Origin of the sequence: Pseudoxanthomonas sp. 3HH-4, assembly GCF_006716465.1 — a bacterium.
Taxonomy (GTDB): domain Bacteria; phylum Pseudomonadota; class Gammaproteobacteria; order Xanthomonadales; family Xanthomonadaceae; genus Pseudoxanthomonas_A.
The window spans coordinates 78,483-136,153 of record NZ_VFPB01000001.1 but is presented as its reverse complement, the minus strand read 5'-3'; the positions used below and the strand labels follow the sequence as shown (position 1 = coordinate 136,153).

The following is a 57,671-nucleotide window of genomic DNA, read 5'->3' as shown; positions in this document are numbered from 1 at the left end:
ATGCCGGGCGCTCATACGCCAAGCCCGTCGAGATCGGCGAAGTGATGGACGGCGGCACGGTGTCGGAGGTCATCGATTCGCGCCATCCCGACCTCAAGGTCGGTGACGTGGTGCTGGCGCACGGCGGCTGGCAGACACATGCCGTTGCCGATGGCGGGATGCTGAGGCGCAGGCTGGATGCGCGTGTCGCGCCGCTGACCACCGCGCTGGGCGTGCATGGCATGCCGGGATTCACCGCCTACGTCGGCCTGCACGAGATCGGCAAGCCGCAGCCCGGCGAAACCGTCGTGGTCGCCGCGGCCAGCGGCCCGGTCGGTGCGACCGTGGGACAGATCGCGAAGCTGCAGGGCGCGCGTACCGTCGGCATCGCCGGCGGCGAAGCCAAGCGCGCCTACCTGCGCGACGAGCTCGGCTTTGACGTGGCGCTGGACCACCGCACGCCGGACTTCGCCGACCAGCTGCGTGGCGCTTGTCCCGATGGCATCGACGTGTATTTCGAGAACGTCGGCGGCGCGGTCTTCGATGCGGTCGTGCCGCTGCTCAACGACTTCGCCCGCATCCCGGTCTGCGGACTGGTCGCGCACTACAACGACACGGCGTTGCCGGCTGGGCCCGACCGCATGCCTTGGCTGATGAGCCAGATCCTGACCCGCCACCTGACCGTGCGCGGCTTCATCCAGCACGACTTCATCGCGCTGTATCCGCAGTTCCTGCGCGAGATGGGCGGATGGCTCGCCGACGGCAAGATCCGCTACCGCGAGGACATCGTGGAAGGCCTGGAGAACGCCCCGCGCGCGCTGATCGGCCTGCTGCGCGGGGAGAACTTCGGCAAGGTGGTGGTGAAGCTCTGACACGGTGCGCTCAGCGCGCGATGCCGTTCTCCGCATCGTGTCGCTGCATCGTCTTCATGGCCGCCAGCAGGTAGTCGTACCACTCGGATTCGACGGCGTCGATGGGCCCGATCAGTCGTTCGAAATCGCGTGTCGCGGCACCTTGCGCCAATAGCTGCTTGTAAGGTGTCGCGTACGCGCCTTCCCGCGCGTGGAAGAGGAAGTGGGACAGGCTCCAGTAGTGCAGGTAGTACAGGTTGACGTGCTGGTTGATGTCGGGGCCCGTGCCTTCCAGCAACTGTCGCAACGGGATGATGCGGCCTTCGGCGACGTCGGCAGGGAGATTGCCCGTCAACCCCATGCCGGACAGCCACCAGATTGGATACGCATCCGGGTCGCTGCGGCCAGGCGTCAGGACGCCGTTCTCCATCCAACCAGCGCCCAGATAGCTGGCGATGCCCTCATTGGCCCAGGCGGGCAGTCGCCATCTGGCGACTTCTGTATTCAGTTGGTGCGTGGCTTCGTGCAGCATCCAGTGGTACGGGTTCGCCTTTCCGCCCCCGTAGTACGCGTAGCAGGCGGGGCGCAGGTAATAGGCTTCGGCCCACGGTCGGCTGCGGTTGTTGCGCGCAAACTCGTCCGCGTCGCGATAGAGCACCAGGGTCAGCGGCGTAGTCGACGGCACCACATGGTCTGCGAACAACGCCAGGTAGGCGGCATGCAGGCTTTCCGCGGCGGCGGCGATCTCCCGGGTCTGTGTGGGCGTGGCCGTGCTGTGCACGCGGTAGTGAGCGGTCTCCAGGAGGCTCGCATCTTCCGGGATCGACGCCTTGGGCACGGAAGTGCGCTTCAGGGGTGCAGCTTTCCATGTCATGACGCCGGCAACCGACGCCACCAGCGCCAGTGACGTCGCGACGAGCACGGTGCGGCGCTTCATGCGGAGGAGGGCACCGGCAGGCTGACGTTCATCAGCGTGGGATCGTCGGGGTCCAGCTTCACCGTGAAGCCGAGGCTTTCGCACATCGCCAGCATGGTGCGGTTCTCGCGCAGTACTTGGCCCTCGATGACCTTCAGGCCCAGCCATCGCGCGTATTCGATCATGATCTGCATCAGCTTCCAGCCGATGCCATGGCCCTTCAGGTCCGAGCGCACCAGGATGCCGTATTCGCCTTTCTCGTAGTTCGCGTCGGCGTGCAGGCGCACTGCGCCGAGCATCTCGTGCGTATCCGGATGCACAGCGACCAGTGCGATCGAGCGCGCGTAGTCCAACTGGGTCAGGCGCGCGATGAATTCGTGGCTGAAGTGGCGCACGGACTGGAAGAAGCGCAGGCGCAGATCTTCGTCGGTCACGTGGGTGAAGAACTCGCGGAACATCGCGTCGTCTTCCGGTCGTACCGGGCGCACCAGCGCCGGCCGGCCATCGGCGAGGTCGATGGTGCGTTCCCATTCTTTCGGATACGGGAAGATCGCGAAGCGCGGATGGCCGCGGCCCTTGTGCAGCGCGCGACCGCGCGCGAGCGCGATGCGCGCGTCCACGGCTACCACGCCATCGCGGTCCGCCAGCAGTGGGTTGATGTCGAGTTGCTGGATCTCGGGGATATCGGCGGCCAGCTGCGCCAGCTTCACCAGCACCAGCGCGACGGCACGCTCATCGGCGGCAGGAACATCGCGGTAAGCCTTCAGCACGCGCGAAACGCGGGTGCGCGCGATCAGCTCGTGCGCCAGGCGCAGATCCAGCGGAGGCAGGGCGACCGCCTGGTCGTTGATCACTTCCACCGCGGTGCCGCCGCGACCGAACGCGATGACCGGACCGAATACGGGATCATCGGCGATCCCGGCGATCAGCTCGCGTGCCTTCGGCCGCAGCACCGTCGGCTGTACCAGCACGCCTTCGATGCGTGCCTCTGGCCGGCGTTCGCGCGCGCGCTGCAGGATGTTGATCGTGGCTTCGCGCACGGCATTGGCGTTCGGCAGGTTCAGACGGACGCCATCGACGTCCGACTTGTGCGGGATATCGGGCGACAGGATCTTCACCGCCACCGTCACGCCTTCTGCCAGCAGCGGCGCCGCGATGCGGGCGGCATCCTCTGCGTCGATGGCCCGCCACAGCGGCGCCATCGGGATGCCGTACGCCGCGAGCAGCTGCGTGGTGGCCAGTGGATCCAGCCAGGTCTGGCCGGCATCCAACGCAGCATCGACCAGCATGCGCGCGGTGGCCACGTCGGGACTGAAGTCTTCCGGCAGGCTGGGCGGCGTCTCCATCAGCGCGGCCTGCACCTCGCGGTGGCGGACCAGGTGCATGAAGCCGGCGACGGCATCGGACTCGTTCGGATAGCGCGGCACCTGCGCGGCGTCGAGGACGGCTTCGGCCTGCGGGTCGTTGCCCAGCCAAACGGTGAAGACCGGCTTGCGGGCCCCCTGTGCCGGCCGCTGCGAGAGCACGCGGGTGACCGCGTTGGCCGCCTCCGACGACGAGGACAGCACGGTCGGCACGTTGACTGCCAGCAATGCATCATTTTCCGGATCGGCAAGCAGGGCCTCGATCGTCGCCGCGTAACGGTCGGCATCGATGTCGGTCAGCAGGTCGACGGGGTTGGTGCGCGACCAGCCCACCGGCAGGATGCGGTCCAATGCATCGCGGGTGGCATCGGACAATGTCGCCAGCGTGCCGCCCTGTTCGTAAAGATGATCGACCGACAGTGCCCCCACGCCGCCGCCGTTGGTCAGGATCCCCAGGCGACGCCCATGGAACGGACGCACCTGGCCCAGCGTGCGTGCGGCCGCGAACAGCTCGTGCAGCGAGCGCACGCGCAGCAGGCCGGCGCGGCGGAACGCCGCGCCATAGACCGCGTTCGGGCGTGCCAGGTTCTGCGTGTGCGTACTCCCCGCGGGCGTCACCTGTGCGCGGCCGCTGTGTCCGGACTTCACCACCACCACCGGTTTTGTACGCGCCGCCGCGCGCGCGGCAGACATGAACTTGCGCGCATCATGGATGGCTTCCACGTACAGCAGGATCGCGCGCGTGCGCGTGTCCGTGGCGAAGTAGTCCAGCAAGTCGGCGAAATCCACGTCCAGCGCATCGCCCAGCGACACGACGGCGGAGAAGCCGACCGGCTGGCTCATGCTCCATTCCACCAAGCCGCCGGAGATCGCGCCCGATTGCGAAATCAGCGCCAGGTCGCCGGCCTTCGGAAAACGGCTCGCGAGGCTGGCGTTGAGGCGCGCGTGCGGGGCGATCACGCCAAGGCAATTCGGACCCAGCACGCGCAGGCCTTTCTCGCGCGTGAGGGCTTCGAGTTGCGCGGCGGGCGAACCTGGGCCGCTGCCCATCGCGGCGGTCAGCACCACCACGGCGCCGGCCCCTTTTTCCGCCGCTTCTGCCGCTAGCTGCGGCACGGTCGCCGCCGGCGTGGCGATCACTACCAGGTCCGGCGTCCACGGCAGGTCGCGAAGATGCCGCACGGTCGCCACGCCGTCCATCGGCGTCGGGTGTTTGTTCACCAGCCCGATCTGGCCCTCGAAGCCAGCGGCGCGCAGGTTCTCGACCACCGCACGACCGACCGACCGCGGTCGCGACTGGCTGCCCACCACCGCCACGGCACGCGGCCGGAAGATCGAATCGAGACGGTAGGTGCTCATGGCAGGACAGCGTTCTCCGTATGCCGGCAAGGGTAGCGCGATGCGGGTCGAGTCCGCATGCGCGCGGTCACGCCAGTTTCAATGCATCCGGGTAAGGCGCAGTATCCGGGTAGTCGCCGTCGGCGAGGTGCGACTGGAGGTCGCGCCACCAGGAGGGACGGAACAGGTCGCCATGCGCGGCCTTCAAGGCCTTCGCCTGCAGTTCGGGCAGGCCCAGGAATTGCGGGAAGCGCTCGGGGAACACGTCGCCCGCGTCCACGTGGAACCAGGGGCCGTCCGCCATCTGTTCTTCGTACGTCGCCGGTTGCGGCCAGTCGCGGAACCGGCAATCGGTGAGCAGGCGGAGTTCATCGTAGTCGTAGAACACGACGCGGCCGTGGCGCGACACGCCGAAGTTCTTAAGCAGCATGTCGCCAGGGAAGATGTTGTTGCGCGCCATGTCCTTGATCGCCTGCCCGTAGTCGAGCGCAGCGATGCGTGCCGCATCCGCCTTCTGCTCGCGCAGGTACAGATTCAGCGGCCGCAAGCGACGCTGCACGTAGCACAGGTGGATGACCAGGTCGTCGCCGTCTTCGCTGATACTCTGGCCGCAGCTCTCACGTAGTTCCTGCAGCAGTTCAGGCGAGAAACGCGCACGCGGGAAGCGCAGGAAACGGAACGCCTGCGTATCGAGCAGCCTGCCGACGCGGTCCAGGTGGAACACCAGGTCGTACTTGTCCTCCACGTCCTGCCGGCTCATCGCCTTCGGGTAGGCGAAGCGGTCGCGGATCACCTTGAATACCAGTGGGTAGCTGGGCAAGGTGAACACGGCCATCACCATGCCGCGCGTGCCCTCGGCGTGCACCAGCCGTTCGTCCGGAAGCGCGGCGAAATGATGGAAGAACGTCCGGTAGCGCTCGGTCTTGCCCTGCTTGGCGCGGCCGAGCACGGTATAGATCTCGTCGATCGGCTTGCCCGGCAACAGCGAACGCAGGAACACCACCGCGTCGCCGACCGTCGTCAGATCGGCGTGAAAATAGCTGCGCGAGGTGCCGAACAAGTGTGCCACGTCGCCGCGATGGGTCAGCACCGCTTCGGCCTTCAGCTGTCCGCCGTCGTTGATCAGGGCGATGACACAGGGCGAGAACCGGTGTTCTCCGAACACGCGGCCCACCAGATAGGCACGCCGTTCGCGGTAGAACACGGTGTCCAGCAGCTCGATGCCGCGTACCGGGTTCGCGCCCCAGTGCGCCAGGTCGTCCTGCAGCCGCACCGCGATCGCCGCCGCGCAGCGCGTGCGGTGCGCGTAGGGAACGTCGAAACCGTAGTCCGCCAACACGCGTGCGAAGGTGTCGGTCGGCCGCTGCTCGGACACCGCGTAGCTGTGGCGCGCGACCGGGTGGGTGATGGCGTCGGTGGGTTCGACATCCAGCGCCACGAACTCAAGCGCCGGATCCACGCCGCGGATACGCAGGAAGCGCCGGCTGAGTGTGTTGTAGAACGTCTTGTAGAGCTCGCGGTCGATCTGTCCGGCGACCAATCTTTCGAACGCCGTACGCGCGGCGATCCACAGCGTCCGGTCATGGGTCTGTCCCAGCAGTACCGACTGCAGCCGCAGCGCGCACTCGGCGATGCACTGGTCGTACAGTTCGATGCGTTCTACCGCATCGGCACGGGCGCCCGCCCAGTCCATCGTCTCGAACCGCCCCTTCGCACGCTGCGTGATCTCGGCGAACCGCGCGTGGTAGTCCGCGAAGGCGTCGTGGATCAGGCGGGCGATGGCGTCGTCGTGGACCATGCGCGCGATGTTAGCCGCCGTCCGCTGGAGTCATCGCTCCACCGCGATGCCTGCCTGTTCCAGCAACCAGCCACGTACCTTGCGAAAGCCGGGATGCGCGAGGCTGCGTTCGGGATAGACCAGGTAGTGCGCGAAGTCGGCTTGCAGTCGCTTCTTCGTCAGCGTCACCAGCCGCCCGGCTTTCACCAGCGGCTCGGCCAGCGTCCAGCGCGCCAGCGCCACGCCGACGCCCTGCGCTGCGGCCTGGTGCAGCGTTTCGGTGTCGTCGAACTGCGCCACGTAGCGCGTGGGCGGTTGCCCGCCGAAGTGCTCGAACCAGTCCTTCCAGCGATTGGCGGGGTCGCCGAGCAATGGCAGCTTCGCCATCTGGTCCGGCGCCGGCTTGCCGTGCTTCTTCACCAGCGCGGGACTGGCCACCGGCGTTATCCATTCGTGGAACAGGAACTCGGCATGCACGTTCTGCCAACGGCCACCCCCCAGGCGCAGCGCCAGGTCCACGGGTTCGCGCTCGAAGTCGACCACGTGCGTGCTCGACTGCAGGTTGAGGCCCAGTTCCGGATGCGCTGCGAGGAAGGCGGGCAGGCGCGGTACCAGCCATGCGGTCGCCATCGACGGGATCAGGCTCAGCGTGACCGTGTGATCGTTGCGCAAGGTCGCGCGACGCAGGGCATGGTCGATGGTGTCGAGCGGGCCCGAGATCGCGTCGAACAGGCGCTGCCCATCCGGCGTCAGTTCCACGCCGCGCGGTCCACGTGCGAGCAGCTTGTGGCCCAGGCGCTGCTCCAGCAGTCGCATGCGATGGCTCAGCGCGCTGACGGTGAGGTGCATGGCCTCGGCCGCACGCGTCAGGTTGCGCAGGCGGGCAGCGGTGACGAACGCGTCCACCTGGTCCAGCGGGAGCCGGCTCATCTTGAATCCACCTCAAGGCTGGGTTGCGGAGGTTTCGCTTTTTCAGTGCCGATGATGCGCCTAGCTTGGTAGTCCTTCAAGCCGGAAGCCGGCGCCACGGAGCAGTCCCATGCAAAACGAAACCAGGAAACAATGGTGGCAGCAGCTGGGAGGCATGAGCCAGGGCATGCTGTTCCTGCAGGGTCATGTCGTCCATTCCATCGCGCCTCCGCAGGCACAGGAAGACCACCCCCACCACGTGCATGATGCGGCGGGCACGGTCCGGCACCGGCGTGCCCTGGAACGACTCAGTGCGCGTCGGTTGCGCACGATGACCTCGCTGTCGTTGTTCCGCTGACCAGCGTCAAGGAAAGATCTCCCTGTAGGAGCGACGTGAGTCGCGACCGGAATCCTTCCGTTCTCGCGAACTGTCCGGTGGCCAAGCCGTGCGGTCGCGACTCACGTCGCTCCTACAACGGGCTGCGGGATGCGTTCTGACTCACGCCCTCACGTACACCCAGGCATCGCGGCCGGACGCCAGGCGCACTTGCACGCGCCGGTAATCCGCGACCTCGTATCGGTCGGCGGCTGCGAGTTCTTCGGCGCTGATGCGGAAGACGGTGCCGGCCACTTCGTCGGTCGGATCGCCGCTGGGGCTGACGATGGGATGGAAGCGTTCACCGCTCGCAGCCAGCACGGCAGGGTCGGTGATCTCCACCATCGTCCGCGTATAGCCGGGCATCGCATCGGGTTCGCCCTCGAGCCGGCGGCCGAACGACGACCGCTGCACGCTCTCCAGTTGCAGCGTGCCGTACGAGAAAAGGAGGATGTTGCGGGCGTCGTCCATCGAGTCGGAACGGATCCTGTAGAAGGGGTTGCCCAGCCATTCGGATGTTGAAAGCCAGCCCCGACCTGGATGCACGCGATGTCATGCTGTCGCGGCTGAAGCCCCTCCTACAGTGGAGATCGCAGACTGGAAACACAACGCCCGGCAAAAGCCGGGCGTCGGATGCAGCGGTGAGGCGCTGGACGTCAAGCAGACAGCGTCGCGAGCGTGTCGTTGAAGGTCTTGCTGGGACGCATCGCGGCCGCGGTCTTGGCGATGTCGGGATGGTAGTAACCACCGATATCCAGCGCTTTGCCCTGCGCGCCGTTCAACTCGCCGAGAATCGTGGCTTCGTTGTCGGCCAAGGCCTTCGCCAGCGGCGCGAACTTCGCCTTCAGCTCAGCATTCTCGTCCTGCGCAGCCAGGGCCTGCGCCCAGTACAGGGCCAGGTAGAAGTGGCTGCCACGGTTGTCGAGTTCGCCGACCTTGCGCGCGGGAGAGCGGTTCTCGTCGAGGATGCGGCCGTTGGCCACGTCCAGCGCGTTGGCGAGCACCTTCGCTGGCGTGTTGAGGTAGCGCTGGCCCAGATGTTCCAGTGATGCCGCCAGCGCGAGGAACTCGCCCAACGAATCCCAGCGCAGGTAGTCCTCTTCCAGGAACTGCTGCACGTGCTTCGGCGCGGAACCGCCGGCGCCCGTCTCGAACAGGCCGCCGCCGGCCATCAGCGGCACGATCGACAGCATCTTCGCACTGGTGCCCAGTTCCATGATCGGGAACAGGTCGGTCAGGTAGTCGCGCAGCACGTTGCCGGTCACCGAGATGGTGTCCTCGCCCTTGCGGATGCGCTCCAGCGACACCTTCATCGCCTCGACCGGCGGCAGGATGCGGATGTCGAGATTGTCGGTGGTGTAGTCCTTCAGATAGCGCTCGACCTTGGCGATCACCTGCGCGTCGTGCGCACGGTCCTTGTCCAGCCAGAAGATCGCCGGCGTCCTGCTCAGGCGCGCGCGGCCCACGGCCAGCTTCACCCAGTCCTGGATCGGCGCGTCCTTGGCCTGGCACATGCGCCAGATGTCGCCGGCTTCCACCTTCTGCTCGAACACCATCTTGCCGGCGTCGTCGGTTACGCGCACGGTGCCGTCGGCGGGGATCTGGAAGGTCTTGTCGTGGCTGCCGTACTCCTCGGCCTTCTGCGCCATCAGGCCGACGTTGGGCACGCTGCCCATCGTGGCCGGGTCGAACGCGCCGTTGGCGCGGCAGTCGTCGATCACCGCCTGGTAGATGCCGGCGTAGCAGCGGTCGGGGATGACGGCCTTGGTGTCCTGCAGCTTGCCCTCGGCATTCCACATCTTGCCGGAGTCGCGGATCATCGCCGGCATCGAGGCGTCGACGATCACGTCGCTCGGCACGTGCAGGTTGGTGATGCCCTTGTCGGAGTTGACCATCGCCACGGCGGCGCTGTCGGCATAGACTGCCTGCAGGTCGGCCTTGATGGCCTCCTGCTGCTCCGCCGGCAGTGCGCCCAGGCGGCCATACAGATCGCCGATGCCGTTGTTGGCATCGAAGCCGATCTGCTCCAGCACGGCGGCATGCTTGGTCAGCGCGGCCTTGTAGAACTCGTTGACGACCACGCCGAACATGATGGGGTCGGAGACCTTCATCATCGTCGCCTTCAGGTGCAGCGAGAACAGCACGCCCTTCGCCTTGGCATCCGCGATCTCGGCGGCGACGAACGCGGCAAGCGCCTTGCGGCTCATCGAGGCGGCATCGACGATCTCGCCAGCCTTCACCTTCACCTTGTCCTTCAGCACGGTGACCGTGCCGTCGTTGGCAACCAGTTCGATCTTCAGCGCACCATCGGCCGTCAGCGTGGCCGATTGTTCGCTACCGAAGAAGTCACCGGCGGCCATGTGCGCCACGTGCGATCTCGAATCGTTGCTCCAAGCACCCATGCGATGCGGATGCTTGCGGGCGAAGTTCTTCACCGACAGCGGCGCGCGGCGGTCGGAATTGCCTTCGCGCAGCACCGGGTTCACCGCACTGCCCTTGATCTTGTCGTAGCGTGCCTTGGCGTCCTTTTCCTTGTCGTCCTTCGGCTCGTCCGGGTAGTCCGGCAGCGGGTAGCCCTGGGATTGCAGCTCCTTGATGGCGGCCTTCAGCTGCGGCACCGAGGCGCTGATGTTGGGCAGCTTGATGATGTTGGCTTCCGGCTGCGTCGCCAGCTGGCCGAGCTCGGCCAGGTCGTCGCTGATCTTCTGCGCATCGCTCAGGTATTCGGGGAACTGCGACAGGAGGCGGCCGGCCAGCGAGATGTCGCGGGTCTCCACGGCGATGCCGGCGGGCGCGGTGAACGCTTCGACGATCGGCAGCAGCGACTGGGTGGCGAGGAACGGGGCTTCATCGGTGAGGGTGTAGATGATGCGGGGCGTATCCGACATGGGGATCAGGACTCTCGACAAGGGGCGATGGGGAAATCAGCACGCCATTGTCGCGCGCCGCCGCACGCAGGGCAAAACGAGGGGGTATGGATGCGGGTGTCGCGTGCCGCACCTGTCCCGGGACAGGGGGGTCGCGGTCGGAGCGGTTGCGGCCGAAACAGTCCGCCCGTCCAAACGCCACGCAAAAAAAGCGGGCGTGGATTCCTCCACGCCCGAGCTTGCCCCACACACGTGGGAGAGAGACTTGCCTTGCGGATTACTTGACTTCGATTTCCTGGGTCATGCCGACCGGCTGGCCGTTCAAGGTCACGTCGACCTTGTACTTGCCGGCGGGCCAGGCGTTGGTGTTGGTGAACTCGATGTTGGTCGTATCCACGCCGCCCGCCACGACACTTGCCGTCTGCTGACCGGCCACCTGACCGTCCTGGAACGTCAACTTTGCGTCGATCGCAGCGTTGGCCGGCGTTGCGGCATCGGTCTTCACCGACACGATGATCTTGTCCTTCACGCCGAACATGCCCACAGCAGCAACCGACTTGTCCGCGGCGGCAGTGTTGCCCACAGTGACGCTGGTGGCGCTGACCGGCATCGGGGCAGGCATGGGCTCGGCCGGTGCTGGCGCGGGCTCGACGGCGGCCGGCGGCGCAACGACGGGTTCTTCCTTCTTCTTGCAGCCTGCCACGGCGATGGTGCCAACCAGCGCAATGGCCAGGGCGTAGGAAATACGATTCTGCTTCATGGGTTCAATCCTTGTGGATGAAGTGGGGTGGCGATCAGGCGTCGGCGGGCTTCGGCGGCAGCTTGATGACCTGCCCGGGGAAGATGCGGTCGGGATCGTCGATGGTGTCGCGGTTGGCTTCGAAGATCTGCTTCCACGCATTGGCGCTTCCGAGATGCTCTTTGGCGATCTTGGAGAGGGTGTCGCCCTTCTCGATGGTGTAGGTCTGCTCTCCGACGATTTCGGCAGTGCTGTCTACGCGAGCCGTTACACCGGAGAAATCAGCCTTCTCCACTTGGGGAGCCGTGCTGTCTACGCTGGCGGTGACGCCAGAGAAGTCGGCCTTCTTTTCTGTGCTCATTGCAACCACCCTTCCTGGCGGGCTGTGGGATGAGCAAGCGTTGCACGTACGTTGTTAAGAAACCATAGCGCGGGCGTGAAATCGCCTCAATTGTTAGGTGAGTAACTTTACTGTCGTATGTCGCGCTTCATGAGCGGTGCATTCATGTCCGACGTTGCCCGCCACGGGTTGATGTCCAGGCCGCCGCGCCGTGTGTAGCGCGCTTCGACGGACAGCGACGAAGGTCGGCAGTGCGCCATCACGTCGTGGAAAATCCGTTCGACGCATTGTTCGTGGAATTCGGCGTGGTCGCGGAAGCTCACCAGGTAGCGCAACAGCTCGACACGGTCGATGCGCGGGCCGCGGTAACGGATCACCACCGTGGCCCAGTCGGGCTGGCCGGTGACGGGGCAGTTCGACTTCAGCAGTTCGGATGACAGTGCTTCTTCGACCTGCTGTTCTGGATCGGCGGCGAGAAAATCGGCGCGCGGTGGACCGTAATGGTCTATCTCCACGTCCAGCCCGTCGATCGATTCACCCTCCGGCGCGTCCGCCATCGGCGGCAGGCCGAACACGACCTGCACGTCGGCACCCGCGCGCGCCGACAGATCGGTGGCGATGCGTTCCAGCACGGCGGCGTCGCTGTTGAAGCGGGTGCTGTTGAGCGAGTTGAGGTAGAGCTTGAGCGACTTGGATTCGATCAGGCATGGCGAGGTGCACGGCACGGTCAGCGTGGCGGTCGCCACGTGCGGCTTGCCGCGGGCATCCAGCCAGCTCAGTTCATAGCCATGCCAGCGGTCGTGGCCGACGAAAGGCAGGGCGTCGGCGGCGATGCCGATCTCGTCCCGCGCGCCTTGGCGTGCGATGGGGAACAGCAGGGTGGGGTCGTAATGCGCGGGATACGCGACCTCGCGACCCAGCGAGGAATCCTGGGGGGTGTTGTTCATACCGCCATTTTACGGACGGGGCCTAAAGCCGGGGTGTATAAGGGCGGCGTCTCCAGGAAGGACGCGACCATGCGATCACTGCTGTTGCCGTGCCTGTGCCTGCTGCTGTCCGCCTGTGCCAGCGGCCCTGTCATCGGCAGCGGTCCGCCCACGGATGCGCTGTCCGACGATGGCCTGGTCCGCCCACAAGGCGACGCGCCGGTGACGATGCGGGTGGGCCAGGTGCTTGAGATTGCCTTGATGGCCAATGCCAGCACGGGCTACCAGTGGGAATTCACGTCGGACGGAGCACCGGTGCTGTCGCGTACCACGGGCCCGGCGACGCCGCCGCCCATGGATACCCAACCGCCGATGCCGGGCGCACCATCGCTCGCGCGTTGGTGGTTCCGCGCGGACAAGGCGGGCGAGGCCACCGTGCGGATGGTGTACCGGCGCTATTGGGAAACGGTACCGCCGGCGGAAGCAGTCGAATACAAGGTGATCGTTCGCTGATCCACTTCGCCGGACATGACGGTCGCAGCGTTCGATCTCGGCTTGGCTTCGATGTCCTCGCAAGGCAAAGTGATCGCTCCCCCGAAGGCCAGGGAGGCCGTCATGACTCCGCATGCATCCGCTTTCTGGCTGGCGTTGATGGTCGCAACGCCTGTCGTGGCGCAGACCCCGCCCGCGGCACCCGCGCCCATCGTGCCGCCGGTCGCTGTCCCCGTGGCCGACCCGGCATTCACCACCTGCATCACCACCCTGCGCGGCGTTGCCGAGAAGCAGGGCGTCACGACCGCCAACTTCAACACGTACACGAAGGACCTGGCTGCCGACATGAGCGTGCTGGACCTGCTGGACGCACAACCGGAATTCACCACGCCGCTTTGGGACTACCTGGCTGCCCTGGTCGATGACCAGCGCGTGGCGGATGGGCAGGCGATGCTGACGACGCATGCGGAACTGCTGGGTCGTGTATCGCAGGCCTATGGCGTGGACCCTGCGACCGTCGTCGCCGTGTGGGGCGTGGAGAGCGACTACGGTCGCGTGTTCGGCAAACGTCCGCTGCTGGTGTCACTATCTACGCTGTCGTGCTTTGGCCGGCGGCAGGCGTTCTTCCGTGGCGAATTCCTGACCACGCTGAAGCTGCTGCAGGCGGGCGACGTGCGGGCGGAAGGGTTGAACGGCTCGTGGGCCGGCGCATTCGGCCATACGCAGTTCATGCCCAGCACGTACGAACGCATTGCGGTCGACTTCGACGGCGATGGTCGCCGCAACCTGATCGACAGCATTCCCGACGCACTGGCATCTACCGCGAACTACCTGGTGAAGTCCGGCTGGCGCACCGGCGAGCCGTGGGGTTATGAGGTGAAGCTGCCTGCCGGCTTCGACATCGCGCAGGCCGGACGCACGAACCGCAAGCCGCTGAGCCAGTGGTTGGCGCAGGGCATCGTGCGCATCGATGGCCAGCCGTTGCCGCCGGATGACCGCAATGCCGCGGTGCTGGTGCCGACGGGTGTCGCGGGTCCTGCGTTCGTGGTGTTCAAGAACTACGACGCGATCTATTCCTACAACGCGGCGGAAAGCTACGCGTTGGCCATCGCGCTGCTGGCCGACCGCCTGCGCGGCGGCACGGGTCTGGTCACGCCCTGGCCGACGGACGATCCCGGCCTGGGGCGTCCGGAACGCCGCGCGCTGCAAACCCTGCTGCTCGCGCGGGGCCACGCCATCGGTACCCCGGACGGCATGATCGGCACGCAGACGCGGCGCGCCATCGTCCTGGAACAGCAGCGGCTGGGCCTGCTGCCGGCGGACGGCCGGGCCGGCACGAAGATCCTCGCCGCACTGAGGGCCGAAGGTCCACCCGTCGCACCGCCGGAGCCGCCCCGGCCATGAATGCGCTCCCCGAAGGTGTGATCCGTGAGGCCTGGCAGGGCATCGATGTGCTGCGTGTGGAAACACCGTACTCCGTCGCCCGCCTCAGTCTGCATGGCGCGCAGGTGCTGTCGTTCGTGCCAACAGGCTTCGATGACCTGCTCTGGCTATCACCCAACACCGCATTACCGCCGAAAGCGATCCGCGGCGGCGTGCCTGTCTGCTGGCCATACTTCGGCAGACAGGGGCAGCCGGACGACGCCCCCCAGCACGGCCACGCACGCCTCTCGCGCTGGCCGCTGACCGACGTGCGGCGCGAGGCCGATGGCAGTGCCGTGCTGAAACTCGCGCTGCCGCTGCGCGACGGCGTGCCGCTGGAACTGCAGATGTCCCTGCACATCGGGCGCGAGCTGCGGCAGAGCATCGACACCCTGCATCGTGGCGACGCACCGTATCGACTGACGCAGGCCCTGCATACCTACTTCCACGTCGCCGATGCAATGCAGGTGCGCGTCACGGGGCTCGACGGCCTGCGCTACGACGACAAGTACGATCGCGGCACGCACGTGCAGTCCGGCGACTGGTCGCTGCACGACCCGCGCGATCCCGGCCGCAGCGACCGCATCTATGCCGGCACCGGACACCGTTTCGATCTGCTTGATCCCGCAGGCGGTCGCCGCATCCGGCTGGACACCTTCGGCAGCCGCTCGCTGGTGGTGTGGAATCCGGGCGAAGCCGGCGCGCGCGACATGGCCGATCTACCCGACGCGGGATGGCGGAACTTTGTTTGCCTGGAAGCCGCGAACGCCAGCGGGGACGCGATCGAACTGGAGCCTGGCCAGCGGCACCGACTGAGCCAGGTGATCTCGGCGAGTCCCTTGTAGGAGCGACGTGAGTCGCGACCGCGGACCGTCCGCCGCAACTTCTTTTGACGGCAGGCACGATTCCTGCGGCCCGTCGATCTTCGTTTGCGTAAGGCTCGCGGTCGCGACTCACGCCGCTCCTACAGGGCCCGCCATGGAGCGTGGCATGGCCTACACTTGCGCACCCTTCCGCCTGTCTCGGTCCCGTGAACGCCGAATCGCACGCACAACCCGGCCGTCGCGCCGCGCTGATCTTCATCTTCATCACCGTGCTGATCGACGTGCTGTCGTTCGGCGTGATCATTCCCGTCCTGCCCGGGCTGGTGCGCCAGTTCACGGGTGGTGACTTCGCGCAGGCGGCGTGGTGGGTAGGCGTGTTCGGCATGCTGTTCGCGGCCATCCAGTTCGTCTGCACGCCGATCCAGGGAACACTGTCGGACCGCTTCGGTCGTCGGCCGGTGATCCTGCTTTCGTGCCTGGGGCTGGGCATCGACTTCATCCTGATGGCGCTCGCCCAGTCGTTGCCGTGGTTGCTAGTGGCGCGCATCTTCTCGGGCGTGTTCTCGGCCAGTTTCACCACGGCCAATGCCTACATCGCCGACATCACGCCGCCGGAAGGCCGGGCGAAGGCCTTCGGCATGATCGGCGCGGCGTTCGGCGTCGGTTTCATCATCGGCCCGATCATCGGCGGCGAGCTGGGCGCCATCGACCTGCGCCTGCCGTTCTGGTTCGCGGCGGGCCTGGCGCTGCTGAACTTCCTGTACGGGTACTTCGTGCTGCCGGAATCGCTGCCGAAGGAGAAGCGGACCGCGACGTTCGACTGGGCGCATGCCAACCCGGTCGGATCGATGGTGTTGCTGAAGCGCTATCCGCAGGTGTTCGGGCTGGCCGCGGTGGTGCTGATCGCCAACCTCGCGCACTACGTCTATCCGAGCGTGTTCGTGCTGTTCGCCGAGTACCAGTATCGCTGGAGCGAGCGTCAGGTCAGCTGGGTACTGGCGGCGGTGGGGGTGTTCAGCGTGATCGTGCAGGCGGGCCTGGTCGGCCGTGTGGTGCCGAAGTTCGGCGAGCGCCGCACGCTGCTGTTCGGCCTGGCCTGCGGCGTGGTCGGTTTCTTCATCTATGGGGTCGCGGACGTCGGCTGGATGTTCCTGATCGGGTTGCCGATCAGTGCGCTGTGGGGGCTCGCAGGTCCGGCCACGCAGGCGTTGATTACGCAGCAGGTGGGTGCCGACGTGCAGGGTCGCATCCAGGGGGCGTTGATGAGTCTGGTGAGCCTGGCTGGCATCGTCGGGCCGATGATGTTCGCCGGTACGTTCGCGTTGTTCATCGGCAAGCAGGCGCCCGCGCACCTGCCCGGCGCGCCGTGGCTGCTGGCGGCGCTGCTGCTGGCCGTCGGCTGGCTGGTGGGCTGGCGCTTCGCGCGGCCCTCGCGAACGCCCGCAGCCGCCCCGTGACGAAAAAGGAAAGCCGCCCTGGGGCGGCATTCCTGTAGGTAACGATGCAGCCCGGAGGTCAGTCGTTTTCGACGTGGATGATCTCGCCGGTGTTGGCGGCCAGATGGATCTCCACATCGTTGCCGTCGGCGCGTTCGGCCTCGGCCTTCCACACGCCGTCATCGAAATCCACATCGTGGATCTTGGAGTAGCCGGCGGCGGTCAGCTTCGCCTTCACATCGTTCTCGCTGAGGTTGGATACCAGTTTCTCGGCGACCACGTCGCCACTGGCGGGGTTCACGCGTACATCCACGCGGTCACCGTTTGCGCTGGTGGCATCGGTCTCCCACTGGCCGTCCTCGAAATCGAGATCGTCGATGTTGGTGTAGCCCTTCTCGGTCAGCAGCGCGCGCACCTGCGGCTCCTTCAACGCATCCTTGCCGGCGGTGGGGGCCGGCGCCTGCGCGAAAGCGGCACCGGAAAGGGCGGCGAGTGCGGCCAGGGTCAACAGACGGTGGCGGTGACGGATGGTCTGCATGGGATTCTCCTGCAAGGGTGTAGCGGCGATGCTGCCCACACCCGCATCACCCCCGGGTGAATTCGACGACTTCAAACTGAACACTCCACGCCGCTTTCATTTGCATGAGTGGCGCGCGAACGCCGGCATTCGCTATGCGCGCCGCCACACCAGCAACGTGACCACGCCGGCGAGCAGTCCCCAGAAAGCCGATCCGATGCCGGCCAGCGACAATCCGGAGGCGGTCACCAGGAAGGTGACCAGCGCGGGTTCGCGATCGGACTCCTCGCGTAGCGCGGCGGCAAGACTGTTGCCGATGGTGCCCAGCAGCGCGATGCCGGCGATGGCCAGGATCAGTTCCTTCGGGAAGGCGGCGAACAGTGCCGCCACCGTGGCACCGAACAGGCCGACGACGACGTAGAACACCCCGGCCGCAATGGCCGCCACGTAACGCCGTGAGGCGTCCTCGTGCGCTTCGCGGCCCATGCAGATCGCGGCGGTAATCGCGGCAAGGTTCAACGCGAACGCGCCGAACGGTGCGAGCAGAAGGTTGGCGACACCGGTCCAGCCGACCACGGGCGAGATCGGGATCGCATACCCGGACGCGCGGATCACCGCCACGCCCGGTACGTTCTGGGAGGCCATGGTCACGATGAACAACGGGAGCGCGATGCCGGCCACCGCGGCCAACGAGAAGGTGGGCGCGATGAAGATCGGCTTCGCCAGTTCCAGCGCAAGCCCGTTCACGCGCAGCAATCCGAGCCCGGCGGCGAAGGCGATGCCGACCAGCAACGTCAGGATCACCGCATAGCGCGGCAGCAGGCGACGCGCGAGCAGGTAGACGACGAACATCGTCAGCACCATGCCCAGTTGCGTCTTCATCGCGCCGAACGCCTCCAGGCCGAAGCGCAGCAGTACGCCAGCCAGCATGCCCGACGCCAGCGATACCGGGATGCGGCTGATCATCCGTTCGAAGAAGCCGGAGAAGCCCGCCAGGCAGATCAACAACGCCGACAGCATGAAGGCGCCCACGGCATCAGACAGCGGCAGCCCCGCGGCGCTGCTGATCAGCATGGCGGCCCCCGGCGTGGACCATGCGGTCACCACCGGCATGCGGTAGCGCAGCGACAGGCCGATGCAGGTCAGGCCCATGCCCAGGCCGAGCGCCCACATCCAGGAACTGATCTGCGCCGGTGATGCGCCCAGCGATTGGGCCGCCTGGAAGACGATGACGGCGGAACTGGCGAAGCCGACCAGCACCGTGACGAAGCCGGCTGCAATGGCGGAGAGGGAAAGATCTTTCAGCAGGTGGCGGGGTGGGGCGTTCATGCGTTCTGCCGTTCCTGTAGGAGCGACGTAAGTCGCGACCGCGAGAATGGAATTACCTTGTTGCTGTTTGCCCGATGAAGCTACAGGGGCTTGCGGCGTGCGGTCGCGACTTACGTCGCTCCTACAAGAGCCTGACGCTTGTTTGCGGCCTCGCACCAGCGCTTGGCGACCGCCAGCGACGTGGTGCAGACCGCCTCGTCGGTGACGGTGGTGACGGCGCGTTCCAGAAGCTGGATGTCGGCCTCGTGCTGGCGTGCGACGTGCGGGTTCTCGAAGAAGATCACGCGCTGGCAGCGGTGTTCCAGCACGCGGTCGGCGATCTGCGCGTCGCCGCCCAGCGGGCCGCTCTGGAAACGCTCCACCCACGGCATGCCGGTCGGCCAGCCGCGGCTCCACGCCAGCTCGTTGAGCTGCTGGCCGGTGGTGCCCGTGGCCATGCGGTGGGCGAAACGCGACAGCACGTCGAAGTGGTCGGCCACGAATTCCACCATCTGCGGCTTCATCGCGTCATGCGCGATCAGGGCCAGGGTCTGCGTCTCCAGTGCATGGAAACGGTCCGCCCCGCGGTCCGGTGCGAAACCGGCGTGGATGCGTTCCATCTCGACCCAGTCGCGTGCCGAGGCCACGGTGGAGAGGAACGGTTTGCCGTGGATGACGCACTGCCGCTTCAGCGCCACCGCTTCGGGGAAGATCGAGGACGGATCCACGGGATCGATGAAGTAGATCGCGCCATCGAGATTCCGTTCCGCGCCTTCGAGCCCCACGACCTCCGCCACCAGCTTCATCAGCCCGCCATCGCGGCCATAGGGATAGCGTTTGAGTCCTTCGTAACCCCGCAGCATGCCGGCGGCGGCGATCGCATCGTGCGTGCGTCCCACGGCATGCAGGCCCAGCTGCAGCTCGCGGATGCCGGGTTCGCTGGCGCGCAGCCAGCGGAACAGCGCGGCGTCTTCGGTGTGGTGATGCAGGCGGTTGGCGGCAAGGCCGAGGCGCATGGGCGGATCGTGTGGGAGGTGAGCGGCGAGTCTAGCGTAGGGCGGGCTCAAGCCCGCCACGGTGGTCGCCACGCATGAGCGAGCGGTGCGCGGCTCCGCGACACGGTGGGCTTGAGCCCACCCTACGCCAGCAGCAGCGTCGCGATGCTGCCCGCCGCGTCGCGCCCCTCGGCCACTGCCGTGACCACCAGGTCCGCGCCACGCACCGCATCGCCGCCGGCGAACAGCTTCGGGTTGGTCGTCTGGAAGGCAAGGCGGTTGCCGCCGCCGACCACGATGCGCCCGTTCGGTGTGCCTTCCACGCCCTGTTCGGCCAGCCATGCCGGCACGCTGGGCGAGAAGCCGAACGCGATGATCACCACGTCGGCCTCCAGCACCGACTCGCTGCCTTCGATCGGCACCGCGCTCTGGCGTCCGCGTTCGTCCGGCTCGCCGAGTTTCGTCTCGACGACCTGCACGCCGGCCACCATGCCGTCGTCGCCGGCCAAGACGCCCAGCGGCTGACGGTTGAACAGGAAGCGCACACCTTCTTCGCGCGCATTCGCGACCTCGCGCGCGGAGCCGGGCATGTTCGCTTCATCGCGGCGATAAGCGCAGGTGACCTTGGCCGCGCCCAGGCGGATGGCACTGCGCACGCAGTCCATGCCGGTGTCGCCGCCGCCCAGTACCACCACGCGCTTGCCGTGCAGGTCGGGCAATGCCAGCTTGTCTTCCCAGCCCGCGATCGGGCGTCCCCATGGATCGCTGCCGCCGACGATGCGGCCGTTCTGCACCAGGAAGGGCAGGGCAGGCAGCACGCCTTCGAGATCCTGTCCTGGCAACCCGCCGTCGGTGTAGCGATAGGCACCGGTGCCGAGGAAGACGGCGTCGTACTCGTCCAGCAGTTGCTCCAGCGTCACGTCGCGGCCCACGTCGACGCCCAACCGGAATTCGACCCCCATGCCCTCCAGCACCTCGCGCCGCTGCGCGATGACGCTCTTGTCCAGCTTGAAGCTGGGAATGCCGAACTGCAGCAGGCCGCCGATCTGCTCATAGCGGTCGTAAACCACGGCCTGGATGCCGGCGCGCGCCAAGCGGTCGGCGCAGCCCAGGCCAGCCGGCCCCGCACCGATCACCGCCACGCGCTTGCCGGTCGGCTGCACGTCGCTCAGGTCCGGGCGCCAGCCGTTCGCCAGCGCGGTGTCGACGATGTACTTCTCCGCCGCGCCGATGGTGACGGCGCCGAATTCCTCCAGCGTGCAGCTGCCCTCGCAGAGGCGGTCCTGCGGGCAGACGCGGCCACAGACTTCAGGCAGCGGATTGGTGGAATGGCACAGCTCGGCGGCTTCCTCGATGCGGTTTTCCTGCAGCAGCTGCAGCCACTGCGGGATGGCGTTGTGCACCGGGCATTTCCAGCTGCAGTACGGGTTGCCGCAATCCAGGCAACGGCCGGCCTGGTACTGCGCTTCCTCCTTGCCGAACTTGCCGTACAGCTCGCCCCAGTCACCGGACGTGCGCAGTTCCAGCGGAATGCGCTGCGGCATCGTCCGCGGCAGGTCGAGGAACTGGAATACGTGCTTCTTGCTCATGGGGATTGCCTCGGCCCCCTCCCCCGTTCACGGGGGAGGGTTGGCGTGGGGGGGAGACCGGAACCGGGATCGAGTTGAGGCAGCACGCGTTTCGAGTGTCGGCTTCGAGCCGGGATCGGGCGACCGAAGGCACGGGCGTCGGCTTGCCCCCATCCAAACCTTCCCCCGCGCGCGGGGGAAGGGGCAGTTTCCCGATGACGAGTCGCACTCATGCCGCGCGCCTCAAGGTTTCGTTCAACGAGTCGATGCTCGCCGCCTTCGGCTTCACCAGCCAGAACTTGCCCACGTAATCGCGGAATTCGTCGAGGATCTGCTGCGCCCAGATGCTACCGGTCAGTTCGCGGTGACGGCTGATCAGCGTGTGCAGGTGCTGGCGGTGGCTCTCGAAGCCCTCCGGGCTGATGCGGTGGATATCGATGAGTTCGTGGTTGTAGCGGTCGACGAAATCGCGATCCAGATCGAGCACGTAGGCCAGGCCGCCGGTGAAGCCGGCGCCGAAGTTCAGGCCCACCTTGCCCAGCACCAGCACGATGCCGTCGGTCATGTACTCGCAGCAGTGGTCGCCCGCGCCTTCGATCACGGCCAGCGCGCCGGAGTTGCGTACGCCGAAGCGCTCGCCGGCACGTCCTGCCGCGAACAATTCGCCGCCGGTGGCGCCGTACAGGCAGGTGTTGCCGATGATCGGCGTGTTGCGTGCCTCGAAGCGCGCGCCGCGCGGCGGACGCACGACCAGCCGGCCGCCGGCCATGCCCTTGCCCACGTAGTCGTTGGCTTCGCCTTCCAGCTCCATCAGCAGGCCACCGGCGTTGAAGGCGCCGAAGCTCTGGCCGGCGCTGCCGCGGAAGCGCAGGTTCAACGGCGCGTCGGCCATGCCGTGGTTGCCGTGCACGCGCGCGACGGTGCCGGACAGGCGCGTACCGATGCTGCGGTCGGTGTTGTGGATGAGGAAGCGATGGTCGCCGCCGCTCTTCTTCCGGATCGGCTCGGCGAGCAGGCCGTCGAGCTGGGTGGCCAGACTGTCAGGCGACTCGTACAGGCGCTGCGCAGCGCAGGTGCCGCTGTCGACCTTTGCGCCCTTCAGCAGGCGCGACAGGTCGACGTTCACGCCTTCGCGCGGCGACACCTCGATCTGCTGCAGCAGGTCGGTGCGGCCGACGATCTCGTCCAGCGAGTGCGCGCCCAGGTACGACAGCCACTGCCGCACCTCTTCTGACAGCAGGCGGAAGAAGTTCTCCACGCGCTCCGGCAGGCCGGTGAAGTATTGACTGCGCAGGCGCTCATCCTGCGTGGCCACGCCGGTGGCGCAGTTGTTGAGGTGGCAGATGCGCAGGTACTTGCAGCCCAGCACGATCATCGGGCCCGTGCCGAAGCCGAAGCTGTCGGCGCCCAGCAGCGCAGCCTTCACCACATCCAGGCCGGTCTTCAGGCCGCCGTCGGTCTGCAACACGGTGCGGTCGCGCAGCTGGTTGACCACCAGGGCGTGATGCGCCTCGGCGACGCCGAGTTCCCACGGCACGCCGGCGTAGCGGATCGAACTGACCGGGCTGGCGCCGGTGCCGCCGTCGTGGCCGGAGATGGTGATCAGGTCCGCGCCCGCCTTCACCACGCCTGCGGCGATCGTGCCCACGCCTGCGTGCGACACCAGCTTCACCGACACCAGCGCGGTCGGGTTGACCTGCTTGAGATCGAAGATCAGCTGGGCGAGGTCTTCGATCGAATAGATGTCGTGGTGCGGCGGTGGCGAGATCAGGCCGATGCCGGGCTTGGCGTAGCGCAGGCGCGCGATCAGCTCGTTGACCTTGTGGCCGGGCAGCTGGCCGCCTTCGCCGGGCTTGGCGCCCTGGGCGACCTTGATCTGCAGCACTTCGGCGTTGACGAGGTATTCCGGTGTAACGCCGAAGCGGCCGGACGCGACCTGCTTGATCTTGCTGCGCTTCTCGGTGCCATAGCGCGCGGGATCTTCGCCGCCTTCGCCGGAGTTGCTGCGGCCGCCCAGGCGGTTCATCGCGATGGCGAGCGCCTCGTGCGCCTCCGGCGACAGCGCGCCGAGCGATATCGCCGCGGTGTCGAAGCGGCGAAGCAGGTCGGAAGCGTCAGCCACCTCGTCCAGCGGCGTCGGTGTGTCGGCCTTCTTCAATTGCAGCAGATCGCGCAACGCCGACGGCGGCCGCGAGTTCACCGCATCTGCATAGGCCTGCCAGTCGCGGGCGTCGCCGGTGCGCGTCGCGCGCTGCAGCGTCATCACCACGTCCGGGTTGTACATGTGGTACTCGCCACCGTGCACGTACTTCAGCAGGCCGCCGACTTCCGGCGACTCGCGGTCGTTCCAGGCACGCGCGTCCAGCTGGCGGGCTTCCAGGTCGAGCCGCTCGAAGCCGACGCCGCCGATCCGCGACGGCGTCTCGGCGAAGCACAGGTCGACGACCTCCGGATCCAGCCCGACGATCTCGAACAGCTGCGCGCCGCGGTAGCTGCTGATCGTGCAGATGCCCATCTTCGAGATGATCTTCGACAGGCCCTTGTAGATGCCCTTGCGGTAGCTACGGCCGATCTGCGTTTGCTCGCCGCCCTTCTTGATCTGCAGGATGCCGCGCCGGCCCAGGTCGAACAGCGTCTGGTAGGCCAGGTACGGATACACCGCGGTGGCACCCACACCGATCAGGCAGGCGATGTGGTGCGGGTCGCGCGCGGTGCCGGTCTCGACGATCAGGTTGACGTCGCAACGCAGGCCTTCGCGGCACAGATGGTGATGCACCGCGCCGGTGGCGAGCAGGGCATGCACCATCGGCCGGCCCTGCTGCGGGCGGCGGTCGCTCAGCACCACCATCACCATGCCCTCGCGCGCGGCCTGCGCCACCTCGGCGCTGATGCGCTCGATGGCGGCCTTCATGCCTTCAGCGGGGTCGTACGACAGGTCGATGTAGCGGTGCTTCTGGTCGTACGGCGCCATCTTCACGATCTGCCTCAGCTTGCGCTGGGACAGCACCGGCGAGTTGAGGATGATGTGGTGCACCGTTTCCGGCCCGGCGTGGAAGATGTTGGTCTCCCGGCCGAGCTGGGTGGTCAGCGACATCACGCAGTCTTCGCGCAGCGGATCGATCGGCGGGTTGGTGACCTGCGCGAACGCCTGGCGGAAGTAGTCGTACAACGGCCGTGTCTGCCGGCTCAACACGGCCATCGGCGTGTCGTCGCCCATCGAGCCGGTGGCTTCCTGCTCGGTCTCCGCCAGCGGGCGCAGCACGCCTTCGACTTCCTCCGACGTCAGCTGGAACAGCTTGTGGTAGCCGCGCAGCGTCTTCTCGTCGAACGGCGCATCGGTCAGCGACGGATCGATCAGCTCGGTCTGCAGGTAGGTGACGCCCTGGTGCAGCCACTGCTTGTAAGGCGCGCGGCCGCGGTTGATGCGGTCCACCGCCTCGCTGTCCAGCAGGTCGCCGCGCTTGAGATCGATCGCCATCATCTCGCCCGGGCCGAGCTTGCCCTTGCGGGTGACGCGCTCGGCCGGCACTTCCCACACGCCGGCTTCGCTGGCGACGATGAAGTGGCGGTCGCTGGTCAGCATCCAGCGCGCGGGGCGCAGGCCGTTGCGGTCGAGCGTGCAGGCGGCGTAGCGCGCGTCCATCGAGACGATGCCGGCCGGACCGTCCCACGGTTCGGTGTTGAGGCCATAAAACTCGTAGAACGCGGCCAGGTCGGCGTCCTTGAATTCCAGCGACTGCGTGGCCGGCGGCACCAGGATGCGCAGTGCCTGGATCAGCTCCATGCCACCGGCGACCAGCAGCTCCAGCATGTTGTCCAGGCTCTGCGAATCCGAGCCGTGCATCGAGATGACCGGGTCGAACTCGCCGATGTCGAAGCGCGGCGTCTTCCACACCTTGCTGCGCGCCTGCGCCCAGCGGCGGTTGCCCTCGATGGTGTTGATCTCGCCGTTGTGCGCCAGCAGGCGGAACGGATGCGCCAGCGGCCAGCGCGGCAGCGTGTTGGTCGAGAAGCGCTGGTGGAAGACCACCGCGCTGCTGGCCAGCTCGGCGCGCTGCAGGTCGGGGTAGAAGGTCGACAGCTTGTCGGGCAGCACCATGCCCTTGTAGCCGATCGCATGCGGCGACAGCGTCACCACATAGAAATCCGGCACGGACGTGCGTAGCTGCTGTTCGCTGCGGCGGCGGGCGAGGAACAATGCCAGCGTGAAGGCGTCGTCGCCCTGGTCGTCGCCCGCTTCGACATACAGCTGTTCGATGCGCGGCAGTGTGTCCTTGGCCAGCTGTCCGCATACCGCGTCGTTGGTCGGCGGCACGCGCCAGCCCTTCACCGCCACGCCGGTGCGGAACAGTTCCGCTTCCAGGGTGGCGCGGCACTGCGCGGCGAGCGCGTCGTCGTGCGGCAGGAAGACCAGGCCCGCGGCGAAGCGCGCGCCCAGGGTGATGCTGGCTTCCGCGGCGAGCGCACGCAGGAAGGCCTCCGGTTTGCGGATCAGCAGGCCGCAGCCGTCGCCGGTGAGTCCGTCGGCGGCGACGCCGCCGCGATGGGTCATGCGCGACAGCGCGGCAATGGCGGTGTCGACCAGCGCGCGCGACGGCTGGTCGTCCAGTTGCGCGATCATGCCGAAGCCGCAGGCGTCGCGTTCGTCGTTGGGGTCGTAAAGACCCTGGTCAAAGCCGCCTTGGCGATTGCGAGGGGCCATGTCTTGCCTCAAACCGGAGTGACGGCGACACCGTGCCCTGCCCGCGCAGCGGCACTTCGAAATGTCACCGGAAATCCGACTAGACCATAGATGTTGCGACGCCGCAACAACACCTTTTGCGCGCCACTGGATGGTTGCAAAGGCAACTTTTCGCGAGCTGAAAACGCGTCCTTCCGACAACAAAAAACCGCCCGCGTTTCGGCGGGCGGTTTTTGTTACCCAGGATGCGCAGCGGGGCCTCAGCCGCAGTTGACCGAGGTCGCGGCACCCTTGTCGTCGAGGATGATGTTCAGCCGGTCCGGGTTGAAGTCCATCGTCGCCGCGTCGCCCGGCTTCAGGGCGCGCACGGATGTCGACTTGCTGTCCGTCTTCGCCTGCTCGATGTCCTTCTCGCTGGGCATCTTGCCGATGATCCACTGCGCCTGGGTGTCGTCGCAGGTGCCGGCGAGTTCGGTCGGCGCCGGTTCCGCGGGCGGTGGCGTGGCGGCCTCGCTGGCGGCGGCCTGGGACTGCTCCGCGGCGGCGGTCTGCTCGTCCGTATCGGGTGCTGAACACGCGGCCAGTGAGAGGGTCAGCAACAGGGCGGGGATCGCCATTCGGATCATGCGGAACTCCGGAAGGATGGGTCTGGAGGAAAGATTACGTATCTGACATTCGAGAGTCGTTAACCGATCACGGGACGGCGGCGTTCCAGCCACCACAGCAGGCCGGCCGCGAGCAGGAAGCCGAGGAACCACGGCCACGCGGCACCACGGGGACCCTGCGTTGCCAGCCCCGTGGCAGCCTCGCCCGTCGACGGTTTTGCCGCCAGGCGCCCGGTCTGTTCGCGCACGGCCATGGCATGCAGCGATGGTGCGTCCCCTGCCGCACGCACGTGGAAGGGCGCACTTGCTTCGCCCATCGTCAGCTGGTGCCAGCCGGCCGTGCGGGGCCAGAATCCGCCGCAGCGGGCCGTGCCGGTGGCGGAATCGCGCAACACGCGGGTGATGGTTCCATCCGGCGCGGTCACCAGCGCGTCGTCGCCGAGGCCGCAGAGCGCCACGCGCTGCGAGGCACGCGCGTCGTCGGGTACGACCAGAGCCGCGTCTGTCGTCGTGCGCGCGAGCGTGCCCAGTGCCTGCGACCACAGCGCGCCATGTGCGTCGGCATGTCCGGACAGCGCCAGCGTGTAGGTATCGGTCGGCGTCCATGCCGCGATGCGCCCGCGGCCTTCCGCGCGCCACCAGGCGACCGCGGTGCCGTCCGCGTCGCGCAGCAGCGTGATCGCCTCCGGCGACGCCGTCCGCAGCGCCCGTCGCGTCAGCGTTGGCAGTCCCGCCGGCACGGCATCCGCGTCGACCGGTGCCTCCGTGGTGCCCGCGCCGCGTCGCGCACGCCAAGCGTCGTCATCGGGGGCCGGACGTGGCAGATGGAATTCGGAGTCGCCATTGCCGGCCAGCGACAGGCCGAGCAGGCGTTGCGCACCCGGCGCCAGCGCGCCATCGACACGCACCAGCAGGCCCAGGCCGTCGCGGATGGCCGCGGTGAGGGCCGCGCGCTGGCCGTCGCCGAGCGCCGCGGCGCTGCGTGCATCCAGCAGCACCACGTCGAACCGGCGCAACGTATCGGCCGTCATCGGCAGCGGCGTATCGCCGAGTTGCAGGCCGCCGCCCACACTGATCTGCAGATGCAGTGGAATGCCGGCATCGGTGGCCCAGCGGCGCAGGTACTTCCACTCCGCATTGGGCGCTCCCGCCAGCGCCCACACGCGCGGTGCAGGTGCAGACTGCGTCCACACAGGCATGATCGCGGTGTCGACGACGACACGCTTCGCATCGAGCACCTCGATGCGGAACTGCGACGGACCCGGCAGGCGCGCCAGCCCGTCTAGACGGAAGCCGCCCCGCGCATCCGGCGTCGTCGCACTGATGCGCTGGCCGGCCGGATCGCGCAGCACGATCGTCGCTTGTGGCAGATCGTGCACGCGACCGCTGACGATGAAGGTCGCGCCGGGGGCGACCGGCGCGATCGGTGCCAGTTGCACGATGCCGCGCGGTATCGGCGCGGCGGTGAACGTCAGTGCGCGGTCGCCGAGCGCATCGCGGTCGCGTGCTTCCAGGCCGGCACCCACGATGTGCAGTGCGCGCGCTTCCGGATGACGGCGGAGCGCGGTGCCCAGATCGGGTACGCGTTCGGCATCGACGTTGGCCGGCGCTTCCGGCAACGCGACGCGCAGCTGGCGCCGCAGCGTCGCGGCCAGGGCGACATCGTCCGCCCGCGCCGTCATCACCACCAGCGTGCCGGTGGTGGCGGTCTGTCGCGGTGGCAACAGGGTGAAGTAGAGCAGCAGCGCGACCGCCGGCTGCAACAGGCACAGCAGCACGAAGCGCGTCGGCGAACCTCGGCGGTCATGCGGTGCGCTGCGACGCCACAGGGCGAGGCGCAGCCACGCCATCACCACGGCGAGCGTCAGCAGTACGGCGAGCAGCAGCGGCAGGATGGCGACCAGATTCATCGCACCGGCTCCTGCCGCAGGGCATCCAGGTAGCGGCGGCCCGTGGCGTCCGTCGCCTCGCGTCTCGGCACCTGTGCGGGCGGCTGCGCCGAGGCCGCCCACAGCAGCGCACGCAACCGTTGCCGGCAGGACGCGCAGGCTGGATCGCCGCGCACTTCGTCGATGGCGGCGAACAGGTCGAGCGCATCCGGCACGCGCGCCTCGTTGCTGCGCAGCCATGCCTGCAATGCATCAAGGTCGGCGGCATCCATGGGCACGCGGTCGTTCGCCAGCGCGGCCCAGGCACGCGTTGGCGCCGGCGCATCGTCTTCCTGCAGGCGCGCGAGTGGTCCGAGCGCGCGCGGCGCGATGCCCTTGCGGTCGCCGCCGAGCCGGCGCGTCTCGTCGATCGGTGGCAGTTCCGGCCCCACCCGCGCCAGGTAGATGCGCGTGGCCTGCTGCACCTGCTTGATGTACTCCAGGGCCTTGTAGGCGAAGGGCAGCGCCTGGTCCGGATGGCCCTGGCGCAGGTGCAGTTCCGATTGCCACATCTGGTCCAGCGCCTTCTTCAGGGTGGCGCGTGTCTCCGGATCGAGCAGCGTCGCGGCTTCAGCGTGGTCGTGTGTGTGGCCGTAAGCTTCCAGCACGTCGGCTTCGCGGCCGAAGCTGGCACCGGTCGCGCTGGTGGCCTCGCCATGACCATGGCCGTCATCGGCCTGCACGGATTCGCCGGCATGGTCGTGGCCGTCGTCGTCCGTGTGGCCGTCGTCCGTATCGTTGGTCGGCGGCGGTTGCGGCTCGCCCTCGGCCTCTTCGCCGAGGAACTGGCCGTAGCGCAGCCGCAGGATGCGCTGGTCCACGCCGATGGTGTCGGAGCGTTCGACGAAGCGCTCCGCCGGCAGGCTGCGCTTCTGCTTCTGCAAGGCCTCGGCGTCGATGATGATCTGGCGCTGGCTGCGGAAGTAGGCCGGCATCACCTTCTTCACCAGGCCTTCCAGCCCCGTGCTCTCCTGGCCCAGGTCGGCCGGCCAGCGCAGGATCAGCCCTGGACTGCGCGCGCGCTGTGGCGAGGGCGAACGCGTGTCGTGCACGGTGAGCTGCGCGATCAGGTCGTCGCCCACGGCCATGCCGAGGGCCTTCAGGTCGAGCGACGCACTGAAGCGACGGGATGTCGCCGGCCCTGTACCACGCAGCGTCATCACCTGTTCCTTGAAGGCGATGTTCTCGCCGCTGCCTTGCGCGAGCGTCAGCTTCAGCGTGGCGGTTGGTGCGATGCCGTAGTCGTCGCGGGCCTCGAAGGCGAGCGACCATGGTGTCTGCCCCACGGTCACCAGGCTGAGTCCGCGATCCGGGGCCAGCACCTTCACTTCCGGCACGCGGTCGGCGATCGCATCCAGCCGGCGCAGCTTCGTCGGTGGCTGGCCCTCGGTGCCGGCGGCGACCACGCGATACAAGGTCGACTTGGCCAGCACGTAGGTCGCCTGCCAGGTATCGCCGTCGCGGGCCAGCGCGATCCGCCGCCCGTCATGGAAGACTAGCGCCGCCGCGGTCGGTTGTGGATCGAAGCGCAGCGTCCACGCCAATCGCGAGCCGGTCGGCGCCTTCGCGTCCAGGGTGGCTTCGTCGTGCGCCGCGATGCCGGTGTAGGCGGGTGGCGCCACGTGCAGGCGCTGGGCGACGAGATGCGGAATGCCCGACGCAGTGGGGGCCGGTTCGTCCGTGGGCTGGAGCGCACCGGGCTCGCCTGCGCGACCGGGCCATAGCAGCGCGGTTGCGATCACGACCGTCGCCGCTATCCACAGCGCCGCGATGCGCGCCCATGTCCACGGGGTACGCAGGTCCGGCGCCGGCTGTGTGCGCAGGCGTTCGCGCACGCGTGCCTGCTGCAACTGCTGCAGGGCCGACAACGAAGCAGGCGGTGTCAGCAGCAGGTCGGCGCTGTCGTCGAGATCCTTGCGCCGCGCATCGAGCTGCCGCACCAGCCAGGGGGTGTCGAAAGCGCGCGTCCGTCGCCAGGCGAGGACCGCGAGCAGCGCGATGCCCATGACGACGATCGGGAGCGCGAGAGCCGGTGACGCGGCGCGCCACAACACGCCGCCGACTGCCACAGGGATAGCCGCACCCAGCAGCACCTGGCCGAGCAGCGCATGCCGGCGCACCTGCACCAGACGGTCGGTCGCCGAGAGCGTCACGGCGCCGCGCTCCGCATGCGTCGCGTCGCCATCCAGCGTTCCACCAGCACCAGCAGGGCGATCAGCAGCGCCAGCCACGGCTGCAGGTCGCGTGGCGCGACGGGATAGGTTTCGCCGCCGGTCACCGGTGCATAGTCGGTGGCCCGCACACGACGGGGTGCCGCGACAGGTGCATCGAACAGGGCGCGCAGGCGTTGCGCAAAGTCGGCCTCGACCAGCGCCGGCATCGCATCGGGTCGCAGCGGCCGGGTGAAGCGCAGCACGCGTCCCTTGCCGCGGATGGCCGATTCGACCACGGCGGCGCCGTTGGCATCGCGCCACGGTGTCGCGTCCGGCGCAAAGCCGTCGAGCGAGCCGTCGTTCGCCAACAACGCCGTTCCGCCCGACGCGATCCACTGCACGACCGATGTGGGCACCGGACCGGGGACCAGCCAGATCAAAGGACGCGTATTCGCAGGCAAGGCATCGTCACGCGCGCCGATCTGCAAGGGTGATGGTCTGTTGGGATCCGGCTGCCAGGCGAGCGCGGCAGCGCGCAGGTAACGCAGGCCGGTGTCGTTGCCCGCTTCGTGGCGCACGACGAGCGACGGAGGTGCCGACGGCGGCGCGGGGGACGCCGGCATCGCGCCATCGACCACCACCCACCTCACCGCGCGCGACAGCTTCGGCCGTTCGGCATCCACGCCTTGCAGCGTCGCAGGTACCACCACGGTCAGTGGCGTATCGGCCGGCAGTTCGGCGTCCAGTTGGCGCAACAGGCTGGCGATGGCGGGCGTTCCGCCGGGGACGGGTTCGTCCAGCGACGGAAAGCCGGGTGCCAGCCAGTGCAGGCGCGCCTTCCGATCGTCGATGTCTCCATGGGCCGTCGCGATATCCACACCAGGCACGGCGATGACCCACGGACGCGTATCGTCCATACCCGACAGCACCGGTCGGGCCAGCCAGAGCGCGAGCAGGGCGAGCAGCAGGACTCGAAGCAGCAGCAGCGGCCATTCGTCGAAGCGGATCCGGTGGCGGGGCTTCGGCTTCTGCCGCAGCCAGCGCAGCGCGGCGAAATCGGTGGGCGTCTGCTCGTGCCGCCGCGCGAGGTGCAGCAGCAACGGCACTAGCAGTGCGGCAAGCGCGGCCAGGCCGGCCGGCAGCAGGAGCGCCAGGTTCATGCGTACTCCGCCGCGTCGCGCGCGCCGAACAGCCGGCGCAGCGGCAGGTCCAGCGGCTGGTCGGTGTAGTAGCGCTCGTGGCGGATGCCGCTGGCGTCGAGCCGCGCATCCAGCAGGCGCTGCGCTTCGGCGAAACGTGTCAGGTAATCGGTGCGCAGCGCGGCGGCATCGCCCAGCAGTTCCTCGCCGGTTTCCGGATCGCGGAAGCGATACCCGCCGGTGTAGGAGAAGTCGCGCTCATCCGCGGTCAGCAGCTGGATTGCCAACACCTCGCGCCGTGCGGCGGCGAGCCGTTCCACCAGCACCGGCATGGCGTCATCGAACCAGTCGCTCAGCACCAGTACCAGGTGGCCGGCACCGATGCGTTCGAACACCGGGCCCAGCTTTTCCTGTGCGGGGAATGCGCCGCCCGCGCGCAGGCCGTGCAAGGCGAGCAGGAGCTGATCGCGCTGGCGCGCACCGTTCCCCGGCGCAACCAAGCGCACGCCATCGCCATGCAGCACCAGCAGGCCGAAGAGGTCGCCCTGGCGCAGCGCGAGTTCGGCAATGCAGGCGGCCAGCTGGCGCGCGGCATCGAAGCGCGTACCGCGCTCGCCATCGCGCTGCGTCATCGAGGCGGTCGCATCGAGCACGATCCACACCGTCAGCGGACTCTCGCGCTCGGCTTCGCGCACGAAGAAGCGGTCCGAGCGCGCGTACAGTTTCCAGTCTATCTGGCGCAGTTCGTCACCCGGTTCGTAGGCGCGGTACTGCGCGAACTCCAGGCCGGCGCCGCGGCTGCGGCTGTGGTGCACGCCGATCCCCTGCGCGCCGATGGCGCGGCGTGCGGTCAGCCGCAGGTCCTTCAACCGGCTGCGGACGTCGGCGGGGATCAGGTCGTGCGCCACGGTGCGTCGATCAGGCAGCGAGCGGCACGCCGCGCAGCAGCGCGGCGATCACGTCGTCCGCGCTGACCTGTTCGGCTTCGGCGGCGAACGACAGCAGCAGGCGGTGGCGCATCACCGGCTTCGCCAGCGCGACGATGTCCTCGCGCGTCGCCGCCAGACGCCCGTGCAGCAGCGCGCGCGCTTTCGCGGCGAGCACCAGCGACTGTCCGGCGCGCGGGCCAGCGCCCCAGCGCACGTACTTGCGGACTTCCTCCGGCACGCCGTCGCCGGGTCGGCTGGCACGGACCAGCTTCGTGATCCAGCGCAGCAGGTCCTCGCTGACATGCACGTCGCGCACATGCTTCTGCAGCGCCAGCACCGCGTCGCCTTCCATCACCCGCGGCACGTCGCCGCCGGCGCGGCCCGTGGTCTGCGCGAGGATGTCGTGTTCTTCCTGCTCGGTCGGATAATCCACGCGGATGTGCAGCAGGAACCGGTCCAGCTGGGCTTCCGGCAGCGGGTAGGTGCCGGCCTGCTCCAGCGGGTTCTGCGTGGCCAGCACGAAGAACGGGGAGGGCAGTTCATGCGTGGTACCGGCGTAGCTGACGGTGCGTTCCTGCATCGCCTCCAGCAGCGCGGCCTGGGTCTTCGGCGGCGTGCGGTTGAGCTCGTCGGCCAGCAGCAGGTTGGTGAAGATCGGGCCGGGCTGGAAACGGAAATGACGATGGCCCGTGCCGTGGTCTTCTTCCAGCAGCTCGGTGCCCAGGATGTCGCTGGGCATCAGGTCGGGCGTGAACTGCACGCGGCGGAACTGCAGGTGCAGCGCCTGACCCAGCGAACGCACCAGCAGCGTCTTGCCCAGGCCGGGCACGCCTTCCAGCAGGCAGTGGCCGCCGGTCAGCAGGCCGATCAGCAGCTGTTCCACCACATCCTGCTGGCCGACGATGGCCTGGCCGATGGCGGTGCGGAGTTCGCCGAGCTTGGCGAGCTGTTGCTGGAGGTCGGATTCGGTGAGGGGAGCGTTCATGGGAATTCCGTCGTTTCAGGATGACCGGTACCTGCTCAATGCAGGTCGGTGCGGTTGATGAGCAAGGTGTAGACATAGGCCAGCGGCCAGAGGAAGAGGCAGGCGAGTAGCCAGGATCGGCTCCCGTTCCAGTACGCGCGCCGCATGGCGACGAACATCGTGGCGAACGTGGCCAGTGGGACCGCTAGTGTCATCGCCATCTCGATCGGAGACATCTCGCTTCCCGACAACCCACCGTCTGCCATGCGTGGCTGCCCGGATATCGTCCACAGATAGGCGAGCGAGGCGCCCCAGAGCGCCAGCGAAGCAAGCGGTATGGCGTTGTCTCTACTCATGTCGTCAGCGCATAGATCACGAGGTTGACCGCGAACTTGGTGTTGTCCTCGGCCAGGAAGCGCTTGTTGCGCCAGTCGTAGTCCCACTCGCAGCCGTAGTCCTTGTTGCTGTAGAGCACGCCGAGACGGCGGTTGATCTCGATGCCTTGCAGGTATTCGTGCACCAGGTCGTCGCCCCAGCCGTTGAGCTCGAAGCTGGTGGCCGGCGGGCCGTCGAACGTGAAGAACGACGAATAGATCGCATGCGTGTTCGGCAGCTTCTTCATCGCCTTCGCGCCGAAGATGGACGCCATCTGCGCTTCGAACGACTTGGCGAACAGGCCGTCGATGTCGTGGTTGCAGTCGTCCACGAAGACGAAGCCGCCGTTGCGCACGTAACGCTCGAAGTTGCGCCGCTCGGCCGGGTTGAACTCCACCAGCTTGTGCCCGGCCAGGTAGCAGAACGGTGCCGCCAGCATGCGTGGGTCGGACAGCGCCAGCACGTGTTCCTTCGGGTCCACGCGAAGGGTGGTGTAGTCGATCAGCGAGGTAATGAGGTTGGACGGCATGCGCGCGTCCACGTCCCAGTCGCCGGAGTCGTATTTCAGGCGGGTGAACCAGAAGTCATAGCTGCCGGATTGGGCGCGTGCTTGCCTGGGCAATGCCGCCGTCACCATGCCGCCGAGCATCAGGTGAAGGAATTGTGCTCGCGTTAGCCGGGAGTGGAGCAAAGCCGGGAGTCTCTGAGAGCCCCTCTCCGGACGGGAGAGGGTTTGGGGTGAGGGGCGATGGCGTCCTGACGGTTCAGGCATCATGGACTGCGCTCGCCCCTCATCCGCCCTTCGGGCACCTTCTCCCGGGGGAGAAGGAGAAAGCGTTACACCGCGTCCGACAGCGACGTGAAGGTGAAGTCGCGCAGCTTCATCGGCGGGATCATCATCACGAAGCTGGACTCGTCACCGGCCACGCGCACCGGCTTGCCCAGTTCCTCGATGTTGTTGAGCATGATCACCGGCGACTCGTTGAAGCGGAAGTTCTTCACCGGGTGCTTGATCTGCCCGTTCTCGATGTAGAACGTGCCGTCGCGGGTCAGGCCGGTCAGCAGCACGGTCTGCGGATCGACCATGCGGATGTACCAGGTGCGCGTGACCAGGATGCCCTTCTGAGTGCCGGCGACCAGTTCGGCCGTGGACTTGGTGCCGCCGGCCACCAGCAGGTTGCCGGGCGAGCCGATCGCACGCTTGCCCTGCTTCTGGGCCCAGAAGCGCGAGTACTCCAGGTTGACCACCTTGCCGTTCTCGACGATGGCCATCTTCTCGCGCGGCAGGCCTTCGTTGTCCCACGGCATCACTTCCGCGCCGGGGTGCCACGGGTCGGCGCTGATGTTCACGCGTGGGTCGTAGACCTGCTCGCCCAGCTTGTTGCCACCGCCCTTCTTGGACAGAAAGCTGCGGCCTTCATCGGCCTGGCGCGCGTCGAAGAAATTCATCATGAAGGAGATCAGGCCCGCGGCCGCGGCCGGTTCCAGGATGACCGTGTACTTGCCCGGTTCCAGCGCCTTGGCTTCGGCCGATTCGCTGGCCTTGCGCATGGCAGTGCGGATGTCGCTGTCGGCCTTGAAGGTACTCGCGTCCTTCAGGTTGCGGCCCACCCAGCCGGAACCGCGGCCGTCCTCGGTGCGCACCGTGCAGGTGTAGTTGAACGCGGTGGCTCTCTGGTAGCCGAAGTTGCCCTTGCTGTTGGCGAAGGCGACGAAGCTCTGGCCGTCTTCCAGGAAGCCCGCGGCGATCAGCTTCTCGGCCTTGCACGGACCGATCGAGTCGGCGGCCACCTGCGCGCGGAACTCCGGCGTGATGGCGGCGGTGGATTCGCTGAAGGTGGGCGAGGCCTTGTAGGTCTGCTTCTCGACGGCCGGCATGAACTCGGGGTTCTCCGGCGCCAGGCGGGCGAGGTCTTCGGCGCGGCGGACCACGCGCTCCAGCGAGGCGTCGTCGAACTCGTTGATCGTCGCCACGCCGGTGCGCTTCCCGAACGCCACCTGCACGGCCAGGTCGGCATTGCTGACGATGCCGCTGGTCGACACATTGTTGAGAGCGAAGCGGATGTTGCCTTCGATCGAGCCGGTGAGGGAGGCGGTGCACTCATCGGCCTTGGACAGCGCGATGACCTTGTCCAGGATGGCCTTGGCCTGCGCTTCGGTGAGGATGCTCATGTTCTGGTGATCTCCTTAAAGCGCCGGTCAGCCGAGCGAGCGGGCGGTGTTGATGACGTTGATGCCGTTGAAGCGCGCGGTGGACGAACCGTGCGAGACCGCGGACACCTGGCCGGGCTGGCCCTTGCCGTCGAAGAACGAACCGCCCAGGCGGTAGTCGCTTTCGTCGCAGACGGCCGCACAGGCGTTCCAGAATTCCGGCGTGCGGATCTGGTAGGCCACGTCCTCGATCTGCTGGGTGATCTTGCCGTTCTTGATCTCGTAGAACAGCTGGCCGCCGAACTGCGCGTTGTAGCGCTGCTGGTCGATGGAGAACGAACCGTCGCCGATGATGTAGATGCCGTTCTCGACATCCTTGACCATGTCGGCGACCGAGAGCTTCTGCTTGCCTGCCGCCAGCGAGACGTTGGCCATGCGCTGGAACTGCACGCTGCTCCACGAGTCGGCGTAGCAGCAGCCGTCGGATTCGGTCTTGCCCAGGATGTGGGCCTGGTCGCGGATGGTCTGGTAGTCGACCAGCTTGCCGGCGCTCACCAGGTCCCAGCGCTTGGTCTTGACGCCTTCATCGTCGTAGCCGACCGCGCCAAGGCTGCCGGGCTGGGTCTTGTCGGCGAACAGGTTGACCAGCTCGCTGCCGTACTGGAAGCGCTGCTCGCGCTTGTCCAGCGTGGCGAAGCTGGTACCGGCGTAGTTGGCCTCGTAGCCCAGCACGCGATCCAGTTCCAGCGGATGGCCGACGGATTCGTGGATGGTCAGCCAGGTGTGCGACGGGTCCAGCACCAGGTCGTACTTGCCCGGCTTCACCGACGGCGCGGTCAGCTTGGCGCGCGCCTGCTTGGCCGAGGCGATGGCATCCTCCTTCATGTCGTACGACAAGCCGTAGTTGATGACGCCGTTAGGCGTGGCGTACTTCTGCGACGCGTCGCCGTCCAGGTACTCGTAGCCCAGCCCCATCGGCGAGGACAGGCCATCGCGGGTGCGGAACTTGCCGCTGGCCTTGTCGATGGCGGTCACGGTCATCGGTACCCAGATGCGGTGCACGTCCTGGTCGATGTACGAGCCGTCGGTGCTGGCGAAATACTTCTGCTCGTTGACCAGGAACATCATCGAGTTGACGAAGTCCGCGCCGGCGTTGATCGCGGCGGCGTTGACGCCCAGCAGCAGGTCGACCTTGTCCTTGATCGGCACCTCCATGGCGTTCTTCTTGATCGGGGTTTTCCACGCGACCTCGCCGAAGCCCGGCGCCTTGGCCAACTGCACTGGCGCGGTCTGGGTCTTGCTGTTGGCCTTGGCGATGGCGGCCGCCTGGCGCGCGGCAGCGGCCACGCCCTCGGCGGTCAGCGTGTTGGTGGCAGCGAAGCCCCAGGCGCCGTTGGCAATCACGCGGATGCCGGCACCGGTGGACTCGGTGTTCACCACGTTCTGCACCTTGTCCTCGCGCGTGATCACGAACTGGCGCAGGTAGCGGCCGATGCGCACGTCGCAGTAGGTCGCGCCGGCCTGCTTGGCCGCAGCCAGTGCCGCATCGGCAAGGCGCTTCTTGAAGGCCACGTCCAGAGTGGACTGCAGTTGTTCGGCGGCGATCGCCTTGCCGAAAAAGGACGGCACCATCAGGCCGCCTACGCTGAGGCCGGTCAGGGCCAGAAAGTCACGACGTTGCAAGGCTGTTCTCCACCGGTTGGGCCTGCACGGGCAGGCGGGGACTGCGACGGACGCGTTGTGGCCCGCGCCATCCCCGCGCAGGTCGTCCCCGATTCTTGCCTCCGCATGCAGACAGCGTCAAATGACTTTCGGCATAGATGCGACCTTCGTCGGACTCGACGGCGCAGGAAGATACAAGGCAGCGCGCCCCAGGGTAGGGGTCCTTACCGTCATCCCAGCGCACGCTGGGATCCATTGGCTTTTGACTCTCTGTCGGATACGGCGTGAAGAGCAAAGTGGATCCCAGCGCGCGCTGGGATGACGATGGAAGTGCTACCTGCGCGCGCTCCGGGATTGCGGCCGAGGGCTCAACCCAGGCTGCGCGCGGTGTTGATGATGTTGATGCCGTTGAAGCGCGTGGTCGCCGAGCCGTGCGAGACCGCCGACACCTGACTGGGTTGTCCCTTGCCGTCGAAGAACGAACCGCCGAGGCGGAAGTCGCGCGCATCGCAGATCGCCGTGCACGCATTCCAGAATTCGGGCGTGCGGATCTGGTAGGCCGCGTCCTCCACCTGCCGTGTGACCTGCCCGTTCTTGATCTCGAAATAGAGCTGACCGCCAAACTGCGCGTTGTAGCGTTGCTGGTCGATCGAATACGACCCGCGTCCATGGATGTAGAGGCCGCTCTCCACATCCTTCACCATCTCCGCCACCATCAGCGGCGTCTTGCCCGGCGCCAGCGACACATTGGCCATGCGCTGGAACTGCACGCTGCTCCACGAATCGGCGTAGCTGCAGCCGTGCGAGGCGTCCTCGCCGAGGATGTGCACTTCATCGCGGGTCGCCTGGTAGTTCACCAGCACGCCGTCCTTCACCAGGTCCCAGCGTCGCGTCTTCACGCCTTCGTCGTCGTAGCCGACCGCGCCCAGGCTGCGCGGTTCGGTCTTGTCGGCGGTGAAGTTGACGATCGGGCTGCCCCACTGGAACTTCTGTTCGCGCTTGTCCAGCGTGGCGAAGCTGGTACCGGCGTAGTTGGCCTCGTAGCCCAGCACGCGGTCCAGTTCCAGTGGGTGGCCGACGTTCTCGTGGATGGTCAGGAACAGGTTGGACGGGTCCAGCACCAGGTCGTACTTGCCCGGCTTCACCGACGGCGCAGTCAGCTTGGCGCGCGCCTGCTTCGCCGCCGCCACGATATCCTCGCGCAGGTCATACGAGGCGCCGTAGGCCACAACGCCGCCCGGCAGCGCGAACTTGTCGGCGGCGTTGGCATCCAGATACTCGTAGCCCATGCCCATCGGCGCGGACAGGCCGTCGCGGGTCTTGAATTTGCCACTGACCTTGTCCACCACCGTGACGGTGAAGGGCACCCAGATGCGGTGCACGTCCTGGTCGATGTACGACCCGTCGGTGCTGGCGAAGTATTTCTGCTCGTTGATCACGAACATGCGCGATGCCGCGAAACTGGCGCCTGCGGCGAGTGCGGTGGCGTTGGCGCCCAGCAGCAGGTCCACTTTCTCTTTCACCGGCACCGCCATGGCGTTCTTCACGATGGGCGTGCGCCAGGCGACCTCGCCGACACCCTTCAGCGGGGCCAGCTGCACCGGCTTGCCCTGGATGCGCGCATTGGCGCGGGCGATGGCGACCGCCTGTCGTGCCGCGGCCGCCACGCCATCGGGCGTCTGGTCGTGGGTCGCCGCGAAACCCCATGCGCCCTGCGCAATCACGCGCACGCCGACGCCGGAGGATTCGGTGTTCACCACGTTCTGCACCTTGTCCTCGCGGGTGATCAGCGACTGTCGCAGGTAGCGGCCGATACGGACATCGCAATAGCTCGCGCCTGCTGCCGTTGCGGCCGCCAGCGCGGTATCGGCCAGGCGCTTCTTCTTCGCGGCGTCACCGGGTTCCAGCAACGCCTCCGCGGCGATCACGCGCGTGCCGGGCAGGGCCAGTCCGGCGAAGGTCAGTCCGCCCAAGGCGAGGAAGTCGCGTCGTTGCATGTCGGGGTCCGGAAGCGAAAGCCCCCGGACTGTCGTCGGCATGCAGCGCAGCGTCAAGTGACGCCGGTCATGCCGTGCACACGTGGTGCACAATGCGCCTCATCCCGCACAGGAATCGCCCCGTATGAAATCCCGCCCGGTCGCCCGGTCAGAGAACGACGAAGAGCAGCCGCGGCTGGCGGTGCTGATCGATGCCGACAACGCCCAGCCTTCGGTCATCGAAGGGCTGCTCGCGGAAGTGGCCAAGTACGGCGTCGCCAGCGTGAAGCGCATCTACGGCGACTTCACCAGCACGCGCATGACCCAGTGGAAGCAGGCGCTGCTGAAGCACTCGATAAATCCGGTCCAGCAGTTCGCCTACACCAGCGGCAAGAACGCCACCGACAGTTCGCTGATCATCGACGCGATGGACCTGATGTACACGCGACGCTTCGATGGCGTGTGCCTGGTCTCCAGTGACAGCGACTTCACCCGCTTGGCGCAACGACTGCGCGAAGAAGGCCTGACCGTGTACGGCTTCGGCGAACGCAAGACACCGGATGCGTTCGTGCAGGCCTGCGACAAGTTCATCTATGTCGAGGTGCTGCGCAGTGAAGTGCCCGCACCACCGCCGCCACCGGCCAAGCCCGCTAAGAAGGCCGCCAGGCCAGCCGCGAAGAAGCCGGTGCCGCAGGCCGAGCCGACCTCGTCGCCGGTAGCCGACGTCGTCAAGCCGGAATCACTGCCGCTGCGCCTGATCCGCCAGGCCATCGAAGAAGCCAGCGACGACCAGGGCTGGGCCTTCCTCGGCAGCGTCGGCAGCTACCTCAGCAAGGTACGTCCGGACTTCGACACCCGCCTGTACGGACACAAGAAGCTCAGCGACCTGATGAAGGCGCATCCGCGCCATTTCACGGTTGAGGAGCGCGCGGGCGAAGGCGGCGCGAAGCGCTTCTACGTACGTGCAGCGGGCGGATGAGGGCGGAAAAGCCCTTCGCACCTTCCTGCGAACGCAACCAGGGGCCGATCCTCGAGGCGCTCCTGCGTCACTTCGCAGGCACCCACCGTGTGCTGGAAATCGGCAGCGGCACCGGCCAGCATGCGGTCCACTTCGCCGCGGCGATGCCGTGGCTGTCGTGGCAGGCCAGCGATCGCACCGACAACCTGCCGGGCATCGCGCGGTGGCGCGACGATGCTGGCCTGCCCAACACGCCGCCTGCGATTGAGCTGGATGTTGACGGCCCATGGCCCGACGCGACCTTCGATGCCGTCTTCACCGCCAACAGCCTGCACATCATGGGATGGACGCAGGTTCGGGCGTTCTTCGCCGGTATCGCCGCCGTGCTGGAGGGTGGTGGCCTGCTGGTGGTCTACGGTCCGTTCAATTACGGCGGCGATTTCACCAGCGACAGCAACCGCGCGTTCGACCAGTGGCTGAAGGATCGCGATCCCGCCTCGGGCATCCGCGACTTCGAGGCGGTCGATGCGCTGGCGCGCGGCATCGGACTGGTGCTGGTGGAGGACAACGCGATGCCGGCGAACAACCGCTGCCTGGTGTGGCGACGGACAGAGTGACCGACCGGTGAAGAAAACCCCGCCGGAGCGGGGTTTTCATCGTCAGGCCGCCTGCACGATATGCAGCGCCTTCGGGTTGCGCCAGATGCCGAGCAGTTCGGCCTCGCGCGCCTTGGCGGCATGCAGGTGCTTCTCCTTGACGTGGCCGTAGCCGCGGATGTGCTCGGGGATGCTGGCGATCTCGACCGCCAGTTCCAGGCGGTCGGCGTCCAATGCCGCCAGCAGGTCGCTGATCGTCTTCTCGTAGTCGCCGATCAACTGGCGCTCGCTCTTGCGCTCGTCGGTGTAACCGAACACGTCGAACGTGCCGCCGCGCAGGAAGCGCAGCTTCGCTAGCAAGCCGAAGGCCTTGAACATCCACGGACCGTATTCCTTCTTCATCAGGCGGCCCTGCGCGTCCTTCTTGGCGAACAGCGGCGGCGCGAGGTGGAAGTGCACCTCGTAGTCGCCGTCGAACTGCTGCTGCAGACGGCGCTGGAAATCGCCGCTGGTGTACAGGCGCGCCACTTCGTACTCGTCCTTGTACGCCATCAGCTTGAAGAAGTAGCGGGCCACGGCCTCGGTCAAGGCGTTGGAGCCCGGCGCCTTGATGGCCTCGGCCGAGCGCACCTTCGCGACCAGGTCCGTGTAACGGCTCGCGTACGCGGCATCCTGGTACTCGGTGAGGAAGGCCGAACGGCGCGCGATCAGTTCGTCCAGCGAACGCGACAGCCGCAGGTCGTCCAGCGGCAGGAACGCGACGTTGTCGCCGCTGCCACTCGCGCCTTCCGGCAGGCCGCGCAGCTCGCTCTCATTGCCGGGGTTGCGCGGCGCGGCGTTGGCGCCCCACTCGGTGCTTTCCCATTCGCCCGGCGGCAGGATCTGCAGCGTGCCCGGCGTGCGCTCGCTCTCGGTCTGCGTGTTGTGGATCAGTCCGGCGGCTTCCTGCACCGCCTGCGGGTTGACCACGGCCAGTCGGCCCCAGGCGAACGCGGTCTTGTTCATCTCGATGGCGGCGCCATTGAGTTCGACCGCGCGCATGATCGCCTCGAACGAGATCGGCACCAGGCCCTGCTGCCAGGCGTAGCCCAGCATGAAGAGGTTGCTGCCGATCGCGTCGCCGATCAGTGCGGTTGCGATCTGCGTGGCATCGACCAGCATCGGATCACGACCACCGAGGGCGACCTTGACGCCGGCCACGATGTCGGTGGCCGGGAACTGCATGTCCGGATGCGTGGTGAACGTGCCCGGCATCGCCTCGTAGGTGTTCAACACCACCTGCGAGCGCTCGCCGCGCACCTTCGACAGCACCCAGTAGTCGTTGACCACCACCATGTCGCAGCCCAGCACCAGGTCGGCCTCGCCGGCGGCGATGCGCACGGCGTGGATGTCTTCCGGCGTGCGCGCGATGCGGATGTGCGTGGTCACCGCGCCGCCCTTCTGCGCCAGGCCGGTCTGGTCGAGCACGCTGGCGCCCTTGCCTTCCAGATGGCCGGCCATGCCGAGCAGCGCGCCGATGGTCACCACGCCGGTGCCGCCGACGCCGGTGATCAGGATGTTCCAAGGCTGGTCGAGGTCGGACTTGAAGGTCGGCGCCGGCAGCGAAGCGAGCAGGTCTGCCGCATTCGCCTTCTTGCCCTTGCGCGGCGTGCCGCCGTGCACGGTGACGAAGCTGGGGCAGAAGCCGTCGACGCAGCGGAAGTCCTTGTTGCAGTTGGACTGGTCGATCTCGCGCTTGCGGCCGAACTCGGTTTCCTTCGGCAGCACCGACACGCAGAAGCTCTTCACGCCGCAGTCGCCGCAGCCTTCGCAGACCAGCGTGTTGACCATCGTGCGCTTGGCCGGGTCCGGCAGCTTGCCGCGCTTGCGGCGGCGGCGCTTCTCGGTAGCGCAGACCTGGTCGTAGATCAGGATGGAGACGCCCTTCACCTCGCGCAGGCGTCGCTGCACGTCGTCAAGTTCCGCGCGGTCGAAGAACTCTACGCCGCTCGGGAACAGCTCGCGCTTGCTCCACTTGCGCACGTCGTCGCTGACCACCACGATCGTGTCCACGCCCTCGGACCGCATCATGTGCGCGATCTGCGGCACCGACAGCGTGCCGTCCACCGGCTGGCCGCCGGTCATCGCCACGGCGTCGTTGTAGAGGATCTTGTAGGTGATGTTCACCCCGGTGGCGACCGACTGGCGCACCGCCAGCGAGCCGGAGTGGAAGAACGTGCCGTCGCCCAGGTTCTGGAACACGTGCTGCGTCTCGGTGAACGGCGCCTGCCCGGACCAGGTGACGCCTTCGCCGCCCATGTGGGTGAAGGTGTCGGTGTTGCGGTCCATCCACGTGACCATGTAGTGGCAGCCGATGCCGCCGAGCGCGCGCGAGCCTTCCGGCACCACCGTCGAGGTGTTGTGCGGGCAGCCCGAGCAGTAGTGCGGCACGCGCGGGAAGTTCGCGCGCGGCAGCGCCATCTCGGCTTCCTTCTCTTCCATCCAGCGCAGGCGCTGTTCGATGGATTCGGTCGTGAAGAAGCGCTGGATGCGCTTGCCGATCACGCCGGCGATGGTGGCCGGGGTCAGTTCGCCGGTACTCGGCAGGATCCATTCGCCGGCCTCGTCGTACTTGCCGACGATGGAGGGGCGCGTGCCCGCGCTGGCCGGCCAGTTGTAGAAGTACTCCTTCATCTGCCGCTCGATGAAGGCGCGCTTCTCCTCCACCACCACGATGTCTTCCAGTCCCTTGGCGAACTCGGTAATGCCGACCGGTTCCAGCGGCCAAGTCATGCCGACCTTGTAGACGCGGATGCCGATGTCGGCGCAGGCCTGTTCGTCCAAGCCGAGATACTCCAGGGCCTGCAGCACGTCCAGGTAGCTCTTGCCGGTGGTGACGATGCCAAGCCGCGCGCGCGGTGAGTCCAGCACGATCCGGTCCACCTGGTTCGCCCGCGCGAATGCCTGCGCGGCTGCCACCGCATACTTGTGCAGACGCATTTCCTGGTCGAGCGGCGGATTCGGCCAGCGGATGTTGAGCCCGCCCGCCGGCATCGCGAAATCTTCAGGCAGCACGATGCTGCGCGCGAACGGATCCACCTGCACCGAGGCCGACGATTCCACCGTCTCGGCGATCGTCTTGAAGCCGATCCAGCGGCCCGTGTAGCGGCTCATCGCCCAGCCCACCAGCCCCAGGTCGAGGATGTCCTGTACGCCGGCCGGGTTCAGCACCGGCATCATCGCGCTGACGAATTCGTCTTCCGAACCGTGCGGCAGCGTCGAGCTGCGGCAGTTGTGGTCGTCCGCCGCCAACGCGAGCACGCCGCCGAACTTCGAAGTGCCCGCCGCGTTGCCGTGCTTGAATACGTCGCCGCAGCGGTCCACGCCCGGTCCCTTGCCGTACCACATGGAATACACGCCATCGACCTTGGCGCCCGGGAACAGGTTGGTCTGCTGCGTGCCCCACACCATGGTCGCGCCCAGGTCCTCGTTGAGGCCCGGGATGAACTTCACCGCTGCCGCCTCCAGATGCTTGCGCGCCCGCCACAGCTCCAGGTCGAAGCCACCCAGCGGGCTGCCGCGGTAACCGCTGATGAAGCCGGCGGTGTTCAGCCCGGCCGCCTGGTCGCGCAGCCGCTGCATCAGCGGCAGCCGCACCAGCGCCTGCACGCCGCTCAGGTAGATGCGGCCGTCAGTGCGGGTGTATTTGTGCTCCAGCGTGTAATCGCTGTCTATCACCCCGATCTGCGGCGTGTTGGCGGACGAGGGCGAGGTGAGTTCGGCGGTGCTGGTCATGGCGGGCCCAAAGCGGCTGGCGTGGCCCGAAAACCCCTCGGGCATGAAGGCACGCATTGTAACAGCGGCTTTTTCTGTGACGCCGGTCACTCGGCTGTTGTGCGTTGCAGCGGTTAGGATGGCAGTCGGGGGAACACTGTTGTCTGGGGGATGCTGTGAAATCCGGTAAATATCTGCTGCTGGCCGCCGTGCTGGCATTGAGCGTTTTTTCGGCGCAGGCGCAGAACCTGCCGAAGCCGAAGGAGTTCTACTTCGACGAAGACCGCGCGGCGGCACCCGTGGTAGCGATCACCGGCGTGGAGGGCGACGCGTTGATCGACCAGCTGATGAAGGCGCGCGAACGCGGCCGCAAGACGGTGGAAGCCACCGCCCAGCTGGCGCATGTCGCCATTGCGGGCGGCCGTGCCGATCTGGGCGGACAGCTGTATCAGCAGGCGCTGGCCGGTGCACAGGACGGCAGCCATACATGGCGGTCGATCCGCTGGAATTACGGCTGGGATCTCTACCGGCAGGGACAATTCCAGGAGGCGCTGGACCAATGGATCCCGCTGGTGGGCGCTGTAGGCGGGGCCTCGTGGGTGCCGCCCACGCTCGGGCTGGCGCTATGGAAGCTGGGCCGCAAGGACGAAGCCGTGCAGTGGTTCGGCGCCGCCGTGCGCACCGAGCCCACGCAGTGGACCGACGCGCGGAACTTCGCGGCACTGCTGCCGGACTGGCGGCAGGAAGACCGCGACACACTGGCCGAAGTGCTCGGCGCGTGGCAGGTCAATCCGCCGACTTGGCCGTAATGCGTAATATCGGCGGCTGAAGGCGCGCGCGGTGCGCGCCATCGCCCGACGATGATGCGCACTCTCCTGATGTCCTGCCTGGCGACAGCCTTGGCCGCCGCCGCCGTATTGCCTGCTTCCGCCGCCGACCGCATTACCGGGCGCGCGTTCGCCACGCGTTCGGACGTCATCGCACCGCACGCGATGGCCGCCACCTCGCATCCCCTCGCCACGCAGATCGCGCTGGACGTGATGAAGCAGGGCGGCACCGCGATGGACGCTGCCATCGCCGCCAACGCGGCGCTTGGCCTGATGGAACCCACCGGCAACGGCATCGGCGGTGATCTGTTCGCCATCGTCTGGGATCCGAAGACGAAGAAACTGCACGGCTACAACGGCTCGGGCCGCTCGCCGAAGTCGCTGACGCTGGACTACTTCAAGCAGCAGGGCATCACCGACATCCCCGCGCTCGGGCCGCTGCCGGTCAGCGTGCCGGGTGCAGTGGATGGCTGGTTCGCGCTGCACGACCGCTTCGGCAAGCTGCCGATGCGCGACGTGCTGGCGCCGACCATCCGCTATGCGCGCGACGGCCACCCGGTCCACCAGACGATTGCCTACTACTGGGAGCGCTCGGTACCGCGGCTGTCGAAGTTCCCGGGCTTCACCGAGCAATTCACCATCGGCGGACGCGCACCGCGTACCGGCGAGATGTGGAAGAACCCCTATCTTGCCAACACGCTGCAGAAGATCGCCGACGGCGGCCGCGACGCGTTCTACAAGGGCGATATCGCGCGCACCATCGACACGTACTTCAAGGCCAACGGTGGCTTCCTGTCGTATGAAGACATGGCGGCGCATACCGGCGAGTGGGTCGCGCCCGTCAGTACCAACTATCGTGGCTACGACGTGTGGGAACTGCCGCCGAACGGTCAGGGCATCGCTGCGCTGCAGATACTCAACGTGCTGGAAGGCTACGATTTCTCGAAAATCCCGTTTGGCAGCCCCGAACACGTGCACCTGCTGGTGGAGGCCAAGAAGCTGGCCTTCGCCGACCGCGCGCGCTGGTATGCCGACCCCGCTTTCCAGCCAGCACCGGTCGCGCGCCTGATCTCCAAGCCGTATGCGCGTGACCGCGCGAAGCTGATCTCGCCCGACAAGGTGCTGCGCGAAGTGCAACCCGGCACGCCGAAGGAACTGGACGAGGGCGACACCATTTACATGACCGTCGCCGACAAGGACGGGATGATGGTCTCGCTGATCCAGTCCAACTACCGCGGCATGGGCAGTGGCATGGCGCCCACCGGCCTGGGCTTCATCCTGCAGGACCGCGGCGAGATGTTCGTGCTCAACGGCTGCGACGGCGCCACGCCGCATCCCAACTGCTACGCGCCGGGCAAGCGTCCGTTCCAGACCATCATCCCGGCCTTCATCACCCGGGACGGCAAGCCGTGGGTCAGCTTCGGCGTGATGGGCGGCGCCATGCAGCCGCAGGGTCACGTGCAGATCGTGATGAACCTGGTCGACTTCGGCATGACCCTGCAGGAAGCTGGCGATGCGCCGCGCGTGCAGCACGACGGCTCCACAGAACCGGTCGGCAGCGCCACCGCGATGACCGACGGCGGCGTGGTGCAGCTGGAGTCCGGCTTCCCCTACGAAACCGTGCGCGCGCTGATGGACAAGGGCCACCATGTCGAGTGGGCGCTGGGCCCGTACGGCGGCTACCAGGCCATCAAGCGCGACCCTGAAACGGGCGTGTACTACGGCGCCAGCGAGAGCCGCAAGGATGGGCAGGCAGCGGGGTATTGAGGGTCCGCAAACTTTTCACAGGTTGGGGTGACCTGAGTGAGCCCCGACATCGCGGCGACAGAGTTTCTGCGCGTCGGGTTCGCAAGCTCACCCCAACCTCTCGGGAAGAACGCAGCGGAGCCCCCGCGGTCGCCGCACTACGATGCGGTGGGTGAGGTTGCTGTGGGCAGGAGAATGGAATGCGCGTCCGGATCGTGGGAAGACTGACGGTTTCGTTGGCCGGGATACTCGGCGTGATGCCCGCCGCGTTGACCTCCGAGCCCGCGATGCCGTTGCCGTCGGGTACTTATGCCTTCCAGCATCGGTTCGCGGAACACCGCGACCTGCCCAGCATCCGGCTCGAGGCCTGGATCGAGGATGGGCGCATCAGGCTGACCAATCATGATCGCAATGACGTATTCCCCCGGGGCCTGATCGCGGAAGGCATGATCGTGTGGCACGCGGCGAGCAGGCAATGGATCATCGCGGCGCAACCGGAGGACGCGACCGCCATCGATGTGGGTGGCTGCAGTGATGGACCGGAAGTCGTCGATCTGCAGCGCAAGATCTACTGGACATGTTGAGCGCCGTAGCATGGGTTGAGCGAATCGGCTGTCAACCGCGCAGCTGGTCTACCCATCATGTCCACACTCCAATGCATGGCGATGGGTATCGCCCCCGGGTCCACCCATCCTACGGACATCCCATGACCACACTCCCCGCCCTCCCAGAACTTCCCACCGGCCTCTACCGCCACTACAAGGGCAACGACTACGAAGTGGTCGCCGTGGCGCGGCACAGCGAGACGCTGGAGCCGGTGGTGGTGTATCGCGCGCTTTACGGCGAAGGCGGGTTGTGGGTGCGGCCGTATGCGATGTTCTGCGAAGAGGTGCTGGTGGACGGGCGCAGCGTGCGGCGCTTCGCACCGGTTGAATGAGGCGCGCATGACCGCTTACATCGCCCTGCTCCGCGGCATCAACGTCGGCAAGGCCAAGCGCATTGCGATGGCCGACCTGCGCGCGTTGCTGGAGGGCCTCGGCTACACCGACGTCGCCACGCTGCTCAACAGTGGGAACGTCGTCTTCAAGGCAAGCAAGGGTGCACCGAAGAAGTTGGCCACCGATATTTCGGCCGCCATCGCAACGCGACTCGGCATCGCGGTGCCCGTCATCGTGGTGTCGGCCAAGGATCTGGCGTTGATCGCCAAGGAAAACCCGTTTGCCAGCACGGCCGACGATCCCTCACGTCTGCTGGTCGCTTTCGTGGCGGAAGCTGGCGTCCTTGCGACCATGTCGGCGATCGAGCCGCACGTCGTCGCGCCGGAACAGTTCCACGTCGGTGCGCACGCCGCCTACCTGCATTGCGCCAGCGGCATCCTTGAGAGCAAGGCGGCGGAGGTGTTGCTGGGCAAGGCCGGGAAGGCGGCGACCACGCGCAACTGGGCCACCGTGCAGAAGTTGCTGGCGCTGGTGGACGAGGCCGGCACCTGATGTTCTGGCATGGTTTCTTAAGGCACGGGGTGTGGAATTGCGAAGCCGGAACGCATGCCCCATCCATCCATTCGAACAACCGGGGAGGCTGAGTAAATGAAATGGGCGCTCGCAATCTTTCTGCTTCTTTCCTTCCCCGCGTGGGCGAAGGAAGAGTGCTCGGAAATACAGGAAACGGCGATAGGTGCCGCGCTGGACGATACGACTGCTATCTATAACCTGGGCGTAGGATTCTATGTCGGCGCGTGCGTTGAAAAGAGTTACCGGAAGGCGGCATACCTTTGGGAGAAGGCTGCCAACGCCGGTGTCGTGCCCGCCAAGAACAACCTGGGTTACCTGCTCTTCGAAGGACTAGAAGTGAAGCAGGATCATCGGAGAGCCGTTCTACTTTGGACGGAAGCTGCTCGTGCTGGTCACTCGGAGGCCCAAGTGCATCTGGGGAGCGCGATCTTCCATGGCGATGGGACAGAGAAGGATCAGGTGCAGGGGTTGGCGTGGATCCTGTATGCAATCGAATCGGCAAAGCGCAGGCCCGATGATCCGGACGGCGGTGGTGGTGAGGACATCGTCCGTATGGCGGAAGCTCAGAAGGCAGAGATGCTTGCCATTGCACCTGACGTGCTGCCTGCTGCCCAAGCACAGGTCCACCGCATCGTGGTGGACGAGCGATAGCTCGTCCTGATAGGAGACCTGCGTCTGGCTAATGGAGCTTACAGATCAAGCCCCAGCAGCAGCGGATCATGGTCGGAGCTGCGGAACGGCACCGTGGGGTCGCCGTCGGCGTAACCCTGCGCGTCCTGCTCGTCGGCGTTGATGTGCCACTCGGCGGCGCCGCGCAGCTGCTTCGCCAGTGACGGGCTGAGCAGGGCGTGGTCGAGGCGACCGGTGAGGCCGCTGTAAACGTAACTGTAGGGTTGTTCGATGCGGGCCTGCTTGAACGCATCCACCCAGCCGGCATCGTCGCGCAGCCAGCGTACGGGCGCTTCCATCGCGTAGGCGTTGAAGTCGCCGAGCATGACGATGCGGTCGCTGCGAGTGCGGGTGGGATCGGTCTTCAGCCACGCGTCGAGACGCTGTGCCGAATCCAGGCGCAGCGCATTCCAGCAGCCCGCGCCGTCCTTCTGGTCGGCGTCCAGGCCGGTGGCTTCGGAGCAGCCCTTGGACTTCAGATGATTGGCGACCACGACGAAGGGTTTGCCGGTGCCGCGCACGAACGCCTGCGCCAGCGGGCTGCGGCTGCGTTCGCCGAACGGGCCTTCCTGCAGCGTGGCGGGCTTGCCGGTGGGCTTTACCTTGTCGCTGCGGTAGATGATGCCGACGCGGATGGTGTCGGGGCCGGGGCCCTGTTTGGCGTCGACGAAGCGCCACGTGCCACCCTCGGTGTTCAATGCGGCGACCAGCTGCGCGAGGCTGGAGTCGGCGCCGTAGCCGTCGTTCTCCAGTTCCATCAACGCGGCGATGTCGGGGTTCAGGCCGCGGATGGTCGCGGTGAGCTTGGCCAGCTGCGCCGTCAGTTGCCCCGGTGTCTTCGCGCCGCGCTCGGTGGGGAAGCCGCCACCCTTGCCGTCCCCGTTGAACAGGTTTTCCAGATTGAACGCGGCGACGCGCACGTTGCCGGCGACCTGCGGCGCAGCTGGGCGTTCCGGCGCGGCGATCGCCGGTGCGGCGGTGAGCTGCAGGCGCCAGCCACCGAGGCGGGGTTCGACGATGCCCTGCACGCCGGTCAGCACGGTGCCGGTGCGCAGGGGCTGGCCATCCTTCACGTACCAGACGGCGGCGGGATCGCGCTTGGCGCTGCCGTCGTCCAGGACCAGTTTGCGGCGCGCGTTGTCGGCGGCGAGGCGCTTGGCTTCCGCGCTGCCGGGCGTGGCGAGTTCGCTCGGCTGCCACAGGCGACCACCGAAACTGGTGGCGAGTTCGCCGAAGCGCTCCAGCGTATCGGTGCCGGTGAGCGTGAGCGGGGCATCGATGCGGACATGCATGCCTTCCAGTGCTTCCCAGTCGGCGGGCTGCGCGGTCAGCACGGTGATCGGGGCAGCATTGGCCCGGATGGAAAGGACCTCAATCCGGGCTGCGTGCAGCGCGGTCAGCGAGTCGCTGCCACCCGCCTTGCGTTCACCCACGATGCCGCGGATGCGGACGGACTGTCCTACGGCTACCGAAGGTGGCACCGCGCCTCCTTCCACGGCGACGAAGAGCGCGTCGGAGGTCTTGGCGTTGCCGTCGTCGGAGTTCTGCACGAAGAAGCCGCCGAGGCCTTCCAGGAACACGCCGGTGACGATGCCCTGCACGATGACCGTCTGATCTTCGAGCGGACTGCGCGTGCCTTCGCCCTGCACCTGGCCGATGGGAATGACGCGCTCCTTCGGCGCGGCCGCACAGGCCGGCAGCGAGAGGGAGGCGAGCAGGGCGAGCGTAAGCAGCGAGCGGGACGACGTCATCGGTGGGTGACCTGTGGAGCGAGGCGGCAAGGGTAAACGGATTGGGTGACGGAAGGTTTTCCCCTCGCCCCGCGTGCGGGGAGAGGGTGCCCGGCGGGCGGGCGGGTGAGGGGCGACGGCGCCCTGGGGCTCAACATCGTCGTGGCATATCGAACGCGGAGGGAGGACCTGCTCTATCGCAAACTGTCTCCGTTCGCCCCTCATCCGCCTTCGGCACCTTCTCCCCGCAGGCGGGGAGAAGGAAAGCGGTTGAGATCCCACGACACAAACAAAAACGCCGCCCGGAGGCGGCGTTTCGTGGAAGGCGCGAGGCCTTACTTGCTGTTGGACAGCATCCAGTCGACCGTGGCGTGCACCTGCTCGTCGGTGAGGGCCGGGTTGCCGCCCTTCGGGGGCATGATGCCGCCGTCCGGGCCGGTGAAGCCTTCGATGGCGTGCTTGTACAGCGTGTCCACGCCCTTGGCGGCGCGTGCGCCCATGCTGGCGGCGGTCAGCATCGGGGCCTTGCCCACGCCGTTGGTGTGGCAGGCGCCACACAGGTTCTTGTAGATCTCGCCACCATCCAGCGTACCGCCGTAGGCGACCTGCGAGGCGGCGGCGGCCTGCGCGGCGGCCGCGGCGGCAGCCTGGGCAGCAGCACCGGTTTCACCGGCATAGACGGCGCCGGCCGGGGCGATGCGCGCCTCGGTGATCTGCACGGCCTTGGGGTTCACTTCCGGCGGCAGGGTGTCGTGCAGGAAGTACGCACCGACGATCAGGCCACCGGTGACCAGCACCAGGAAGCCGATCACCATCGAGAAATGCTTGAGGAATTCGAGGTCGTAGTTACGCACTTTCCACCTTTGGCAGCACGGCCGTGGGGCCGCGCATGGCTACGAAAACGGGGGCCGACGGACAACGCGCTGCGCGATCCAGGCGGGACCGGGCGCCGGAGCGCCGCGGGCAAGGACGCATTATAAGCAGTGAGGCCGTCTTTGCCTCAACACCGGCGCATCGCGATCACTGCGCCAGATAGACCTGCAATGGCGCGCGCAACACCTGCATCAGCGTACGGATCGGATAGCCGGCGCCCGCGCCGTGGCCCGACAGGGCCTGCTGGAGCACCTGGCGCTTCTCGCCGCCTTCGATGTGCAGGTACAGATGGCCGGCATCGCGCAGCATGGGAAGGGTCAGGGTGATGCGGGGTTCGCCGGCACCGGGTGCGCGCATCGGCAGCACGGCGGCGGTCGTGGCCGGGTCCATCGCGTCGGCGAGGCGGTCGCCGCCGGGGAAGAACGAGGCGGTGTGCCCGTCGCCACCCATGCCCAGCACGACCACGTCCAGCGCCGGCGGCAGGTCGGCGGCGACGTCAGCGAGGGCGTCGTCCGGCGTGGCGGTGGGCCGGTGGAGTGGAACGAAGCGCGCGCTGGCGGCGGCGTTCTGGAGCAGGTGTTCCTTCACCAGGCGGGCGTTGGAGCGCTCGTGTCCGTCGGGTACCCAGCGTTCGTCGACCAGGGTGACGGTGACGTTCGCCCAGTCCAGCGGCTGCCGCGACAGTGCCTGCAGGAAGCGGCGCGGGGTGGTGCCGCCGGACAGGGCGATGCTGGCTTGGCCGCGCTGGGCGAGCGCAGTACGCAGGTCGTCCGTCACCGCCTGGGCAAGCGCGGTCGCGACGGCGTCGCCGTCGGGGAACGGGTGCAGCTGGATCTGCAACGAGAGATCGGTGGGGGGCATGGGGCGACTCGGGAGTGGGGGCTTCCCGGGGGAAGGCCGGCCGGCCGGTGGCCGGAGCTAGGCCCCGCGGGAGCGGGGCCGGCAGCGTCAGACGGTGTCTTCGTGCCAGGTGCGGCCGTCGCGTTCGACCAGGGCCACCGCGGCGCTGGGGCCCCATGAGCCGGCGGTGTAGGGCTTGGGGGCTTCGCGCAGGTTTTCCCAGGCGGCCAGGATCGGGTCGACCCACTTCCAGGCCGCTTCCACTTCGTCGCGGCGCATGAAGAGCGTCTGGTTGCCGCGCACCACATCCATCAGCAGGCGTTCGTAGGCTTCCGGCTGGTGTACGCCGAAGGCTTCGGCGAAGCTCATGTCCAGCGGCACATGCTGCAGGCGCAGGCCGCCGGGCCCCGGGTCCTTGATCATCAGCCACAGCTTGACGCCTTCGTCCGGCTGCAGGCGCAGCACCAGCTTGTTGCCCATCACGGGGCCGGCGCTGTCCTCGAAGATGGAATGCGGCACGTGCTTGAAGGCGATGACGATCTCCGACACGCGCTCGGACAGGCGCTTGCCGGTGCGCAGGTAGAACGGCACGCCAGCCCAGCGCCAGTTGTCCACTTCGGCCTTGATGGCCACGAAGGTCTCGGTGCGCGAATCGTCGCGGCCCAGTTCGTCCAGGTAGCCGGGCACGGCGGCGCCGTTGCTGGCGCCGGCGCGGTACTGGCCACGCACGGTCAGTTGGCCGGCGTCTTCGGCGGTGATCGGGCGCAGCGAGCGCAGCACCTTCAGTTTCTCGTCGCGCACGGCGTCGGCCTGCAGCGCGGCCGGCGGTTCCATCGCCACCATGCACAGCAACTGCAGCAGATGATTCTGCACCATGTCGCGCAGCGCGCCGGAGGTGTCGTAGTAGCCGGCGCGCTTCTCCAGGCCGACGGTCTCGGCCACGGTGATCTGCACGTGGTCGATGCGGCTGGCATTCCACAGCGGCTCGAACAGGATGTTGGCGAAGCGCAGCGCCAGCAGGTTCTGGACGGTCTCTTTGCCCAGGTAGTGGTCGATGCGGAAGATCTGGCTTTCCGCGAACGCGCTGCCGACGGCGTCATTGATGACGGCGGCACTGGCCGAGTCGTGGCCGATGGGTTTCTCGATGACCACGCGGGCGCCGCCGGTGTTCAGGCCGTGCGTGCGCAGGCGGTCGCAGATGTTCACGAACAGCGTGGGGCTGGTGGACAGGTAGAACACGCGGATGCGGTCGCCGGTGGTCTGCAGGCGGGCAGCGAAGTCGTCCCAACCCTCGTCCTTGGTGGCATCTAGGGCCTGATAGCCCAACTTTTCGAGGAACGCCGGCAGCCTGGCCTTCAGCGATTCGTCGTTGCCGCAGGCGCGGGCCAATGCATCACCGACCTTCGCGCGGTACTCCGCATCGCCCTGCTTGTCGCGGGCCACGCCCAGGATGCGGCTGTCTTCGGGGATCTGGCCGTCGGCGTAGCGGCGCAGCAGGCCGGGCAGCAGCTTGCGCAGCGCCAGGTCGCCGGTGCCACCGAAGATGACGAGATCGAAGATATCGACGGGCAGGGTCTTCGCAGTCACGGGGGTGTCTCGGTGCAACGGGAATGAGCAATTACAATACCACCGCGGTACCACGTGACGCCAACAGGTCCGACGTATAAAAGGATTGTTGCGATATTGGTACGGCACTGGTATCTTGATTTTCATGCAAAAGAACCTGCTCGAGGAATACCAGCGGTTGCAGACCGGGGAGTCCACCCGCGCCGTGGCCTACCTGCGCCTGCGCCGCGCGCTGCAGAACCTGATGGACGCGGGCGTGCTGAAGCCGGGGCAGGCGCTTCCCAGCGAGCGCGACCTGGCCCAGTTGCTGGATCTCTCGCGGGTGACCATTCGCAAGGCGCTGGCCGGGCTGATCGAAAGTGGTCTGCTCGTGCAGCGTCAAGGCGCCGGCACGTTCGTGGCCGAGCGCATCCTGCGCCAGTTCTCCCGCCTGACCAGCTTCACCGACGACCTGCGCGAGCGCGGGCTCAATCCGCAGGTGAAGTTCCTGGAGCGCTCGGTGGGTGAAGTGACCCCGGAAGAGTCGATGGCGCTGAACCTGTCACCCGGCAGCGGCGTGGTGCGCATGTACCGCCTGCGCCACGTGGACGGGGCGCCGATCGCCATCGAGCGCACCCTGGTGCCGTATGCGCTGCTGCCCGAGCCGGACAGCGTGACGACCTCCTTGTATGAGGCGCTGGACGCCTATGGCCACCGGCCCAGGCGGGCCCTGCAGCGTCTGCGGGCCGTGGCGCTGGATGAGGAGGCGGCCCGCCACCTCGAACTGCCGGTCGGCGCCCCGGGCCTGCTGGTCGAGCGCCGGGCCTTCCTGGAGGACGGCCGGGTCGTGGAGTCCACCCGGTCCTATTATCGCGGCGATGCCTACGACTTCGTCGCCGAACTGCAGAGCGACTGACGCCTGCCGCAGGCCCTGACGGGCCTGCCCACCCAGATGCCGATCTCCCTGACCTGCCACCTCCTGGGTGGCGGGACGCTTTCGCTTGCACGTCACTCGGGCCCGCCTGCCCGGTTCTCCGACCGGAGGCGTCAAAAAACTGGTGTACGGCACGTGAAAAGTGTGATCATGTATATGAATGTAGTGTTATCCGTCTACAATTTGACGCTAAGATTTCGTAAAGACGTAATCGCCATCACATTTCTGGATCTCGTGTCCTCTCTAGGGCGTGGGCCGCGAATTGTGACGTAGACCCCAAAACCCCGCGGCGAATGGGCGGTGCGGTGAGGGGTGGCAACTTCAAGACAGCCTTGGGGGAGGCAGTCCCCGGCTGGCTCGTCCAGATTCAGCGCAAGGGACTACCGTGCACGGCCTGACCTACTTCTTCAAAGCGGCCCTTCGCCGCCACATGGTGACCACATCGGGTTTGATGTTGGTCACTCTGGCGGCTCTAGCGCCCGCGCATGCGCAGACCTCGGTCCAGAACACCGCTACGGTGGCCCTGCCTCCCGGTTCTCCGGTGGTCGACAGCAACGCAGCGAACAACACCTCTACCGTGACGGTTGGTGTACTTGCGTTGCCCCGCCTGACCCTGGTCAAGCAGGTCGTCAACGACAACGGCGGCACTGCTCCGGCCACAGCGTGGACACTGGTCGCGACGGGGACCTCAAGGACTATTTCAGGCACTACCGGCGCGGCGGCTGTTACCGGCGCAGCGGTCCCCGCAGGGAACTATGCCCTGTCGGAGACAGGCGGACCTACGGCTTACACCGCCAGCACCTGGAGCTGCGTCAAGAATGGTGGCGCAGCAGTATCCGCGAACAGCATCAGCCTGGTCGGCAATGATGTCGCGACCTGCACGATCACCAACAACGACCGTCCCGCGACGCTGACGCTGGTCAAGACGGTGGTCAATGACAATGGCGGCACCGCCACGGTCACCAGCTTCCCGCTGACGGCGACCGGTCCGACGACGATCACCGGCGTGAGCGGCACGGCTGCGGTGACCAACCGATCAGTCAACGCCGGCGTGTACACGCTGTCGGAAGTGACGGCGGCCGGCTACACCGCCGGCGCGTGGAGTTGCACGGCCGGCACCTTGTCGGGCAGCCAGCTGACCCTGGCCAACGGCCAGAGCGCGACCTGCACGATCACCAACAACGACCAGCCCGCGACACTGACGCTGGTCAAGACGGTGGTCAACGACAATGGCGGCACGGCCACGGTGGCGGACTTCCCGCTGACGGCGACCGGTCCGAGGACGATCACCGGCGTGAGCGGCACAGGCGCGGTGACCAACCGGTCGATCAACGCCGGCGTGTACACACTGTCGGAAGTGACGGCGGCCGGCTATACCGCTGGTGCGTGGAGCTGCACGGCCGGCACCCTGTCGGGCAGCCAGCTGACCTTGGTCAATGGCCAGAGCGCGACCTGCACGATCACCAACAACGACCAGGCTGCTCAGCTGACGCTGGTCAAGACGGTGGACAACACCGGCGGCGGAACGGCATCCCCGGCCAGCTGGACCCTGACAGCGACCGGCCCGACGTCCATCAGCGGAGCAGGCGGTGCGACCGGTCAGGTTTCCGCAGGGACCTATACGTTGTCCGAGTCCGGCGGTCCCGCCGACTATGTCGGGAGCAGTTGGAACTGCACGGCCGGCACCCTGTCGGGCAACCAGCTGACATTGGCTAACGGGCAGTCCGCAACTTGCACCATCGTCAACACCTTCCAGCCCGCACCTGCGCTGACGATCGACAAGACGACGACCACGCCGAGCTATGCGGCGGTGGGTGACGTGCTGTCGTACAGCTACCTGGTGACCAACAGCGGCAACACGACGATCACGGCGGCCATCACGGTGACCGACGACCGGATCGCGACGGTGACCTGCCCGGCGCTGCCGGCCGGTGGCCTGGCGCCGACGCAGTCGATCACGTGCACGGCGACGTACACGGTGACGCAGGCGGACCTGGATGCGGGCACGGTGACGAACATCGCCAGCGCCAGCGATGGCACGACGATCTCGCCGCCGGACACGGTGACGGTGACGGCGACGCAGACGCCTGCGCTGACGATCGACAAGACGACGACCACGCCGAGCTATGCGGCGGTGGGTGACGTGCTGTCGTACAGCTACCTGGTGACCAACAGCGGCAAC

Annotated in this window: 46 protein-coding genes (1 of these 46 only partly in view); 16 read left to right on the top strand and 30 right to left on the bottom strand. The window is 67.2% G+C overall.

The window, feature by feature from the left end; all coding sequences use genetic code 11:
* Positions 1–851 carry the 3' portion of an NADP-dependent oxidoreductase gene (locus tag FB548_RS00545; RefSeq protein WP_142122835.1) on the top strand. It extends 178 nt beyond the left edge of the window, so only the last 851 of its 1,029 coding nucleotides appear in the window; the start codon falls outside the window, past its left edge; it ends in the stop codon at positions 849–851.
* 10 nt (positions 852–861) lie between these two features.
* On the opposite strand, the gene FB548_RS00540 is transcribed toward FB548_RS00545, so the two are convergent.
* From FB548_RS00540 to FB548_RS00525, 4 genes are all read right to left on the bottom strand, one after another.
* A complete protein-coding gene (locus tag FB548_RS00540) occupies positions 862–1,767 on the bottom strand; it encodes a hypothetical protein (protein ID WP_142122834.1) in 906 nt (301 codons plus the stop codon).
* Complete coding sequence (locus tag FB548_RS00535) at positions 1,764–4,469, bottom strand: bifunctional acetate--CoA ligase family protein/GNAT family N-acetyltransferase (protein WP_142122833.1); 2,706 nt, start codon at positions 4,467–4,469, stop codon at positions 1,764–1,766. Before FB548_RS00535 ends, FB548_RS00540 begins: the two co-directional genes overlap by 4 nt.
* Before the next feature lie 67 nt (positions 4,470–4,536).
* Entirely contained in the window at positions 4,537–6,246 is a 1,710-nt protein-coding gene (gene aceK, locus FB548_RS00530) for a bifunctional isocitrate dehydrogenase kinase/phosphatase (RefSeq protein ID WP_142122832.1), read from the bottom strand.
* Positions 6,247–6,276: 30 nt separating this feature from the next.
* Positions 6,277–7,155: a LysR substrate-binding domain-containing protein gene (locus FB548_RS00525; protein WP_142122831.1), complete on the bottom strand. Its 879-nt coding sequence runs from the start codon at positions 7,153–7,155 to the stop codon at positions 6,277–6,279.
* Positions 7,156–7,264: 109 nt separating this feature from the next.
* On the opposite strand from FB548_RS00525, the gene FB548_RS00520 reads away from it, so the two are divergent.
* Positions 7,265–7,492, top strand: a complete 228-nt coding sequence (locus tag FB548_RS00520; RefSeq protein WP_142122830.1) for a hypothetical protein — start codon at positions 7,265–7,267, stop codon at positions 7,490–7,492.
* Positions 7,493–7,633: 141 nt separating this feature from the next.
* On the opposite strand, the gene FB548_RS00515 is transcribed toward FB548_RS00520, so the two are convergent.
* From FB548_RS00515 to queF, 5 genes are all read right to left on the bottom strand, one after another.
* Positions 7,634–7,981 (bottom strand): gamma-glutamylcyclotransferase family protein, encoded by a 348-nt coding sequence (locus FB548_RS00515; RefSeq protein ID WP_142122829.1) that lies wholly within the window; start codon positions 7,979–7,981, stop codon positions 7,634–7,636.
* Between the two features lie 185 nt (positions 7,982–8,166).
* A complete protein-coding gene (locus tag FB548_RS00510) occupies positions 8,167–10,398 on the bottom strand; it encodes an NADP-dependent isocitrate dehydrogenase (RefSeq protein WP_142122828.1) in 2,232 nt (743 codons plus the stop codon).
* A gap of 256 nt (positions 10,399–10,654) precedes the next feature.
* On the bottom strand, positions 10,655–11,137 hold the full coding sequence (locus tag FB548_RS00505) for a hypothetical protein (RefSeq protein WP_142122827.1): 483 nt from the start codon (positions 11,135–11,137) through the stop codon (positions 10,655–10,657).
* 34 nt (positions 11,138–11,171) lie between these two features.
* Positions 11,172–11,477, bottom strand: coding sequence for a LysM peptidoglycan-binding domain-containing protein (locus tag FB548_RS00500; protein ID WP_142122826.1), 306 nt, complete (start codon positions 11,475–11,477; stop codon positions 11,172–11,174).
* A gap of 107 nt (positions 11,478–11,584) precedes the next feature.
* Complete coding sequence (queF, locus tag FB548_RS00495) at positions 11,585–12,403, bottom strand: NADPH-dependent 7-cyano-7-deazaguanine reductase QueF (protein ID WP_142122825.1); 819 nt, start codon at positions 12,401–12,403, stop codon at positions 11,585–11,587.
* Between the two features lie 69 nt (positions 12,404–12,472).
* Between queF and FB548_RS00490 the strand changes: the two genes are divergently transcribed.
* The 4 genes from FB548_RS00490 (at position 12,473) to FB548_RS00475 (ending at position 16,577) form a co-directional block, all read left to right on the top strand.
* Positions 12,473–12,895 (top strand): protease inhibitor I42 family protein, encoded by a 423-nt coding sequence (locus FB548_RS00490; RefSeq protein ID WP_185741923.1) that lies wholly within the window; start codon positions 12,473–12,475, stop codon positions 12,893–12,895.
* Between the two features lie 102 nt (positions 12,896–12,997).
* The gene (locus FB548_RS00485) at positions 12,998–14,278 is read left to right on the top strand and encodes a lytic murein transglycosylase (protein ID WP_255470247.1); all 1,281 of its coding nucleotides are present in this window, start codon (positions 12,998–13,000) and stop codon (positions 14,276–14,278) included.
* Complete coding sequence (locus FB548_RS00480) at positions 14,275–15,141, top strand: D-hexose-6-phosphate mutarotase (protein ID WP_142122823.1); 867 nt, start codon at positions 14,275–14,277, stop codon at positions 15,139–15,141. The genes FB548_RS00485 and FB548_RS00480 overlap by 4 nt, the downstream gene beginning before the upstream one ends.
* A gap of 185 nt (positions 15,142–15,326) precedes the next feature.
* Entirely contained in the window at positions 15,327–16,577 is a 1,251-nt protein-coding gene (locus FB548_RS00475) for a TCR/Tet family MFS transporter (protein ID WP_142122822.1), read from the top strand.
* Positions 16,578–16,635: 58 nt separating this feature from the next.
* On the opposite strand, the gene FB548_RS00470 is transcribed toward FB548_RS00475, so the two are convergent.
* The 16 genes from FB548_RS00470 to FB548_RS00400 all read right to left on the bottom strand — a co-directional run bounded on the left by FB548_RS00470 (position 16,636) and on the right by FB548_RS00400 (position 39,528).
* Positions 16,636–17,094 carry a PepSY domain-containing protein gene (locus FB548_RS00470; RefSeq protein ID WP_142122821.1) on the bottom strand — a complete coding sequence of 153 codons (459 nt, stop codon included), beginning with the start codon at positions 17,092–17,094 and terminating at the stop codon, positions 16,636–16,638.
* A 132-nt stretch (positions 17,095–17,226) separates the two neighbouring features.
* Positions 17,227–18,402, bottom strand: coding sequence for a benzoate/H(+) symporter BenE family transporter (locus FB548_RS00465; RefSeq protein ID WP_142122820.1), 1,176 nt, complete (start codon positions 18,400–18,402; stop codon positions 17,227–17,229).
* Between the two features lie 110 nt (positions 18,403–18,512).
* Positions 18,513–19,397 (bottom strand): methylglyoxal synthase, encoded by an 885-nt coding sequence (locus tag FB548_RS00460; protein WP_142122819.1) that lies wholly within the window; start codon positions 19,395–19,397, stop codon positions 18,513–18,515.
* A 122-nt stretch (positions 19,398–19,519) separates the two neighbouring features.
* Positions 19,520–20,965, bottom strand: coding sequence for an FAD-dependent oxidoreductase (locus tag FB548_RS00455; protein WP_142122818.1), 1,446 nt, complete (start codon positions 20,963–20,965; stop codon positions 19,520–19,522).
* A 208-nt stretch (positions 20,966–21,173) separates the two neighbouring features.
* On the bottom strand, positions 21,174–25,646 hold the full coding sequence (gene gltB, locus FB548_RS00450; protein ID WP_142122817.1) for a glutamate synthase large subunit: 4,473 nt from the start codon (positions 25,644–25,646) through the stop codon (positions 21,174–21,176).
* 239 nt (positions 25,647–25,885) lie between these two features.
* On the bottom strand, positions 25,886–26,251 hold the full coding sequence (locus FB548_RS18710; protein ID WP_221625890.1) for an I78 family peptidase inhibitor: 366 nt from the start codon (positions 26,249–26,251) through the stop codon (positions 25,886–25,888).
* 59 nt (positions 26,252–26,310) lie between these two features.
* A complete protein-coding gene (locus tag FB548_RS18705; protein WP_185741921.1) occupies positions 26,311–28,140 on the bottom strand; it encodes a carboxypeptidase regulatory-like domain-containing protein in 1,830 nt (609 codons plus the stop codon).
* The gene (locus FB548_RS00440) at positions 28,137–30,311 is read right to left on the bottom strand and encodes a DUF4175 domain-containing protein (RefSeq protein WP_255470245.1); all 2,175 of its coding nucleotides are present in this window, start codon (positions 30,309–30,311) and stop codon (positions 28,137–28,139) included. Before FB548_RS00440 ends, FB548_RS18705 begins: the two co-directional genes overlap by 4 nt.
* The gene (locus FB548_RS00435; RefSeq protein ID WP_142122816.1) at positions 30,308–31,471 is read right to left on the bottom strand and encodes a BatA domain-containing protein; all 1,164 of its coding nucleotides are present in this window, start codon (positions 31,469–31,471) and stop codon (positions 30,308–30,310) included. The genes FB548_RS00440 and FB548_RS00435 overlap by 4 nt, the downstream gene beginning before the upstream one ends.
* Complete coding sequence (locus FB548_RS00430; protein ID WP_142122815.1) at positions 31,468–32,358, bottom strand: DUF58 domain-containing protein; 891 nt, start codon at positions 32,356–32,358, stop codon at positions 31,468–31,470. Before FB548_RS00430 ends, FB548_RS00435 begins: the two co-directional genes overlap by 4 nt.
* 10 nt (positions 32,359–32,368) lie before the next feature.
* Positions 32,369–33,364 carry a MoxR family ATPase gene (locus FB548_RS00425; RefSeq protein WP_142122814.1) on the bottom strand — a complete coding sequence of 332 codons (996 nt, stop codon included), beginning with the start codon at positions 33,362–33,364 and terminating at the stop codon, positions 32,369–32,371.
* Positions 33,365–33,399: 35 nt separating this feature from the next.
* Positions 33,400–33,699, bottom strand: a complete 300-nt coding sequence (locus FB548_RS00420; RefSeq protein ID WP_142122813.1) for a hypothetical protein — start codon at positions 33,697–33,699, stop codon at positions 33,400–33,402.
* Complete coding sequence (locus FB548_RS00415; RefSeq protein ID WP_255470243.1) at positions 33,696–34,367, bottom strand: DUF4159 domain-containing protein; 672 nt, start codon at positions 34,365–34,367, stop codon at positions 33,696–33,698. The genes FB548_RS00420 and FB548_RS00415 overlap by 4 nt, the downstream gene beginning before the upstream one ends.
* 188 nt (positions 34,368–34,555) lie before the next feature.
* Positions 34,556–35,890: a TldD/PmbA family protein gene (locus FB548_RS00410; RefSeq protein WP_142122811.1), complete on the bottom strand. Its 1,335-nt coding sequence runs from the start codon at positions 35,888–35,890 to the stop codon at positions 34,556–34,558.
* A 27-nt stretch (positions 35,891–35,917) separates the two neighbouring features.
* Entirely contained in the window at positions 35,918–37,552 is a 1,635-nt protein-coding gene (locus FB548_RS00405; RefSeq protein ID WP_185741920.1) for a TldD/PmbA family protein, read from the bottom strand.
* Positions 37,553–37,899: 347 nt separating this feature from the next.
* Entirely contained in the window at positions 37,900–39,528 is a 1,629-nt protein-coding gene (locus FB548_RS00400; RefSeq protein WP_185741919.1) for a TldD/PmbA family protein, read from the bottom strand.
* Positions 39,529–39,652: 124 nt separating this feature from the next.
* On the opposite strand from FB548_RS00400, the gene FB548_RS00395 reads away from it, so the two are divergent.
* Positions 39,653–40,486, top strand: coding sequence for an NYN domain-containing protein (locus FB548_RS00395; RefSeq protein WP_142122810.1), 834 nt, complete (start codon positions 39,653–39,655; stop codon positions 40,484–40,486).
* On the top strand, positions 40,483–41,082 hold the full coding sequence (locus tag FB548_RS00390) for a DUF938 domain-containing protein (RefSeq protein WP_142122809.1): 600 nt from the start codon (positions 40,483–40,485) through the stop codon (positions 41,080–41,082). The genes FB548_RS00395 and FB548_RS00390 overlap by 4 nt, the downstream gene beginning before the upstream one ends.
* 42 nt (positions 41,083–41,124) lie before the next feature.
* On the opposite strand, the gene FB548_RS00385 is transcribed toward FB548_RS00390, so the two are convergent.
* Positions 41,125–44,835 carry an indolepyruvate ferredoxin oxidoreductase family protein gene (locus tag FB548_RS00385; protein WP_142122808.1) on the bottom strand — a complete coding sequence of 1,237 codons (3,711 nt, stop codon included), beginning with the start codon at positions 44,833–44,835 and terminating at the stop codon, positions 41,125–41,127.
* 155 nt (positions 44,836–44,990) lie between these two features.
* Here FB548_RS00385 and FB548_RS00380 point away from each other — a divergent pair, with 155 nt between their 5' ends.
* From FB548_RS00380 to FB548_RS00355, 6 genes are all read left to right on the top strand, one after another.
* Positions 44,991–45,623: a tetratricopeptide repeat protein gene (locus FB548_RS00380; protein WP_255470242.1), complete on the top strand. Its 633-nt coding sequence runs from the start codon at positions 44,991–44,993 to the stop codon at positions 45,621–45,623.
* A gap of 51 nt (positions 45,624–45,674) precedes the next feature.
* On the top strand, positions 45,675–47,408 hold the full coding sequence (gene ggt / locus FB548_RS00375; RefSeq protein ID WP_142122807.1) for a gamma-glutamyltransferase: 1,734 nt from the start codon (positions 45,675–45,677) through the stop codon (positions 47,406–47,408).
* A 179-nt stretch (positions 47,409–47,587) separates the two neighbouring features.
* Entirely contained in the window at positions 47,588–47,971 is a 384-nt protein-coding gene (locus FB548_RS00370; protein WP_142122806.1) for a hypothetical protein, read from the top strand.
* A 122-nt stretch (positions 47,972–48,093) separates the two neighbouring features.
* Entirely contained in the window at positions 48,094–48,324 is a 231-nt protein-coding gene (locus FB548_RS00365) for a DUF1653 domain-containing protein (RefSeq protein WP_142122805.1), read from the top strand.
* A 7-nt stretch (positions 48,325–48,331) separates the two neighbouring features.
* Positions 48,332–48,877: a DUF1697 domain-containing protein gene (locus FB548_RS00360; RefSeq protein ID WP_185741918.1), complete on the top strand. Its 546-nt coding sequence runs from the start codon at positions 48,332–48,334 to the stop codon at positions 48,875–48,877.
* 96 nt (positions 48,878–48,973) lie between these two features.
* Positions 48,974–49,549 (top strand): tetratricopeptide repeat protein, encoded by a 576-nt coding sequence (locus FB548_RS00355; RefSeq protein WP_142122803.1) that lies wholly within the window; start codon positions 48,974–48,976, stop codon positions 49,547–49,549.
* A 38-nt stretch (positions 49,550–49,587) separates the two neighbouring features.
* On the opposite strand, the gene FB548_RS00350 is transcribed toward FB548_RS00355, so the two are convergent.
* The 4 genes from FB548_RS00350 to zwf form a co-directional block, all read right to left on the bottom strand.
* The gene (locus tag FB548_RS00350) at positions 49,588–51,318 is read right to left on the bottom strand and encodes an ExeM/NucH family extracellular endonuclease (protein ID WP_142122802.1); all 1,731 of its coding nucleotides are present in this window, start codon (positions 51,316–51,318) and stop codon (positions 49,588–49,590) included.
* Positions 51,319–51,632: 314 nt separating this feature from the next.
* Positions 51,633–52,151: a c-type cytochrome gene (locus FB548_RS00345; protein ID WP_142122801.1), complete on the bottom strand. Its 519-nt coding sequence runs from the start codon at positions 52,149–52,151 to the stop codon at positions 51,633–51,635.
* 166 nt (positions 52,152–52,317) lie between these two features.
* Entirely contained in the window at positions 52,318–53,031 is a 714-nt protein-coding gene (gene pgl, locus FB548_RS00340; protein ID WP_142122800.1) for a 6-phosphogluconolactonase, read from the bottom strand.
* Between the two features lie 87 nt (positions 53,032–53,118).
* Positions 53,119–54,597: a glucose-6-phosphate dehydrogenase gene (gene zwf, locus FB548_RS00335; protein WP_255470241.1), complete on the bottom strand. Its 1,479-nt coding sequence runs from the start codon at positions 54,595–54,597 to the stop codon at positions 53,119–53,121.
* Positions 54,598–54,721: 124 nt separating this feature from the next.
* Between zwf and FB548_RS00330 the strand changes: the two genes are divergently transcribed.
* Together FB548_RS00330 and FB548_RS18700 are read left to right on the top strand one after the other, a co-directional pair.
* On the top strand, positions 54,722–55,471 hold the full coding sequence (locus FB548_RS00330; RefSeq protein WP_142122798.1) for a GntR family transcriptional regulator: 750 nt from the start codon (positions 54,722–54,724) through the stop codon (positions 55,469–55,471).
* A gap of 469 nt (positions 55,472–55,940) precedes the next feature.
* Positions 55,941–57,671, top strand: a 1,731-nt coding sequence (locus FB548_RS18700; protein WP_185741917.1) for a hypothetical protein, incomplete at its 3' end; no start/stop codon positions are given.

What these genes read in the sequence shown, in the direction of transcription:
- FB548_RS00435 (WP_142122816.1), bottom strand. Translation starts at nt 31,471, where the DNA reads ATGAACCTGGCGCTCCTGCTGCCGGCCGGCCTGGCCGCGCTTGCCGCA.
- FB548_RS00350 (WP_142122802.1), bottom strand. Translation starts at nt 51,318, where the DNA reads ATGACGTCGTCCCGCTCGCTGCTTACGCTCGCCCTGCTCGCCTCCCTC.
- FB548_RS00460 (WP_142122819.1), bottom strand. Translation starts at nt 19,397, where the DNA reads ATGCGCCTCGGCCTTGCCGCCAACCGCCTGCATCACCACACCGAAGAC.
- FB548_RS00385 (WP_142122808.1), bottom strand. Translation starts at nt 44,835, where the DNA reads ATGACCAGCACCGCCGAACTCACCTCGCCCTCGTCCGCCAACACGCCG.
- FB548_RS00370 (WP_142122806.1), top strand. Translation starts at nt 47,588, where the DNA reads ATGCGCGTCCGGATCGTGGGAAGACTGACGGTTTCGTTGGCCGGGATA.
- FB548_RS00455 (WP_142122818.1), bottom strand. Translation starts at nt 20,965, where the DNA reads ATGAGCAAGAAGCACGTATTCCAGTTCCTCGACCTGCCGCGGACGATG.
- pgl (WP_142122800.1), bottom strand. Translation starts at nt 53,031, where the DNA reads ATGCCCCCCACCGATCTCTCGTTGCAGATCCAGCTGCACCCGTTCCCC.
- FB548_RS00390 (WP_142122809.1), top strand. Translation starts at nt 40,483, where the DNA reads ATGAGGGCGGAAAAGCCCTTCGCACCTTCCTGCGAACGCAACCAGGGG.
- FB548_RS00480 (WP_142122823.1), top strand. Translation starts at nt 14,275, where the DNA reads ATGAATGCGCTCCCCGAAGGTGTGATCCGTGAGGCCTGGCAGGGCATC.
- FB548_RS00510 (WP_142122828.1), bottom strand. Translation starts at nt 10,398, where the DNA reads ATGTCGGATACGCCCCGCATCATCTACACCCTCACCGATGAAGCCCCG.
- FB548_RS00360 (WP_185741918.1), top strand. Translation starts at nt 48,332, where the DNA reads ATGACCGCTTACATCGCCCTGCTCCGCGGCATCAACGTCGGCAAGGCC.
- FB548_RS00540 (WP_142122834.1), bottom strand. Translation starts at nt 1,767, where the DNA reads ATGAAGCGCCGCACCGTGCTCGTCGCGACGTCACTGGCGCTGGTGGCG.
- FB548_RS00535 (WP_142122833.1), bottom strand. Translation starts at nt 4,469, where the DNA reads ATGAGCACCTACCGTCTCGATTCGATCTTCCGGCCGCGTGCCGTGGCG.
- FB548_RS00395 (WP_142122810.1), top strand. Translation starts at nt 39,653, where the DNA reads ATGAAATCCCGCCCGGTCGCCCGGTCAGAGAACGACGAAGAGCAGCCG.
- FB548_RS00470 (WP_142122821.1), bottom strand. Translation starts at nt 17,094, where the DNA reads ATGCAGACCATCCGTCACCGCCACCGTCTGTTGACCCTGGCCGCACTC.
- FB548_RS00420 (WP_142122813.1), bottom strand. Translation starts at nt 33,699, where the DNA reads ATGAGTAGAGACAACGCCATACCGCTTGCTTCGCTGGCGCTCTGGGGC.
- FB548_RS00520 (WP_142122830.1), top strand. Translation starts at nt 7,265, where the DNA reads ATGCAAAACGAAACCAGGAAACAATGGTGGCAGCAGCTGGGAGGCATG.
- ggt (WP_142122807.1), top strand. Translation starts at nt 45,675, where the DNA reads ATGATGCGCACTCTCCTGATGTCCTGCCTGGCGACAGCCTTGGCCGCC.
- aceK (WP_142122832.1), bottom strand. Translation starts at nt 6,246, where the DNA reads ATGGTCCACGACGACGCCATCGCCCGCCTGATCCACGACGCCTTCGCG.
- FB548_RS00465 (WP_142122820.1), bottom strand. Translation starts at nt 18,402, where the DNA reads ATGAACGCCCCACCCCGCCACCTGCTGAAAGATCTTTCCCTCTCCGCC.
- FB548_RS00365 (WP_142122805.1), top strand. Translation starts at nt 48,094, where the DNA reads ATGACCACACTCCCCGCCCTCCCAGAACTTCCCACCGGCCTCTACCGC.
- FB548_RS00505 (WP_142122827.1), bottom strand. Translation starts at nt 11,137, where the DNA reads ATGAAGCAGAATCGTATTTCCTACGCCCTGGCCATTGCGCTGGTTGGC.
- FB548_RS00500 (WP_142122826.1), bottom strand. Translation starts at nt 11,477, where the DNA reads ATGAGCACAGAAAAGAAGGCCGACTTCTCTGGCGTCACCGCCAGCGTA.
- FB548_RS00515 (WP_142122829.1), bottom strand. Translation starts at nt 7,981, where the DNA reads ATGGACGACGCCCGCAACATCCTCCTTTTCTCGTACGGCACGCTGCAA.
- FB548_RS00485 (WP_255470247.1), top strand. Translation starts at nt 12,998, where the DNA reads ATGACTCCGCATGCATCCGCTTTCTGGCTGGCGTTGATGGTCGCAACG.
- FB548_RS00400 (WP_185741919.1), bottom strand. Translation starts at nt 39,528, where the DNA reads ATGCAACGACGCGACTTCCTCGCCTTGGGCGGACTGACCTTCGCCGGA.
- FB548_RS00490 (WP_185741923.1), top strand. Translation starts at nt 12,473, where the DNA reads ATGCGATCACTGCTGTTGCCGTGCCTGTGCCTGCTGCTGTCCGCCTGT.
- FB548_RS00330 (WP_142122798.1), top strand. Translation starts at nt 54,722, where the DNA reads ATGCAAAAGAACCTGCTCGAGGAATACCAGCGGTTGCAGACCGGGGAG.
- queF (WP_142122825.1), bottom strand. Translation starts at nt 12,403, where the DNA reads ATGAACAACACCCCCCAGGATTCCTCGCTGGGTCGCGAGGTCGCGTAT.
- FB548_RS18705 (WP_185741921.1), bottom strand. Translation starts at nt 28,140, where the DNA reads ATGAATCTGGTCGCCATCCTGCCGCTGCTGCTCGCCGTACTGCTGACG.
- gltB (WP_142122817.1), bottom strand. Translation starts at nt 25,646, where the DNA reads ATGGCCCCTCGCAATCGCCAAGGCGGCTTTGACCAGGGTCTTTACGAC.
- FB548_RS00410 (WP_142122811.1), bottom strand. Translation starts at nt 35,890, where the DNA reads ATGAGCATCCTCACCGAAGCGCAGGCCAAGGCCATCCTGGACAAGGTC.
- FB548_RS00355 (WP_142122803.1), top strand. Translation starts at nt 48,974, where the DNA reads ATGAAATGGGCGCTCGCAATCTTTCTGCTTCTTTCCTTCCCCGCGTGG.
- FB548_RS18710 (WP_221625890.1), bottom strand. Translation starts at nt 26,251, where the DNA reads ATGATCCGAATGGCGATCCCCGCCCTGTTGCTGACCCTCTCACTGGCC.
- FB548_RS00525 (WP_142122831.1), bottom strand. Translation starts at nt 7,155, where the DNA reads ATGAGCCGGCTCCCGCTGGACCAGGTGGACGCGTTCGTCACCGCTGCC.
- FB548_RS00425 (WP_142122814.1), bottom strand. Translation starts at nt 33,364, where the DNA reads ATGAACGCTCCCCTCACCGAATCCGACCTCCAGCAACAGCTCGCCAAG.
- FB548_RS00415 (WP_255470243.1), bottom strand. Translation starts at nt 34,367, where the DNA reads ATGCTCGGCGGCATGGTGACGGCGGCATTGCCCAGGCAAGCACGCGCC.